The 56,548-nt window shown below is 72.1% G+C and carries 50 protein-coding genes and 1 riboswitch (2 of these 51 running past the window's edge); of the genes, 29 read left to right on the top strand and 21 right to left on the bottom strand.

What is annotated here, in order from left to right:
- The 4 genes from ACIQR3_RS00620 to ACIQR3_RS00605 all read left to right on the top strand — a co-directional run.
- Window positions 1-766 carry the 3' portion of a tetratricopeptide repeat protein gene (locus ACIQR3_RS00620; protein WP_403532425.1) on the top strand. It extends 215 nt beyond the left edge of the window, so 766 of the gene's 981 nt are visible here — the last part of the coding sequence; the start codon falls outside the window, past its left edge; the stop codon is at window positions 764-766.
- A 141-nt stretch (window positions 767-907) separates the two neighbouring features.
- Entirely contained in the window at window positions 908-1,558 is a 651-nt protein-coding gene (def, locus tag ACIQR3_RS00615; RefSeq protein WP_403532423.1) for a peptide deformylase, read from the top strand.
- A gap of 321 nt (window positions 1,559-1,879) precedes the next feature.
- The gene (gene cyc1 / locus ACIQR3_RS00610; protein WP_403532421.1) at window positions 1,880-2,989 is read left to right on the top strand and encodes an epi-isozizaene synthase; all 1,110 of its coding nucleotides are present in this window, start codon (window positions 1,880-1,882) and stop codon (window positions 2,987-2,989) included.
- Window positions 2,986-4,350, top strand: a complete 1,365-nt coding sequence (locus tag ACIQR3_RS00605; RefSeq protein WP_403532419.1) for a cytochrome P450 — start codon at window positions 2,986-2,988, stop codon at window positions 4,348-4,350. Before cyc1 ends, ACIQR3_RS00605 begins: the two co-directional genes overlap by 4 nt.
- Before the next feature lie 118 nt (window positions 4,351-4,468).
- Here the strand turns inward: ACIQR3_RS00605 and ACIQR3_RS00600 are convergent, their stop codons facing one another.
- The 5 genes from ACIQR3_RS00600 to ACIQR3_RS00580 all read right to left on the bottom strand — a co-directional run bounded on the left by ACIQR3_RS00600 (window position 4,469) and on the right by ACIQR3_RS00580 (window position 11,087).
- The gene (locus ACIQR3_RS00600) at window positions 4,469-5,425 is read right to left on the bottom strand and encodes a ribonucleotide-diphosphate reductase subunit beta (protein ID WP_403533911.1); all 957 of its coding nucleotides are present in this window, start codon (window positions 5,423-5,425) and stop codon (window positions 4,469-4,471) included.
- Window positions 5,426-5,490: 65 nt separating this feature from the next.
- Entirely contained in the window at window positions 5,491-7,854 is a 2,364-nt protein-coding gene (locus tag ACIQR3_RS00595; RefSeq protein ID WP_403532417.1) for a ribonucleoside-diphosphate reductase subunit alpha, read from the bottom strand.
- Window positions 7,855-7,975: 121 nt separating this feature from the next.
- A riboswitch (cobalamin riboswitch) is annotated at window positions 7,976-8,115 on the bottom strand.
- Between the two features lie 191 nt (window positions 8,116-8,306).
- Window positions 8,307-9,917: a monocarboxylate uptake permease MctP gene (gene mctP, locus ACIQR3_RS00590; RefSeq protein ID WP_403532415.1), complete on the bottom strand. Its 1,611-nt coding sequence runs from the start codon at window positions 9,915-9,917 to the stop codon at window positions 8,307-8,309.
- A complete protein-coding gene (locus tag ACIQR3_RS00585) occupies window positions 9,914-10,180 on the bottom strand; it encodes a DUF3311 domain-containing protein (protein WP_403532413.1) in 267 nt (88 codons plus the stop codon). Before ACIQR3_RS00585 ends, mctP begins: the two co-directional genes overlap by 4 nt.
- A gap of 142 nt (window positions 10,181-10,322) precedes the next feature.
- Window positions 10,323-11,087: a GntR family transcriptional regulator gene (locus ACIQR3_RS00580; protein ID WP_215168227.1), complete on the bottom strand. Its 765-nt coding sequence runs from the start codon at window positions 11,085-11,087 to the stop codon at window positions 10,323-10,325.
- A 450-nt stretch (window positions 11,088-11,537) separates the two neighbouring features.
- Here ACIQR3_RS00580 and ACIQR3_RS00575 point away from each other — a divergent pair, with 450 nt between their 5' ends.
- From ACIQR3_RS00575 to ACIQR3_RS00560, 4 genes are all read left to right on the top strand, one after another.
- Window positions 11,538-12,803 (top strand): extracellular solute-binding protein, encoded by a 1,266-nt coding sequence (locus tag ACIQR3_RS00575; protein WP_403532411.1) that lies wholly within the window; start codon window positions 11,538-11,540, stop codon window positions 12,801-12,803.
- A gap of 72 nt (window positions 12,804-12,875) precedes the next feature.
- On the top strand, window positions 12,876-13,859 hold the full coding sequence (locus tag ACIQR3_RS00570) for a carbohydrate ABC transporter permease (RefSeq protein WP_403532409.1): 984 nt from the start codon (window positions 12,876-12,878) through the stop codon (window positions 13,857-13,859).
- On the top strand, window positions 13,856-14,686 hold the full coding sequence (locus tag ACIQR3_RS00565) for a carbohydrate ABC transporter permease (RefSeq protein ID WP_403532407.1): 831 nt from the start codon (window positions 13,856-13,858) through the stop codon (window positions 14,684-14,686). The genes ACIQR3_RS00570 and ACIQR3_RS00565 overlap by 4 nt, the downstream gene beginning before the upstream one ends.
- Window positions 14,687-14,694: 8 nt before the next feature.
- On the top strand, window positions 14,695-16,188 hold the full coding sequence (locus tag ACIQR3_RS00560) for a glycoside hydrolase family 3 protein (RefSeq protein WP_403532405.1): 1,494 nt from the start codon (window positions 14,695-14,697) through the stop codon (window positions 16,186-16,188).
- A gap of 52 nt (window positions 16,189-16,240) precedes the next feature.
- Here ACIQR3_RS00560 and nagB read toward each other — a convergent pair whose 3' ends face one another.
- Window positions 16,241-17,026, bottom strand: a complete 786-nt coding sequence (gene nagB, locus ACIQR3_RS00555) for a glucosamine-6-phosphate deaminase (protein WP_403532403.1) — start codon at window positions 17,024-17,026, stop codon at window positions 16,241-16,243.
- A gap of 519 nt (window positions 17,027-17,545) precedes the next feature.
- Between nagB and ACIQR3_RS00550 the strand changes: the two genes are divergently transcribed.
- Window positions 17,546-19,012: a sensor histidine kinase gene (locus ACIQR3_RS00550; RefSeq protein ID WP_403533908.1), complete on the top strand. Its 1,467-nt coding sequence runs from the start codon at window positions 17,546-17,548 to the stop codon at window positions 19,010-19,012.
- A gap of 174 nt (window positions 19,013-19,186) precedes the next feature.
- Here ACIQR3_RS00550 and ACIQR3_RS00545 read toward each other — a convergent pair whose 3' ends face one another.
- Both ACIQR3_RS00545 and ACIQR3_RS00540 read right to left on the bottom strand, forming a co-directional pair.
- Window positions 19,187-19,444 (bottom strand): WhiB family transcriptional regulator, encoded by a 258-nt coding sequence (locus ACIQR3_RS00545; RefSeq protein ID WP_003973730.1) that lies wholly within the window; start codon window positions 19,442-19,444, stop codon window positions 19,187-19,189.
- Between the two features lie 318 nt (window positions 19,445-19,762).
- Window positions 19,763-20,731 carry a diacylglycerol/lipid kinase family protein gene (locus tag ACIQR3_RS00540; protein ID WP_403532401.1) on the bottom strand — a complete coding sequence of 323 codons (969 nt, stop codon included), beginning with the start codon at window positions 20,729-20,731 and terminating at the stop codon, window positions 19,763-19,765.
- Window positions 20,732-21,066: 335 nt separating this feature from the next.
- On the opposite strand from ACIQR3_RS00540, the gene ACIQR3_RS00535 reads away from it, so the two are divergent.
- Window positions 21,067-21,522, top strand: a complete 456-nt coding sequence (locus ACIQR3_RS00535; protein WP_403532399.1) for a hypothetical protein — start codon at window positions 21,067-21,069, stop codon at window positions 21,520-21,522.
- Window positions 21,523-21,598: 76 nt separating this feature from the next.
- Here ACIQR3_RS00535 and ACIQR3_RS00530 read toward each other — a convergent pair whose 3' ends face one another.
- The 3 genes from ACIQR3_RS00530 to ACIQR3_RS00520 all read right to left on the bottom strand — a co-directional run bounded on the left by ACIQR3_RS00530 (window position 21,599) and on the right by ACIQR3_RS00520 (window position 23,680).
- Window positions 21,599-22,714, bottom strand: coding sequence for an RNA polymerase sigma factor SigF (locus ACIQR3_RS00530; RefSeq protein ID WP_403532397.1), 1,116 nt, complete (start codon window positions 22,712-22,714; stop codon window positions 21,599-21,601).
- A 14-nt stretch (window positions 22,715-22,728) separates the two neighbouring features.
- Window positions 22,729-23,142, bottom strand: coding sequence for an anti-sigma regulatory factor (locus ACIQR3_RS00525; RefSeq protein ID WP_215168239.1), 414 nt, complete (start codon window positions 23,140-23,142; stop codon window positions 22,729-22,731).
- A gap of 277 nt (window positions 23,143-23,419) precedes the next feature.
- Complete coding sequence (locus ACIQR3_RS00520; protein ID WP_215168240.1) at window positions 23,420-23,680, bottom strand: UBP-type zinc finger domain-containing protein; 261 nt, start codon at window positions 23,678-23,680, stop codon at window positions 23,420-23,422.
- Window positions 23,681-23,741: 61 nt separating this feature from the next.
- Between ACIQR3_RS00520 and ACIQR3_RS00515 the strand changes: the two genes are divergently transcribed.
- The gene (locus tag ACIQR3_RS00515; RefSeq protein WP_403532394.1) at window positions 23,742-25,340 is read left to right on the top strand and encodes a Na+/H+ antiporter; all 1,599 of its coding nucleotides are present in this window, start codon (window positions 23,742-23,744) and stop codon (window positions 25,338-25,340) included.
- A 4-nt stretch (window positions 25,341-25,344) separates the two neighbouring features.
- Here the strand turns inward: ACIQR3_RS00515 and ACIQR3_RS00510 are convergent, their stop codons facing one another.
- Both ACIQR3_RS00510 and ACIQR3_RS00505 read right to left on the bottom strand, forming a co-directional pair.
- Window positions 25,345-26,298, bottom strand: coding sequence for a 1-aminocyclopropane-1-carboxylate deaminase/D-cysteine desulfhydrase (locus ACIQR3_RS00510; protein WP_403532392.1), 954 nt, complete (start codon window positions 26,296-26,298; stop codon window positions 25,345-25,347).
- Between the two features lie 42 nt (window positions 26,299-26,340).
- On the bottom strand, window positions 26,341-26,919 hold the full coding sequence (locus ACIQR3_RS00505; protein ID WP_251075362.1) for an N-acetylmuramoyl-L-alanine amidase: 579 nt from the start codon (window positions 26,917-26,919) through the stop codon (window positions 26,341-26,343).
- A 328-nt stretch (window positions 26,920-27,247) separates the two neighbouring features.
- Between ACIQR3_RS00505 and ACIQR3_RS00500 the strand changes: the two genes are divergently transcribed.
- Window positions 27,248-28,654, top strand: a complete 1,407-nt coding sequence (locus tag ACIQR3_RS00500; RefSeq protein WP_403532390.1) for a family 2B encapsulin nanocompartment shell protein — start codon at window positions 27,248-27,250, stop codon at window positions 28,652-28,654.
- Window positions 28,655-28,694: 40 nt separating this feature from the next.
- On the top strand, window positions 28,695-29,909 hold the full coding sequence (locus ACIQR3_RS00495; protein ID WP_403532388.1) for a family 2 encapsulin nanocompartment cargo protein polyprenyl transferase: 1,215 nt from the start codon (window positions 28,695-28,697) through the stop codon (window positions 29,907-29,909).
- Between the two features lie 310 nt (window positions 29,910-30,219).
- Here ACIQR3_RS00495 and sodN read toward each other — a convergent pair whose 3' ends face one another.
- Window positions 30,220-30,615: a superoxide dismutase, Ni gene (sodN, locus tag ACIQR3_RS00490; protein WP_004983535.1), complete on the bottom strand. Its 396-nt coding sequence runs from the start codon at window positions 30,613-30,615 to the stop codon at window positions 30,220-30,222.
- A 145-nt stretch (window positions 30,616-30,760) separates the two neighbouring features.
- On the opposite strand from sodN, the gene sodX reads away from it, so the two are divergent.
- Window positions 30,761-31,195, top strand: coding sequence for a nickel-type superoxide dismutase maturation protease (sodX, locus tag ACIQR3_RS00485; protein WP_403532386.1), 435 nt, complete (start codon window positions 30,761-30,763; stop codon window positions 31,193-31,195).
- Here sodX and ACIQR3_RS00480 read toward each other — a convergent pair.
- Window positions 31,078-31,728: a CGNR zinc finger domain-containing protein gene (locus tag ACIQR3_RS00480; protein WP_403532384.1), complete on the bottom strand. Its 651-nt coding sequence runs from the start codon at window positions 31,726-31,728 to the stop codon at window positions 31,078-31,080. The genes sodX and ACIQR3_RS00480 overlap by 118 nt on opposite strands.
- Window positions 31,729-31,826: 98 nt before the next feature.
- On the opposite strand from ACIQR3_RS00480, the gene ACIQR3_RS00475 reads away from it, so the two are divergent.
- Complete coding sequence (locus ACIQR3_RS00475) at window positions 31,827-32,603, top strand: class I SAM-dependent methyltransferase (protein WP_403532382.1); 777 nt, start codon at window positions 31,827-31,829, stop codon at window positions 32,601-32,603.
- Between the two features lie 74 nt (window positions 32,604-32,677).
- Here the strand turns inward: ACIQR3_RS00475 and ACIQR3_RS00470 are convergent, their stop codons facing one another.
- The 3 genes from ACIQR3_RS00470 to ACIQR3_RS00460 are packed head-to-tail and all read right to left on the bottom strand — an operon-like array spanning window position 32,678 to window position 35,402.
- Complete coding sequence (locus tag ACIQR3_RS00470; protein ID WP_403532380.1) at window positions 32,678-33,466, bottom strand: amino acid ABC transporter ATP-binding protein; 789 nt, start codon at window positions 33,464-33,466, stop codon at window positions 32,678-32,680.
- Window positions 33,463-34,401, bottom strand: a complete 939-nt coding sequence (locus ACIQR3_RS00465) for an amino acid ABC transporter permease (protein ID WP_403532378.1) — start codon at window positions 34,399-34,401, stop codon at window positions 33,463-33,465. Before ACIQR3_RS00465 ends, ACIQR3_RS00470 begins: the two co-directional genes overlap by 4 nt.
- A gap of 38 nt (window positions 34,402-34,439) precedes the next feature.
- The gene (locus ACIQR3_RS00460; RefSeq protein WP_403532376.1) at window positions 34,440-35,402 is read right to left on the bottom strand and encodes an ABC transporter substrate-binding protein; all 963 of its coding nucleotides are present in this window, start codon (window positions 35,400-35,402) and stop codon (window positions 34,440-34,442) included.
- 718 nt (window positions 35,403-36,120) lie between these two features.
- Here ACIQR3_RS00460 and ACIQR3_RS00455 point away from each other — a divergent pair.
- Window positions 36,121-37,386, top strand: a complete 1,266-nt coding sequence (locus tag ACIQR3_RS00455; protein ID WP_403532374.1) for an NADP-dependent malic enzyme — start codon at window positions 36,121-36,123, stop codon at window positions 37,384-37,386.
- A gap of 195 nt (window positions 37,387-37,581) precedes the next feature.
- Complete coding sequence (locus ACIQR3_RS00450) at window positions 37,582-38,547, top strand: zinc-binding dehydrogenase (protein WP_403532372.1); 966 nt, start codon at window positions 37,582-37,584, stop codon at window positions 38,545-38,547.
- 100 nt (window positions 38,548-38,647) lie between these two features.
- Here the strand turns inward: ACIQR3_RS00450 and ACIQR3_RS00445 are convergent, their stop codons facing one another.
- The 3 genes from ACIQR3_RS00445 to ACIQR3_RS00435 all read right to left on the bottom strand — a co-directional run bounded on the left by ACIQR3_RS00445 (window position 38,648) and on the right by ACIQR3_RS00435 (window position 40,889).
- On the bottom strand, window positions 38,648-39,685 hold the full coding sequence (locus ACIQR3_RS00445) for a helix-turn-helix transcriptional regulator (protein WP_403532370.1): 1,038 nt from the start codon (window positions 39,683-39,685) through the stop codon (window positions 38,648-38,650).
- A 1-nt stretch (window position 39,686) separates the two neighbouring features.
- Window positions 39,687-40,580 (bottom strand): DUF4097 family beta strand repeat-containing protein, encoded by an 894-nt coding sequence (locus ACIQR3_RS00440; protein WP_403532368.1) that lies wholly within the window; start codon window positions 40,578-40,580, stop codon window positions 39,687-39,689.
- Window positions 40,581-40,709: 129 nt separating this feature from the next.
- Window positions 40,710-40,889, bottom strand: coding sequence for a DUF6104 family protein (locus tag ACIQR3_RS00435; protein ID WP_152776632.1), 180 nt, complete (start codon window positions 40,887-40,889; stop codon window positions 40,710-40,712).
- Between the two features lie 256 nt (window positions 40,890-41,145).
- On the opposite strand from ACIQR3_RS00435, the gene ACIQR3_RS00430 reads away from it, so the two are divergent.
- The 12 genes from ACIQR3_RS00430 to ACIQR3_RS00375 form a co-directional block, all read left to right on the top strand.
- Window positions 41,146-41,697: a CU044_2847 family protein gene (locus ACIQR3_RS00430; RefSeq protein ID WP_403532366.1), complete on the top strand. Its 552-nt coding sequence runs from the start codon at window positions 41,146-41,148 to the stop codon at window positions 41,695-41,697.
- Window positions 41,694-43,874, top strand: a complete 2,181-nt coding sequence (locus ACIQR3_RS00425; protein ID WP_403532364.1) for a trypsin-like peptidase domain-containing protein — start codon at window positions 41,694-41,696, stop codon at window positions 43,872-43,874. Before ACIQR3_RS00430 ends, ACIQR3_RS00425 begins: the two co-directional genes overlap by 4 nt.
- Before the next feature lie 160 nt (window positions 43,875-44,034).
- Complete coding sequence (locus ACIQR3_RS00420; RefSeq protein WP_403532362.1) at window positions 44,035-45,060, top strand: AAA family ATPase; 1,026 nt, start codon at window positions 44,035-44,037, stop codon at window positions 45,058-45,060.
- Between the two features lie 7 nt (window positions 45,061-45,067).
- Window positions 45,068-48,490, top strand: a complete 3,423-nt coding sequence (locus tag ACIQR3_RS00415) for an SAV_2336 N-terminal domain-related protein (protein ID WP_403532360.1) — start codon at window positions 45,068-45,070, stop codon at window positions 48,488-48,490.
- Between the two features lie 141 nt (window positions 48,491-48,631).
- Window positions 48,632-48,805 carry an FxSxx-COOH cyclophane-containing RiPP peptide gene (gene fxsA, locus ACIQR3_RS00410; RefSeq protein ID WP_403532359.1) on the top strand — a complete coding sequence of 58 codons (174 nt, stop codon included), beginning with the start codon at window positions 48,632-48,634 and terminating at the stop codon, window positions 48,803-48,805.
- 93 nt (window positions 48,806-48,898) lie between these two features.
- Window positions 48,899-50,122 (top strand): FxsB family cyclophane-forming radical SAM/SPASM peptide maturase, encoded by a 1,224-nt coding sequence (locus ACIQR3_RS00405; RefSeq protein WP_403532357.1) that lies wholly within the window; start codon window positions 48,899-48,901, stop codon window positions 50,120-50,122.
- Complete coding sequence (locus tag ACIQR3_RS00400; protein ID WP_403533904.1) at window positions 50,122-51,657, top strand: aKG-HExxH-type peptide beta-hydroxylase; 1,536 nt, start codon at window positions 50,122-50,124, stop codon at window positions 51,655-51,657. The genes ACIQR3_RS00405 and ACIQR3_RS00400 overlap by 1 nt, the downstream gene beginning before the upstream one ends.
- Before the next feature lie 155 nt (window positions 51,658-51,812).
- A complete protein-coding gene (fxsT, locus tag ACIQR3_RS00395; protein ID WP_403532355.1) occupies window positions 51,813-54,854 on the top strand; it encodes an FxSxx-COOH system tetratricopeptide repeat protein in 3,042 nt (1,013 codons plus the stop codon).
- A 106-nt stretch (window positions 54,855-54,960) separates the two neighbouring features.
- Window positions 54,961-55,356: a CU044_2847 family protein gene (locus tag ACIQR3_RS00390; RefSeq protein WP_403532353.1), complete on the top strand. Its 396-nt coding sequence runs from the start codon at window positions 54,961-54,963 to the stop codon at window positions 55,354-55,356.
- Complete coding sequence (locus ACIQR3_RS00385; protein WP_403532351.1) at window positions 55,353-55,808, top strand: AAA family ATPase; 456 nt, start codon at window positions 55,353-55,355, stop codon at window positions 55,806-55,808. Before ACIQR3_RS00390 ends, ACIQR3_RS00385 begins: the two co-directional genes overlap by 4 nt.
- Window positions 55,748-56,293, top strand: coding sequence for a hypothetical protein (locus ACIQR3_RS00380; RefSeq protein ID WP_403532350.1), 546 nt, complete (start codon window positions 55,748-55,750; stop codon window positions 56,291-56,293). The genes ACIQR3_RS00385 and ACIQR3_RS00380 overlap by 61 nt, the downstream gene beginning before the upstream one ends.
- Before the next feature lie 7 nt (window positions 56,294-56,300).
- Window positions 56,301-56,548, top strand: partial view of a magnesium chelatase gene (locus ACIQR3_RS00375; RefSeq protein WP_403532348.1) — the start only. 1,768 nt of this gene lie beyond the right edge of the window; 248 of the gene's 2,016 nt are visible here — the first part of the coding sequence; the start codon lies at window positions 56,301-56,303; its stop codon lies beyond the right edge, outside the window.

Here is a 56,548-nt window from a genome sequence, read left to right as displayed (position 1 = left end):
CCTCAGGGCCGTCGCCCTCCTGGACCGGGACGCCGGGGCTCCCGACTGGTGGAACGTCGGCATCGCCGCGACCGCCCTGCAGGACTGGCCGCTGGCCCGCCGGGCCTGGCAGGCGTACGGCCTGCGGCTCCCCGGCGACGCGACCGACGCCGGCGAACCGCTCGGCATGGAGCTGGGCAGCGCCGCCGTACGGCTCTCTCCCGAGGGCGAGGCCGAGGTGGTGTGGGGACGGCGGCTGGACCCCGCCCGCATCGAGGTGCTGTCGATCCCGCTGCCGTCGTCCGGGCGGCGCTGGGGCGAGGTCGTGCTGCACGACGGCGTCCCGCACGGCGAGCGGACCACCGCCGCCGGGCACGCCTACCCCGTCTTCGACGAGATCGAGCTGTGGGCGCCGTCGCCCGTGCCGACCTGGGTGGTGCTTTTGGAGGCGGCCACCGAGGCCGACCGGGACGCGCTGGAGCAGCTCGCCGCCGACGCCGGCTTCGCGGCCGAGGACTGGTCGTCGTCGGTGCGGCTGCTGTGCCGGATGTGCTCGGAGTCCCGGATGCCGTCCGACGAGGGCGACGGGGAGCACCTCGACCCGCACGACCACAGCGAGCCGGGGCATCCGGGGCCGCTGGGGCACCGGACGGACGGGCAGCTGTGGGTTCCCGAGCGGGAGTGCGGAGTGGCGGCGCCGGCTTCATTGGTGCGGGGGCTGTTGGACGGGTGGGTTGCCGACAGTCCGGAGTCCCGGGACTGGCGGGATCTTGAGGAAGTCTGTTAGCCGCGGGTGCGTCGTGGCTTGTCGAGCCCGCGCGGCGGAGCCGCACACGGACACAGTCCCGCGCCCCTGTCGGGGCGCGCCGCCCTTTACCCTGTATCGAGCATCGAACCCGGGTTTCACTGAGGAAGGCGTACGTCCGTCATGGCGCAGCAGGACACCGATCAGCAGCACGTGGGCGTGCTCCCCGTGGATGACGAGGGGTACGTCGTCGACACGGAGGACTGCGAGGAGCGTGAGGCCGCCTGGCGGGAGCGCGGGACCTCGCGGCCGATCACGGTGGTCGGGAACCCGGTGCTGCACAAGGAGTGCCGGGACGTCACCGACTTCGGCGAGGAGTTCCAGCAGCTGGTCGCGGACATGTTCGCCAGCCAGCGCACCGCCGAGGGCGTCGGCCTCGCCGCCAACCAGATCGGTGTCGACCTCAAGGTCTTCGTCTACGACTGCCCCGACGACGAGGGCGTCCGGCACGTCGGCGTCGTCTGCAACCCGAAGCTCGTCGAGCTGCCCGCCGAGCGGCGCCGCCTGGACGACAGCAACGAGGGCTGCCTGTCGGTGCCGACCGCCTACGCGCCGCTCGCCCGCCCCGACTACGCCGAGGTGACCGGGCAGGACGAGAAGGGCAACCCGGTCAAGGTGCGCGGCACCGGCTACTTCGCACGGTGTTTGCAGCACGAGACCGACCACCTGTACGGGTACCTGTACATCGACCGGCTGTCCAAGCGGGAGCGCAAGGACGCGCTGCGGCAGATGGCCGAGAACGAGCCGCGCTACCCCGTGGTCGCGAACGACTGAAACGGACCACCATCCGTCCCAGTACGCTCATCCGAGCCTTCCGATCCTTCTGATCCCTCCGGTCCTCGCGAACCTTTCGGATCTGTCGGACCTTTCGAACGGCGTCTGTTCGGGAACATCCCCCGGAACAGGCGCCGTTCGCGCGCGTGTTCCCTGAAGCCGCCACACACCAGGAGAATTCCGGCGCCGCGGGTGGCGAATGAGGCAAATCCGTTCCCAACCCGGTCAGTTTTAGGGCTGAATGGTAGTGCGGTGATACGCAAGGGCGCGCGCTCGGCATGCGGGAGACGCGCGCCTCCGGCGGCTGAGAGGGGCCAGTTCGTGCTTGCTTTCCCAACCGGCACCACATCGACACCGACCGAGGTGGCGGTCCCACCCTCACTCTCCCTTCCCCTGGTCGAAGCGGCATTTCCCCGGCGCCTCCACGAGTATTGGCCAAAGCTTCAGGAGAACACCCGCGGGTGGCTCCTGGAAAAGCGGCTGATGCCCGCGGACAAGGTCGCGGAATATGCCGATGGCCTGTGCTACACCGACCTCATGGCCGGGTACTACCTGGGCGCGCCCGACGAGGTGCTCCAGGCGATAGCGGACTACAGCGCCTGGTTCTTCGTCTGGGACGACCGGCACGACCGCGACATCGTCCACGGGCGCGCGGCCGCCTGGCGGCGGCTGCGGGACCGGCTGCACACGGCACTCGACTCCCCCTGGGACCACCTGCACCACGAGGACGCCCTGCTGGCCGGGTTCGCGGACAGCGTGGCGCGGCTGTACTCGTTCCTGCCGGGGACGTGGAACGCCCGGTTCGCCCGGCACTTCCACGCGGTGATCGACGCCTACGACCGCGAGTTCCACAACCGGACGCACGGCGTGGTGCCACGCGTCGACGCGTACCTGGAGCTGCGCCGGCTCACCTTCGCACACTGGATCTGGACGGACCTGCTGGAGCCGAGCGCGGGCCTCGAACTCCCGGACGCCGTGCGAAAACACCCGGCATACCGGCGGGCGGCGCTGCTGAGCCAGGAATTCGCCGCCTGGTACAACGACCTTTGCTCATTGCCGAAGGAATTGGCCGGAGCCGAGGTGCACAATCTCGGAATCAGTCTCATCGCTCATGAAGGGCTGACCCTCGAAGAGGCGATGGAGGAACTGAGGCGGCGCGTGCGGGAATGCGTCGTGGAATTCATCGCGGTCGAGCGGGACGCGCTGCGGTTCGCCGACGGGCTCGACGACGGGACCGTACGCGGAAAAGAACTCAGCAATGCCGTGCACACCTGTGTGGGCAATATGCGGAACTGGTTCAGTTCCGTCTACTGGTTCCACCACGAGTCCGGCCGGTACGCCGTCGACAGCTGGGACGACCGGTCCACACCCCCGTACGTCACCAACGGAGACGTCGGAGACGTCCTCGACACAGCGGCAGGTGAGAAATGACCGTCGAGTCGGTGAACTCCCGCACCACCGGGGCGGCGACCGAGCCGCCGCTGGCCGGCGGCGGCCTGCCGCTGCTCGGCCACGGCCTCAAGCTCGTCCGGGACCCGCTGGCCTTCATGGACCAGCTCCGCGACCACGGCGACGTGGTCCGCATCCGTCTCGGCCCCAAGACGGTGTACGCCGTCACCGCCCCGCACCTGACCGGCGCCCTGGCGCTCAGCCCCGACTACGTCATCGCGGGCCCGCTCTGGGAATCCCTGGAGAGCCTGCTCGGCAAGGAGGGGGTGGCCACCGCCAACGGCCCGACGCACCGGCGCCAGCGGCGCACCATCCAGCCGGCGTTCCGGCTCGACGCGATCCCCGCCTACGGGCCGGTCATGGCCGAGGAGGCGTACGCGCTGGTGCGCCGCTGGAGTTCCGGCCAGGTCCTCGACATCACCTCGGAGTCCTTCCGGGTGGCCGTCCGGATTTCCGCCCGCTGCCTGATGCGCGGCACTTACATGGATGACCGTGCCGAACGGATATGCACCGACCTCGCGACCCTGTTCAGCGGCATGTACCAGCGTATGGTCGTCCCCCTCGGGCCGCTTTACCGGATACCCGTGCCGAGCAACCGCGAATTCAACCGGGCGTTGGCCGATCTGCATCTCCTGGTGGACGAGATCGTCGCCGACCGCCGGGCCAGTAGTCAGAAACCGGACGATTTGCTGACGGCTTTGCTGGACGCGACGGACGAGAATGGCGAGCCCATCGGGGAACAGGAGATCCACGACCAGGTCATCGCGATCCTCACCCCCGGCAGCGAAACCGTCGGCTCCGTGCTGATGTCCCTGCTGCTGGTGCTCACCGAGCACCCGGACCTGGGCGACAGGATCCGCGACGAGGTGCGGGACGTCGTGGGTGACCGGCCGGTCGCGTTCGAGGACGTCCGGCAGCTGACGCACACCGCCAACGTGGTCCTGGAGACCATGCGGCTGTATCCCGCCGTGTGGATCCTGACCCGCCGGACGGTGGCCGAGACCGAGCTGGGCGGGTACCGCATCCCGGCCGGGGCGGACGTCATCTACAGCCCCTACGCGGTCCAGCGCGACCGGCGCTCCTTCGAGCGGCACGCGGAGTTCGACCCCGACCGGTGGCTCGACGGGCGGGGCGGGGAGGTGCCCAAGTACGCGATGGCCCCGTTCAGCGTGGGCAACCGCAAGTGCCCCAGCGACCACTTCTCCATGGCCGAACTGACGCTGGTCACCGCCGTGATCGCCGCCGCCTTCCGGTTCGAGCACGCGCCGGGGTCGGACACCCGGCCGCGGATCGGCATCACGCTGCGGCCACGCCGGCTGCGGCTGCGGGCGCTGCCCCGCTGACGCTGACGGACGCGGCGCGCGCGTTCAGGCGGCCCGAGGGTCCCTGACCGCGCGCGCCGGCGGGCGTGCGGGGCGGCGTCCCGTACCGGGGTGAACCGGCGGCGGTGCCCCGGAGGGCTCAGAAGTCCTCGTCCAGGTCGACGGAACCCTCCACCGCCACCTGGTACGCCGACGGGCGCCGCTCGAAGAAGTTGGTCAGCTCCTGGACCCCCTGCAACTCCATGAAGGAGAAGGGGTTCTCGGAGCCGTACACCGGGTCGAAGCCGAGGCGGGCGAGCCGCTGGTCGGCGACGCACTCCAGGTACTGCCGCATGGAGTCGGTGTTCATCCCCGGGAGGCCGTCACCGCACAGGTCGCGCGCGAACTGCAGCTCGGCCTGGACGGCCTCCCGCAGCATGTCGGTGACCTGGCGGCGGAGGTCGTCGTCGAAGAGGTCGGGTTCCTCCTGGCGGACGGTGTCGACCACGTCGAAGGCGAAGGACATGTGCATGGTCTCGTCGCGGAACACCCAGTTGGTGCCGGTCGCCAGGCCGTGCAGCAGGCCCCGGCCGCGGAACCAGTAGACGTAGGCGAAGGCCCCGTAGAAGAACAGGCCCTCGATGCAGGCGGCGAAGCAGATGAGGTTGAGGAGGAAACGGCGCCGGTCGGACTTGGTCTCCAAGCGGTCGATCGACTCCACCGAGTCGATCCACTTGAAGCAGAACTCGGCCTTCTCGCGGATCGAGGGGATGTTCTCGACGGCCGCGAAGGCGGCGGCGCGGTCGTCCGGGTCGGGGAGGTAGGTGTCCAGCAGGGTCAGGTAGAACTGGACGTGGACGGCCTCCTCGAAGAGCTGGCGGGAGAGGTAGAGCCGGGCCTCGGGGGAGTTGATGTGCTTGTAGAGGGTCAGCACGAGGTTGTTCGCCACGATCGAGTCGCCGGTGGCGAAGAAGGCGACCAGGCGGCCGATCAGGTGCTGCTCGGCGGGGGTGAGCCTGGCGAGGTCGGCCACGTCCGAGTGGAGGTCGACCTCCTCCACGGTCCAGGTGTTCTTGATGGCGTCCCGGTAGCGCTCGTAGAAGTCGGGGTAGCGCATGGGGCGCAGGGTCAGCTCGAAGCCGGGGTCGAGCAGGTTCTTGGTCGGGTTCGCCGGGTGGGTCGTCACTGGCAGGCCTCGCAGGACTCGGGGTTCTCCAGGGAGCAGGCGACGGCCGCCTGTGCTGGTGCTGGTGCTGGTGCTTGTGCGGCGCGGGCGATGCGGGTCGCCGGGCGGGAGCGCAGGTAGTACGTGGTCTTCAGGCCCCGCTGCCAGGCGTACGCGTACATCGAGGAGAGCTTGCCGATGGTCGGCGTCTGGAGGAACAGGTTCAGGGACTGGCCCTGGTCGAGGTACGGGGTACGGGCGGCGGCCAGGTCGATCAGGGCGCGCTGCGGGAGTTCCCAGGCGGTGCGGTAGAGGCGGCGGACGTCCTCGGGGAGCCGGTCGAGGTCCTGGACCGAGCCGTTGGCCTCGCGCAGGGCCTCGCGGGTGCCGGCGTCCCAGACGCCGAGCCGCTTGAGGTCGGCCACCAGGTAGGAGTTGACCTGGAGGAACTCGCCGGACAGCGTCTCGCGCTTGAACAGGTTGGACACCTGCGGCTCGACGCACTCGTAGACGCCCGCGATGGAGGCGATGGTGGCGGTCGGGGCGATGGCGAGGAGCAGGGCGTTGCGCAGACCGGTGCGGGCGACGCGCTCGCGCAGGGCGGTCCAGCGGTCGGGCCAGACCGGCTCCACGTCGTAGTGGTCGGGGTGCAGGACCCCGCGTGCGGTACGGGTCTTCTCCCAGGCGGGCAGCGGGCCGCCGCGCTCGGCGAGGTCCGCGGAGGTCTCGTAGGCGGCCAGCATGATCCGTTCGGCGATGCGGGTGGACAGGGCCCTGGCCTCGGCGGAGTCGAAGGGCAGCCGGAGCTTGAAGAAGACGTCCTGGAGACCCATCACGCCGAGGCCGACGGGGCGCCAGCGGCTGTTGGAGCGGGCCGCCTGCCCGGTCGGGTAGTAGTTGATGTCGACGACCCGGTCGAGGAAGGTGACGGCGGTGCGGACGGCCGCGTCCAGGCGGTCCCAGTCGATGGCCTCGCCGGTCACGAAGGCGGCCAGGTTGAGGGAGCCCAGGTTGCACACCGCCGTCTCCCCGTCGTCCGTGACCTCCAGGATCTCCGTGCAGAGGTTGGAGGAGTGGATGACGTGGCCCGGCTCGGCGGTCTGGTTGGCGGTGCGGTTGGCGGTGTCCTTGAAGGTCATCCAGCCGTTGCCGGTCTGCGCGAGGGTGCGCATCATGCGGCCGTACAGCTCGCGGGCGGGGAGCGTCCTGCGGGCCAGGCCGTTGGCCTCGGCCGCCCGGTAGGCCGCGTCGAACTCCGCGCCGTGGAGGTCGGTCAGTCCGGGGACGTCGGCGGGGGAGAAGAGGGACCAGTCCGCGTCCGCCTCGACGCGGCGCATGAACTCGTCCGGGATCCAGTGCGCCAGGTTCAGGTTGTGGGTGCGGCGGGCGTCCTCGCCGGTGTTGTCCCGCAGTTCGAGGAACTCCTCGATGTCCGCGTGCCAGGTCTCCAGGTAGACCGCCGCCGCTCCCTTGCGCCGGCCGCCCTGGTTGACGGCGGCGACCGAGGCGTCGAGCGTCTTGAGGAACGGGACGATGCCGTTGGAGTGCCCGTTGGTGCCGCGGATCAGTGAACCCCGGGCGCGGACGCGGGAGTAGGCGATGCCGATGCCGCCGGCGTGCTTGGAGAGGCGGGCGACCTGGAGGTAGCGCTCGTAGATCGAGTCCAGCTCGTCCCTGGGGGAGTCCAGGAGGTAGCAGGACGACATCTGGGGGTGCCGGGTGCCGGAGTTGAAGAGGGTGGGGGAGGAGGGGAGGTAGTCGAGGCGGCTCATCAGGCCGTAGAGCGCGGCCACCTCGTCGGCGGACCCGGGTGTGTCGTCCTCGGCGAGGCCGGCGGCGACGCGGAGCAGGAAGTGCTGCGGCGTCTCGATCACCTTGCGGGTGTGCGGGTGCCGCAGCAGGTAGCGGCTGTGCAGGGTGCGCAGACCGAAGTAGCCGAAGCGGTCGTCGGCGGCGGGGTCGAGCAGCGCGTCCAGGCGGTCCGCGTGCCGGCGTACGAACTCGGCCGTGCGGTCGGCGATCAGGCCCTCGCGGTGGCCGGTGGCGACGGACTCGGTGAAGGTGGTCACGCCCTGGGAGGCGGCCTCGGCGCGCAGGGTGAGCGTCAGCAGCCGGGCGGCCAGCCGCGAGTACGCCGGGTCCTCGGAGATCAGGCCGGCCGCGGCCTCCGTGGCCAGCTCCCGCAGCTCGGGCTCGTCGGCCCGCGCGGACCGGCCGCGCAGCGCGGCGGCGGCGACCCGGCCGGGGTCGGCGTCGGGGAGGTCGGCGGTCAGTTCTGTCAGGGTCCGCAGCAGCGCGGCACCGGGCCTGTCCTCGGGCACCGGGGGCGTTGCCGGAGCCGGGCCGACCGGTGATACCGGGTCGGCTGGCGCGATGGTCATGGGGAGCACTCCCTCGCTCGGCACGGGGCCTTGCGGAGGGCAGGGGGCAGCTCACGAGCGCGCTCGGCGTCGCGTCCACCGGCCCATTCCACGAGGCCCGGACGTCAGGCGCCCGGACCGGACGGCCGGGCGCACTGTCGGCAGGTACTCGGACTGGACTGGCGTGCGGACACGCGAGTACACCGTTGCGGGACAGTTCCGGATTCGCACCGGATTCCCCTGCGGCGACAGCGAGCACGAGCATACATGTTGTGCCGGGTGAGGAAAGCGACCCCAGATGTAGTGTCCGCCGGGTCGGCGGGGCGGCTCGCACAGTGAGGACGGACCGGGGGAGGGAACGAAGGCGACGCCGCCGAGGTGTGCCTCCTCGGCGGCGTCGCCGCGGGGTGTGTGCGGTCGCTCGGGCCCACGCGGCGAAGCGGCACACCGCCGCACGCCCCGCACGGGGTGCGTCAGTGGGCGGAACCCGCGGTCGCCGGCGGCAGCTCCACCTCCACGCCCGGGTCGCCCGCGTCCGCCGTGTAGTCCTCCGGGCGGGTCTGGTCGACGCCGTCGGGGGCCTTGGCCGCGCGTAGGACGAAGGTCAGGACCACCGTCACCAGCACGTTGAGCACGAACGCCGTCAGACCGATGTACCCGATCTCCCCGATGCCCGGGATCTCCTCCGACGAGCCGCCGAAGTGCGCCTGCGTCGGCGAGGAGACGCCGTACGCCGCGAGCGTGCCGTAGACCATGCCGACCGCCCAGCCGGCCAGCAGCGCCCAGCGGTGGAACCAGCGGGTGAACAGGCCGCCGACCAGCGCCGGGAAGGTCTGCAGGATCCAGATGCCGCCAAGGAGCTGGAAGTTGATCGCGACCGTCTTGTCCATGCCGAGCACGAAGACCAGCGCGCCCACCTTCACCAGCAGCGACACCAGCTTGGAGACCTTGGTCTCCTGTTCCGGCGTGGCGTCGGGCTTGATGAAGTCCTTGTAGATGTTGCGGGTGAAGAGGTTGGCCGCCGCGATCGACATGATGGCCGCCGGGACCAGCGCGCCGATGCCGATCGCCGCGAAGGCCACCCCCGCGAACCAGTCCGGGAACATGTCCTCGAAGAGCTGCGGGATGGCGAGCTGGCCGTTGCTCACCTTGATGCCGGCCGCGATCGCCATGAAGCCCAGCAGGGCCAGCAGCCCCAGCATCAGGGAGTACAGCGGCAGGATCGTGGTGTTGCGCCGGATCACCTCGCGGCTGCGCGAGGACAGCGTCGCGGTGATCGAGTGCGGGTACATGAACAGCGCCAGCGCCGAGCCGAGGGCCAGCGTGGCGTACGTCCACTGGCCGGTGTCGGGCGGGGTCACGCCGCCCGCGCCCGCCGCCTCGAACTTGTCGCCGGCCGCGGCGAAGATGTCGTCGAAGCCGCCCAGCTTGATCGGGATGTAGATGATGGCGACCGCGATCACGAGGTAGATCAGCGTGTCCTTCACGAACGCGATCAGCGCGGGCGCCCGCAGCCCGGACGAGTACGTGTACGCCGCCAGCACGCCGAAGGCGATCAGCAGCGGCAGGTCCTTGATGAACCAGTTGGTGTCCTCACCGCCGCCGACACCCATCACGTCCAGCACGGCCTGGATGCCGACCAGCTGGAGCGCGATGTACGGCATGGTGGCGAGGATGCCGGTGACGGCGACCGCCAGCGACAGTCCCTTCGAGCCGAACCGGCCGCGCACGAAGTCCGAGGTCGTCACGTACCCGTGCTTGTGCGAGACCGACCACAGGCGCGGCAGGAAGGTGAAGATCAGCGGGTAGACCAGGATCGTGTACGGCACCGCGAAGAAGCCGGAGGCGCCCGCCGCGTAGATCGCCGCCGGGACGGCGACGAAGGTGTACGCCGTGTAGAGGTCGCCGCCCAGCAGGAACCAGGTGATCCAGGTGCCGAACGAGCGTCCGCCCAGGCCCCATTCGTCGAGGCTGGCCTCGTTCTCGGCCCGGCGCCAGCGGGCGGCCAGGAAGCCCATCGCGGTGACCAGGACGAAGAAGAAGACGAAGACGGCGAGTGCCACGCCGTTGACGCCGTCGTTCACCTGCCCGCACCCCCCTCAGGAGCGCGCCGGGCCCGCTGGTCACGCTGCCACAGCTTGTACGCGATCATCGTCAGCGCCGTCGAGATCAGCACCCAGGCCATCTGGTACCAGTAGAAGAACGGGATGCCGATGAACGCCGGGTCGGTCTTCGCGTACGACCCGACCCAGAGCATGGCCACGAACGGTGCGACGAGGCAGATCCCGATGATCACGCGCACCGGCGTCACCACCGGCCCCGAGCTCGTTCCTGAGGCTTGCGACATGCGGCGGCTCCGTCCCCTAGTGGTCACCCCTGTAATGCGGAGGCAATCTAGGTGACGGTTACACGACAGCGGAAGACCCCGTCCGCATATCGGTCCCGAAGACCGGCATGTCCCCGTGAAAGCAGCTCAGGGGGAGGGAACGTCAGTCCCGCGGCCGCTTCAGCCGGGCCACGAACTTGTACCGGTCCCCCCGGTACACCGACCGCACCCACTCCACCGGCTGACCGTCCCGGTCCCGCGAGTGCCGGGAGAGCATCAGCATCGGCAGGCCCACGTCGGTGCCGAGCAGGCCGGCCTCGCGCGGGGTGGCCAGCGAGGTCTCGATGGTCTCCTCGGCCTCGGCGAGATGGACGTCGTAGACCTCGGCGAGGGCGGTGTAGAGGGACGTGTACTTGACCAGGGAGCGGCGCAGGGCCGGGAAGCGCTTGGCGCTCAGGTGGGTGGTCTCGATGGCCATCGGCTCCCCGTTGGCCATGCGCAGCCGCTCGATGCGCAGCACCCGGCCGCCCGCCGCGATGTCCAGGAGCGCGGCGATCCGGTCGTCGGCGGTGATGTAGCCGACGTCCAGCAACTGGGACGTGGGTTCCAGCCCCTGGGCACGCATGTCCTCGGTGTACGAGGTGAGTTGCAGCGCCTGCGAGACCTTCGGCTTGGCGACGAACGTGCCCTTGCCCTGGATGCGCTCCAGGCGGCCCTCGACGACGAGTTCCTGGAGGGCCTGGCGCACGGTGGTGCGGGAGGTGTCGAACTCGGCGGCCAGCGTGCGCTCCGGCGGGACCGGTGTGCCGGGCGCCTGGGTCCGCGTCATGTCGAGCAGATGCTTCTTCAGGCGGTAGTACTTGGGCACACGCGCGGTACGGACGGTCGCCCCACCCTCGTTCTCCGCACTGCTGACGTCGGTGCTCATCGCTGCCTTCCCGGCTCCGGATGCCGAAGCGGCCGACGTCCCCGGCCGGCCGCGGCTCACATCGTGGCACGGCTCACCGCGGGCTGGTCCCGCACGCTCCGTGACCCCCTCTGTATACCTCTGGGGCCACCGTTGGTCTAGTCCACCGCGCCGTCAAGCCCGCGTGGTACGCACCGGCCGGGCCCCTTCGCACGGCCGCCGCCGGGTGTCTGGTACGGGCATCCGACGGGGGTCCGATCCGCCCCTCGGGGAATGAAAGGTCCCTGCATATCTCGGTCGCATCACGGAGGCCGGGCGGCCGGTTGCACACCCTTGACAGTCTTATTGGTCTGGGCCAGTCTCCCCGTACTGGTCTACACCATTGGTCCAGTCCCGGCCCCAAGGGCGGTCACGCGTCGGCGAGTTACCGCGGGGAGGCAGGGGGGTTGTGGCATCCCTGAGGAGGGTGGCGTGAAGCGCAAGCTGATATCCGCGATCGGTGTCGCGGGCATGATGGTCTCCATCGCGGCGTGCGGGGGCGGCGACGGCGGCGACAGTGAGGCCGGGACGAAGGGCCAGACCCTCACGGTGTGGGTGATGGACGGATCGTCCCCCGACCAGTGGCAGAAGGAACTGGGCGCCGCCTTCGAGAAGCAGACCGGTTCGAAGGTCAAGTTCGAGATCCAGCAGTGGAACGGCATCCAGCAGAAGCTCACCACCGCCCTCTCCGAGGAGAACCCGCCGGACGTCTTCGAGATCGGCAACACCCAGACCCCCGCCTACGCCAAGACCGGCGGCCTCGCCGACCTCGGTGACCTCAAGAAGGAGATCGGCGGCGAGTGGACCGAGTCCCTCAACGCCTCCTCCGTCTACGAGGGCAAGCAGTACGCGACGCCCTGGTACTTCGCCAACCGCGTCGTCGTCTACAACAAGAAGGTCTGGGCCGACGCGGGCATCAAGGACACCCCCAAGACCCGGGACGAGTTCTACGACGACCTGAAGACGATCGGCGCCAAGACCGACGCCGAGCCGATCTACCTGCCCGGTCAGAACTGGTACCACTTCGTCGGCCTGGTGATCGGCGAGGGTGCCGAACTGGTCAAGAAGGACGGCGACACGTACGTCTCCAACCTGGCCGACCCCAAGGTCACCGCGGCGATGGAGACCTACCAGAAGTTCCAGGCGCTCTCCGAGGCCCCCAAGGACAAGGACGAGGCCACCCCGCAGCAGGCCGAGGTGTTCGCCAAGGGCGACGTCGGCGCCTTCATCGGCATGGGCTGGGAGGCCGCCACCGCCATCGAGGCCAACCCGAAGATCGAGCAGGACATCGGCTACTTCACCATCCCCGGCGCCACGGCCGACAAGCCCGAGGGCGTCTTCCTCGGCGGCTCCAACCTGGCCGTCGCGGCCGGCTCCACCAAGCAGGACCTGGCCAAGGAGTTCCTGAAGCTCGCCCTGTCCGACAAGTTCGAGGGCCAGCTCGCCAAGGAGAACGGCGTCATCCCGAACAAGGAGTCGCTCCAGACCAACCTGAAGGGCAACGCCCCCGCCGAGGCCGCCGCCCCGGCCGCCGCCGTCGGCGGCACCACGCCGCTGATCCCGGAGTGGGCCGCGGTGGAGAACGCCCCCAACCCGATCAAGACGTACATGACCGCCGTACTGAACGGCAAGTCGCCCGCGGAGGCGGCCAAGCAGGTCGAGGGCGAGTTCAACAAGCGCCTGGCGCAGCAGCAGTAGGAGCTGGGGCGGGGGCCGGCCACCGGCCCCCGCCCCCGGCGTCGTACCGGCCGAGTAGAGAGATTCGCGAGCATGACCGTGCAGACCGAACGGCCGCCCTCCGGCCCGGCCGGCGTCCGCAGGACGGCCGGGGCGGCCGGCGGACCGGCCCCGAAAGGCACGCCCCGGGCCGCCGCCCTCACCCCGTACCTGTTGCTGCTGCCCGCCGTCGCGGCCACCGTGCTGCTGCTCGGCTGGCCGCTGGTGAAGGACCTGCTGCTGTCGTTCCAGAACCTCAACATGGCGCAGCTGATCCAGCACGTCACCGAGTGGAACGGCATCGAGAACTACAAGGAGGTCCTCACCGGCGAGGACTTCTGGCGGGTCACCCTGCGCTCGATCCTGTTCACGGCGGTCAACGTCGCCCTGATCATGGTCCTGGGCACCCTGGTCGGCCTCCTCCTCGCCCGCCTCGGCAAGCGGATGCGGGTCACCCTGCTGATCGGCCTGGTGCTGGCCTGGGCCATGCCGGTGGTCGCCGCGACCACCGTCTACCAGTGGCTGTTCGCCCAGCGCTTCGGCGTCGTCAACTGGGTCCTGGACAAGCTCGGCTGGCACTCGATGGCCGACTACTCCTGGACCAGCAGCCAGATGTCGACGTTCTTCGTCGTCACCCTGCTGATCGTCTGGATGTCCATCCCGTTCGTCGCGATCAACCTCTACGCGGCGACCACCACCATCCCCGGCGAGCTGTACGAGGCCGCCGCCCTGGACGGCGCCGGCGTCTGGCGGAGTTTCACCACCGTCACCATGCCGTTCCTGCGGCCGTTCCTCTACGCGACGACGTTCCTGGAGATCATCTGGGTCTTCAAGGCGTTCGTCCAGGTCTTCAGCTTCAACGGCGGCGGCCCCGACCGGCTCACCGAGATCCTGCCGGTCTACGCCTACGTCGAGGGCGTCGGCAACCAGCACTACGGCATGGGCGCGGCGATCGCCGTCCTGACCATCCTGATCATGCTCGGCCTGACCGCCTACTACCTCAGGATCGTGCTCAAGCAAGAGGAGGACGAGGCGTGAAGCGCTCGCTCTTCGGCCGGCTGTGGCCCAACGTCACGGCCGTCGTGTTGTTCATCGGCTTCGTCTTCCCCGTGTACTGGATGTTCGCCACGGCGTTCAAGCCGACCGGCGACATCATCTCGGAGAACCCGGTCTGGTTCCCGACCGACGTCACCTTCCAGCACTTCAAGACGGCGGTCGACGCCGACAACTTCTGGACGATGGTCGCCAACTCGCTGATCGTCACCGTCCTCGCGGTCGTCTTCTCGCTGGTCGTCGCGCTGCTCGGCTCCTTCGCCCTGGCGCGGATGCGGTTCAGGGGGCGGCGCGGCTTCATCATCGCCTTCATGTGCGCGCAGATGGCACCCTGGGAAGTCATGATCATCGCGATCTACATGATCGTCCGGGACGCCTCGATGCTGAACAGCCTGGTCCCGCTGACGCTCTTCTACACGATGATGATCCTGCCCTTCACCATCCTGACGCTGCGCGGCTTCGTCGCCGCCGTGCCCAAGGAGCTGGAGGAGTCCGCGATGGTCGACGGCTGCACCCGCGTCCAGGCGTTCCGCCGGGTCATCCTGCCGCTGCTCGCGCCGGGCCTGATGTCCACCTCGATGTTCGGCTTCATCACCGCCTGGAACGAGTTCCCGCTGGTCCTGGTGGTCAACAAGGAGGCCGAGGCGCAGACCCTGCCGCTGTGGCTGTCCAGCTTCCAGACCGTCTTCGGCAACGACTGGGGCGCGACCATGGCCGCCTCCTCCCTCTTCGCCGTCCCGATCCTGATCCTGTTCGTCTTCCTCCAGCGCAGGGCCGTCAGCGGCCTGACCGCCGGTGCCGTGAAGGGCTGAGGCCACCGATGACGACACTCACCAGCGGTACCGACACCCTCACCCGCGACGCCCTCGCCGTGCTCCAGCCCGGCTTCACCGGCACCACCGCCCCCGACTGGCTGCTGCGCCGCCTCGGCGAGGGGCTGGCCTCCGTCGCCCTGTTCGGCCGCAACATCGCCACCGCCGAGCAGGTCGCCGCGCTCACCGCCCAGGTGCGCGCCGAGCGGGACGACGTACTGATCGCCATCGACGAGGAGGGCGGCGACGTCACGCGCCTGGAGGTGCGCACCGGCTCCTCCTTCCCGGGCAACAACGCCCTCGGCGCGGTCGACGACCCCGACCTGACCCGGGCGGTCGCCGCCGAACTGGGCCGCCGCCTCGCGGCCTGCGGCGTCGACTTCGACTGGGCCCCCTCGGCCGACGTCAACGCCAACCCCGACAACCCGGTGATCGGCGTACGCTCCTTCGGCGCCGACCCCGCCCTGGTCGCCCGGCACACCGCCGCCTACGTCACCGGCCTCCAGTCGGCGGGGGTGGCGGCGTGCACGAAGCACTTCCCCGGGCACGGCGACACCGCCGTCGACTCCCACCACGCGGTGCCCCGCGTCGACGTGGACGCCACGGTGCTGGCCGCACGCGACCTGGTCCCGTTCCGCGCCGCGATCGCCGCCGGCACCCGCGCGATCATGAGCGCCCACATCCTCGCCCCGGCCCTGGACCCGGACCTCCCCGGCACCCTCTCCCGCCGCGTCCTGACCGGACTCCTGCGCGAGGAACTGGGCTACGACGGCCTGATCGTCACCGACGGCATCGAGATGCGGGCCATCGCGGGCACCTACGGCATCGAACGCGGCACCGCCCTCGCCATCGCGGCCGGCGCCGACGCGATCTGCGTGGGCGGCGGGCTGTCCGACGAGGACACCGTACGGCGGCTGCGGGACGCCCTGGTCGCCGCCGTGCGCGCCGGTGAACTGCCCGAGGAACGCCTGGCGGACGCGGCCGAGCGGGTCCGCGCCCTGGCCCGCTGGACGACGGCCGCCCGAGCCGCCGGGCCGTCGACCGCGCCCGACGAGGAGGTCGGCCTGCGCGCCGCCCGCCGCGCCCTGCGCGTCACCGGCGCCGCCTCCTTCACCCCCCTCACCGCACCGCCCTACGTCGCGCAGCTCACCCCCGCCCCGAACATCGCGGTCGGCGACGAGACCCCGTGGGGCGTCGCCGCCGAGCTGTGCCGGCTGCTCCCGGGGACGGAGACGGGCGGCTTCACCGGCCCGGACGCCGGCGCCGAGGTGCTGCGGGCGGCCGGGGAGCGCCGGATCGTCGCCGTGGTCCGCGACGAGCACCGCCACCCCTGGATGGCGGCGGCCCTGGACGCCCTGCTGGCCGCCCGCCCCGACACCGTCGTGGTCGAGATGGGCGTCCCCCAGTCCCCGCCCCGCGGCGCCCTCCACCTGGCCACCCACGGCGCGGCCCGGGTCTGCGGCCGGGCGGCGGCGGAGGTCGTCGCGGGCGTGCGGGCATGAGAAAGGCGCCGGTCCCCTCTCGCGGGGGACCGGCGCCTTTCCCGTACGTGTCTCAGATGCCCTGCCACTCCGGCTTGTTGGCGTACGTGTGCCGGAAGTAGCCGGCCAGCTTCAGCTTCGACGCGGCGGCCTCGTCGACGACGACCGTGGCGTGCGGGTGGAGCTGGAGCGCCGAGGCCGGACACACCGCCGCGACCGGCCCCTCGACCGTCGCGGCGACCGCGTCCGCCTTGCCCTCGCCGGTGGCCAGCAGCACCAGGTGCCGGGCCTCCAGGATGGTGCCGATGCCCTGGGTGATCACGTGGTGCGGCACCTGCGCGATGTCACCGTCGAAGAAGCGCGCGTTGTCCACCCGGGTCTGCTCGGTCAGCGTCTTGATCCGGGTCCGGGAGGCCAGCGAGGAGCACGGCTCGTTGAATCCGATGTGCCCGTCGGTGCCGATCCCCAGCAGTTGCAGGTCGACCCCGCCGGCCCCGGCCAGCGCCCGGTCGTACGCCTCGCAGGCCGCCTGCACGTCCGCCGCCGTGCCGTCGGGCCCCAGGAACGCCTCCATCCCGATGCCCAGCGGCTGGAGCACCTCACGCCGCAGCACCGACCGGTACGACTCCGGGTGCTCCGCCGGCAGCCCCACGTACTCGTCGAGCTGGGCTATCCGCGCCCGCGAGGTGTCCACGGAACCCGCGCGCACCTTCGCCGCCAGCGCCTCGTACACCGGCAGCGGCGTCGAGCCGGTGGCCACCCCGAGCAGGGCGTCGGGCTTGCGCTTGAGCAGCTGTGCCATGGCCTCGGCGATCAGCTCGCCGCCCGCCCTGGCGTCCGGAACGATGACAACTTCCACGCTGGCCTGCCGTTTCGAAGAGGGGACTCGAGAACACCCGGGAAGGGCTGTGTGGTGGTCCGGTGTGGTGCCCTGTGGTTTAGACCAATCCTCGGAACAATTTAACAGAGCGCCCCCTTACCGGCCCCACGCACGACCCGTCCGGGCTAGGCTGCTGCCGACTGCTCGGACGTCCGAGCAGTCGTGGGGAAGCGACAACGCGAACCCGTTCCTGTGCATGGACACCGATAGTGGTCCAGTCCACAATGGGCGTCATACTTCCGCTCTCCCCGCACAGGAGGGCGGACCGAGGAACCGGAGCTCTCTGCCCTGACTGCCCCGGCTCCTCGGCCATCGGCCGACCGGGACCGCACACCCCACGGCCGTTGTTGCTCCGGGCTGCGGTGCCGGGAGGGTTGAGGGTCCCTCCCAGGCGCCGCGGCCCGCGGGTGTCCCCGGGGCATCGGGGGTCCGCGGTCGTGGAACGGCTGGTTCCGGGTGCTGTCCGCACCGCCGGGTACGCTCGACCACGTGCCCTCCATGAACGAACTCGTACGCCAGCACACCGCCCTCGACAGGTCCGACCTGGAATGGCTGCACCTGCTGGTCTCGGAGTGGCAGCTGCTCTCCGACCTCTCCTTCGCCGACCTGGTCCTGTGGGTCCCCACCCGCGACGGCACCCGGTACGTCTCCGTCGCCCAGATGCGGCCCAACACCGGCCCCACCTCCTACCAGGACGACATGGTCGGCCACCTGGTCCCGCGCGGCCGGCGCCCCATGCTGGACATCGCCCTGGACGAGGGCCGGATCGTGCGCGAGGGCGACCCGGAGTGGCGCGAGGAGGTCCCGGTCCGCATCGAGTCGATCCCGGTACGGCGCCAGGGCCGGGTCCTCGGCGTGATCGCCCGCAACACCAACCTGCTCACCGTGCGCACCCCGAGCCGCCTGGAGCTGACGTACCTCCAGAGCGCCTCCGACCTCGCCCAGATGATCGCGGCCGGCGCCTTCCCGTTCGAGAACCAGCAGGTCGACATGGACGCCTCGCCCCGCGTCGGCGACGGCCTGATCCGGGTCGACGGGGACGGGATCGTCCAGTACGCCTCCCCGAACGCCCTGTCGGCCTACCACCGCATGGGGCTCGCCGCCGACCTGGTCGGCCACCACCTGGGCCGTACCACCGCCGAACTCGCCCCCACCCACGGGCCGGTGGACGAGGCGCTGGCCAAGGTGGCCAGCGGCTGGGCGCCGCGTGAGTTCGAGATCGAGGCCGCCGACGGCGTGATCCAGTTCCGCGCCATCCCGCTCAAGCCCAAGGGCACCCGCATCGGTTCGCTGGTGCTGCTGCGGGACGTCACGGAACTGCGCCGCCGCGAGCGCGAGTTGATCACCAAGGACGCCACCATCCGGGAGATCCACCACCGGGTGAAGAACAACCTCCAGACGGTGGCCGCCCTGCTCCGCCTCCAGGCCCGCCGCATCGAGTCCGAGCGCGGGCGCGAGGCCCTGGAGGAGGCCGTGCGCCGGGTCGGCTCGATCGCCATCGTGCATGAGACGCTGTCCCAGAACCTGGACGAGCGGGTGGAGTTCGACGAGATCGCCGACCGGGTGCTCGCGATGGTCGCCGAGATCTCGCCGGGCAAGGTCGCCGGCCGGCGCACCGGTCACTTCGGCATCCTGGACGCGGAGGTGGCGACCCCGCTGTCCATGGTGCTGACCGAGGTGCTGCAGAACGCCCTGGAGCACGGCTTCCGTGAGGGCGACACCGGCACGGTGGAGGTCTCCGCGGTCCGCGGCGGCACCTCGAAGGAGTCACGGCTGCTGGTCACCGTCCAGGACGACGGCGTCGGTCTGCCCGCGGACTTCGACCCGCACCGCTCCGGGAACCTGGGCCTCCAGATCGTCCGCACGCTGGTGGAGGGCGAGTTGACCGGCTCCTTCGACATGGTCCCGGCCCCTGGGGGCGGCACCCGGGTGATCTTCGACATCCCGGTGCGCTCGCAGAAGTAGGGACGGGGCGGGCGTAGAAAGCAGGGGGATGGGGCGGGCGCAGCAAAAAGCCCCGGATCGACGGTGATCCGGGGCCAGTGCTCGCTGCGGGGTACTGCGCGCTGCGGCTCGGGGGCGGGGGATGCGTACTCGCTGCACGCGCCGCCAAGCTCAGGCTGTCGCGGGGCGGGTGTGTCAGGCGGAGGCCTGACGGGCCCGGTTGCGGGCGGCGCGGCGCTTCATGGCACGGCGCTCGTCCTCGCTGAGACCACCCCAGACGCCGGAGTCCTGACCGGACTCGAGCGCCCACTGCAGGCACTGCTCCATGACGGGGCAGCGGCGGCAGACGGCCTTGGCTTCCTCGATCTGCAGCAGCGCAGGACCGGTGTTGCCGATGGGGAAGAAGAGCTCGGGGTCTTCCTCGCGGCAAACGGCGCGGTGACGCCAGTCCATGGCTGCTACCTCTCCTTGGTATTACATGCAGATTGCTTGTGAATGTGAACGCTTTCACGAATCCCTCAACAAGGGAAGGGCCGACCGTCAGGTTCCCTGGCGGGGTCCTTGGATTGAAGAGGGGTTCCGGTGATCTGTGGAGGCCGGTGTTGCGGGCCGTCCCGATCGCCACGTAGAGACTCGCAAACCTCAGCGGCGGATACAACCCCTTCCGGAAAGTTTTTTTTGATTCTTCGGTGTCGACTAGGTCACAGCCGTACTTCCAGGGGGTGGACCCTGGTCTAAACGTTCGAGTGAAAGGACTTTCGCTGCTTCTGCTCACACAATCACACGCAGTGCACGGCGTACGCCTGTGAACGTCACGCTCGTCCGCAGCCCCAGGTGGTCACCGTCCATCTGGAGGGGCAGCGGCACCTTCGAATGCAAGGTGAACTCGGACATGTCGTGCAGTGAGACCGCGTGTCTGCCGTGGGGTCCGCGCTCGGGGGACGAAGTGAGCAACTGGGTGCCATACCGGGCAACCGCGGTCGTCGTCATCCGGCTGAGACCGAGGACGTCGAGGCCCTTGTCGAACGAAGCTTTAGGCGACGCGTACATCGGGTGATTGCCCAGGAACGTCCACGGCGAGGTGTTCGAGACTATGGACAGCACCAGACCGGTCACCGGTTCCGCCTCCGGCCGGGTCAGCGTGATCGTGCCCTGGCGGCGGTGCGCCTCGCCGAAGAACTGGCGCAGCACCTGACGGACGTAGAGCGCGTGGGTGGACTTCTTGCCGCGCTCGCGGTGCTGCTCGACCCGGCCGACCACGCCGGCGTCGAAGCCGAGCCCGGCGTTGAAGGTGAACCAGCGGGCCGGTACCGCCTCGTCCTCCGTCCCCGGGGTGCCGGAGGCCATCCCGAGCCCGACGGTCCGCTCGCTGCCCTCGCGCAGGGCGTCCAGCAGGGCGCCGGTCGCCTCCACCGCGTGGTTGGGCAGGCCGAGGGCGCGGGCGAAGACGTTGGTGGAACCGCCGGGGACCACCGCGAGGCGGGGGAGACGGTCCGGGTCGGGGCCGGCGTGCAGCAGGCCGTTGGCGACCTCGTTGACCGTGCCGTCGCCGCCGAGCGCCACCACCAGGTCGACGTCGTCGCTCTGCGCGGCCTGCCGGCCGAGGTCGCGCGCGTGGCCGCGGTACTCGGTGGTGACCGCCTCCAGCTTCATCTCGCTGGCGAGCGCGCGGATCAGTACGTCGCGCGTACGCGCACTCGTGGTGGTTGCCGCCGGGTTGACCACGAGAAGTGCACGCATGGGTCCGAGCGTACCTACTGGGTGGTACCGGGCCCAGACCGATCCGTGGATCAGGCGGCGCGGCCGGCGTGAACCTCGCCACGGGGTGCGGGGGCGGTGGTGTGGGTCGGGTTGCGGGGTATGGGGCTGGCGACGCGGGTCGCGTTGCAGGTGCGGCGGTGGTGGCGGGGATCGCGTTGCGGGGGAGGGCGTCGGGGGCGCCGGGGATCGGGTCAGGGGTGCTGTCCGCGAGGTGCCCGGTGGTGCCTGTGGTGGTGGGCCCCGGTGGCGGGGCGGTCGGTCGGCGGCGTGTACCTCGCCACGGGTGGGCGGGCCGTGCGGGCTACCCTGCTGGGGTGAGCAGTGACCAGACCCCCAGCACCGATGGAGCCGCCCCCGCCGGAGCGGCGGAGCCCCGTCCCACCCGGCTGACCGTCGCGGCCGCACTGACCGGGCTGGAGGGCCTCGCGCTCGTCGTCGGCGGGGCCTGGATGCTCGTCGGCGGTCTCACCGGGCACCCCGACGACCGCACCCAGGCGGTCACCGGCGGGGTCACCCTGATCGTCCTCGCCCTGCTGCCGCTGCTGGCCGCCCGAGGTCTGCTCGCCCGGCGCGGCTGGAGCCGGGGCCCGGCGGTGATCACGCAGATCATGGCGCTGCCGGTGGCCTACAACCTGCTCCAGACCGACAGCGTCGCCATCCCCGCCGGGATCGTGCTGGCCGTGGTGGCCGTCGCGGCGCTCGTCCTGATCGTCAACCCCGAGACCACGCGGGCCCTCGGGATCAGGACACCCGGGGACTCACGGAAGTAGGGAAACGGAAGTAGGGAAACGGAAGTAGGGAGAACGGAAGGAGGGGAAGCGGCGCAAGCGGCGGCGGGCCCCCGGGTCACTCCTCCACCAGCAGCTTCTCCCGCAGCTGGGCCAGGGTGCGGGCCAGCAGCCGGGACACGTGCATCTGGGAGATGCCGACCTCCTGCGCGATCTGCGACTGGGTCATGTTGCCGAAGAACCGCAGCAGCAGGATGCGCTTCTCCCGGGGCGGCAGGTCCTCCAGGAGCGGCTTGAGCGACTCCCGGTACTCCACGCCCTCCAGCGCCTCGTCCTCCGCGCCGAGGGTGTCGGCGACCGCCGGGGACTCGTCGTCGGTGTCGGGGACGTCCAGCGAGAGCGTCGAGTACGCGTTGGCGGACTCCAGGCCCTCCAGGACCTCCTCCTCCGAGATGGCCAGCTTCTCGGCCAGCTCGTGCACCGTGGGGGAGCGGCCGTGCAGCTGGGACAGCTCCGCCGTCGCCGTGGTCAGCGACAGCCGCAGCTCCTGGAGCCGGCGCGGCACCCGCACCGCCCAGCCCTTGTCCCGGAAGTGCCGCTTGATCTCACCGACCACCGTCGGGGTCGCGTACGTGGAGAACTCCACGCCGCGCTCCGGGTCGAAGCGGTCGACCGACTTGATCAGGCCGATGGTGGCGACCTGGGTGAGGTCGTCGAGGGGCTCGCCGCGGTTGCGGAAGCGGCGGGCGAGGTGCTCGACGAGCGGCAGGTGCATGCGCACCAGCCGGTTGCGCAGCTCCGCGTACTCGGGGCTGCCGTCGTCCATGCGGCGCAGCTCGGCGAAGAGGGCACGGGCCCCGCTGCGGTCCTGCGGGTCGTGCCGGCCGTGCTGTTCCGGCACGCTCCGCGCACCGGGCACCTCGTCCTCGGAGTGTCGCTCGTGCTCGCTCATCGTCCCGCCCGTAGCCCTTTCCGGAGCCCTTGCCTCCGATCGGCCGGGCAGGACGGGATCGCCCCCGCTCCGCCCGTCCGAAGGCACGCTCTGCACGGCGCCGTCCCGCTCCCCGGCCCGCTGCCCGCCGCCCGGTACGCCGGACTGGACACCGGCCTCCTCGGGGTGCGGACGGGCCTGCTCGGGGATGCCGTCGATACCGCCCGCCCTGCCCCGGGCCCCGCTCGCAGGACGTGCGCCCTCGGCCGGCAGCCCCCGTGTGCCGCGCTCTTCGTCCCGCACCGGCCCGTCCTCCCTCACGCCGGCCCGGGTCCCGCGCCGCGCTGTTTGTAGAGGCTGATCGACACGGTGGCGTCCTCGTCCACGGCGGAGGACACCTTGCCCGCCAGTGCGGACAGGACGGTCCAGGCGAAGGTGTCCCGCGAGGGCGCGTGGCCGTCGGTGGTCGGTGCCGACACGGTGACCTCCAACGAGTCGTCGACGAGGCGGAAGACACAGCTGAGCACGGAGCCGGGCACGGCCTGCTGGAGCAGGATCGCGCAGGCCTCGTCCACCGCGATGCGCAAGTCCTCGATCTCGTCGAGGGTGAAGTCCAAACGGGCCGCGAGGCCGGCCGTCGCCGTACGCAGCACCGACAGGTAGGCCCCCGCGGCCGGCAGCCGGACTTCGACGAAGTCCTGGGTCGCGGGCTCGCCTGCGAACTGGGACACCCTCACCTCCAAGGTGGTACAAGCGTTTCAGGGCCGAGGGTCACCCCTCGGGTAACGCGGTGACGCGATACGTGGTTCAGTGGTTCAGCGGTGACGTTATCGCGCTCCGTGCTTTCCTGTCCCCGAGACCCCAACCCCTTGCTGTCACTCATAGTAAACACGTGAACACGCACAGTGGCTAGGGGTTGGGCGGGACCAAATCGGAAGAGCGCGCGCCGGGTTGACGTACCCACACGTCAGGCGGTCGAACCGTACCTTCCTCTTGCCCTTCCGGTCCCTACACGAGCACGTGGTCGACGAAGCACCAGCGCCAGTCCTCGCCCGGCTCGAAGGTGCGCATCACGGGATGCCCGGTCTGTTCATGATGCCCTGTCGCGTGGCGTTTCGGGGAGGAGTCGCAGCAGCCGACATGACCGCAGGTGAGGCAGAGCCGCAGCTGTACCGGGTCCGTGCCGTCGGCCAGGCACTCTGGGCAGGTCTCGCTGAGCGGCTCCGGCTCCGGGTGCGGCAGCGCGTCGGCGTGCGTGCACTGTTTCATGATTGCCAGGTTACGACGGGCGTGCGGAGAACCGCGCGGAGGAAAAGGGTGGGCAGGGACCATGGACGTGATGCCGCTGCTGTTGCTGGTGGCGGGGAGCGCGGCGGTCGCCGCGGCGGGGCGGCGCACACCGGTGCCCGCGCCGCTGCTGCTGGTCGCGGCCGGACTGGCGGTCAGCTACGTCCCCGGCGTGCCCGACTACACCCTCGACCCGCACGTCGTGCTGCCGCTGCTGCTGCCCCCGCTGCTGTACACGGCGGCCACCGACAGCTCCTACCTGGACCTGCGCGCCCAGCTGCGGCCCGTCGCCCTGCTCTCCGTGGGCTACGTGCTCTTCGCGACCTTCGTCGTCGGCTGGGCCGCCTACCTGATCGTGCCGGACCTGCCGCTGACCGCCGCCCTGGTGCTCGGCGCGGTGGTGGCACCGCCGGACGCCGTCGCGGCCACGGCCGTCGCCCGCCGGGTCGGACTGCCGTCCCGGATCACCACCATCCTCCAGGGCGAGTCCCTGGTGAACGACGCCACCGCCATCACCGCCTACAAGGTGGCGCTCGCGGCGGCGGTCGGCGAGGGCGCCACCTGGGCCGGCGGGATCGGCGAGTTCCTGATCGCAGCGGTCGGCGGCGTCGGCGTCGGACTGATCCTCATGGTGCCGCTGCACTGGCTGCGCACCCGCCTGAAGGAACCGCTCCTCCAGAACACGCTCTCCCTGCTGATCCCCTTCGTCGCCTACGCGGCGGCGGAACAGGTGCACGCCTCCGGGGTACTGGCGGTGGTCGTCGTCGCACTGCACCTCGGCCACCGCGCGTGGGAGGTCGGTTTCGCCACCCGCCTCCAGGAGGACGCGGTCTGGAAGATGGTCGCCTTCGTCCTGGAGTCGTCCGTCTTCGCCCTGATCGGCCTCCAGCTCCCCGTGGTCCTCGAGGGACTCGGCGCGTACGAGGGCGTCCAGGCCGCCTGGTACGCGCTCGCCCTGTTCCTGGTGGTGGTCGCGGCGCGGTTCGTGTGGTCCTACCCGGCGACCTTCCTGCCCCGCGTCCTCTCGGCACGCGTGCGCGCGCGCGAGGAGAACCCGACGTGGAAACAGCCCTTCGTCATCGCCTGGGCCGGCATGCGGGGCGTGGTCTCCCTGGCGATCGCCTTCTCCATCCCGCTCACCGTGCACGGCGGCGAACCCTTCCCCGAACGCAACCTGATCCTCTTCCTCACCTTCACCACGGTCATCGGCACCCTGGTCGTCCAGGGCGTGACCCTGCCGCCGCTGATCCGCCTGCTGAAGTTCCCCGGCCACGACGTCCAGGCCGAGACCCTGGCCGAGGCCAACGCCCAGGCCCAGGCGTCCCGGGCCGCCGAGCAGCGCCTCGACGACCTGCTCACCGACCCGCGCAACGCCCTGCCCGGACCGCTCGCCGAGCGGCTGCGCTCGGTCCTGGAACGCCGCCGCAACGCCGTCTGGGAACGGCTCGGCCAGGTCAACACCGTCACCGGGGAGACCGTCGACGACACCTACCGACGGCTGTCCAGGGAGATGATCGGAGCCGAACGCGAGGTCTTCGTCAAGCTCCGGGACGGCCGGTACATCGACGACGAGATGCTGCGCACGCTGCTGCGCAGGCTGGACCTGGAGGAGGCGGCGGCGTACCGGGAAACCGCGTCGTGAGCGGTCACGGGTGTTCGGGGAACCGGTGCTCGGCAACCGCGGGCCCGGGGCACGCGGGCTCGGGGCACGGGCGGCCGGTGATCACCGCGGCCAGGGTCGTGCCCTGCGGGAAGGCGCCCTCCTCGGTGAGCGTGAGCAGCGCGTACAGCATCTTGGCGACATACAGGCGCTCCACGGGCAGCCCGTGCCGGCGCTCGAAGTCGGCGGCGAAGGCGTCCAGCTCGTCGGGCACGCGCGCGTAGCCGCCGAAATGGAAGCGGTCGTCCAGGCTCCAGGTGCCGCGGGGCCCGCCGAACGCCCGTTCCTGGAGCCGCCGTACGTCGCCGTCCAGGAAGCCGCCCTTCACCACCGGGATGCCGAGCGCCCGCTGTCCGGGGCCCAGACCGGCGGCCAGCCCGGCCAGCGTGCCACCGGTGCCGCAGGCGACGGCGACCACGTCGGCGCGCCCGTCCAGCTCCCGGCCGAGGGCCAGGCAGCCGCGTACCGCCGCGGCGTTGCTGCCGCCCTCCGGCACCACGTACGCCTCCGGCGCCCCGGCCGCCGCCAGGAGGGCCGCCAGGGTCTCCGGCTCGGTCTTGCGGCGGTACGTCGAGCGGTCGGTGAAGTGCAGGCGCATGCCGTCGGCGGCGCACCGCGCGAGCGAGTCGTTGAGCGGGCGGCCGGCCAGTTCGTGGCCGCGCACCACGCCGACCGTGGACAGGCCGAGCAGCCGCCCGGCGGCGGCGGTGGCGCGCAGGTGGTTGGACCAGGCGCCGCCGAAGGTCAGCACCGTACGGCCGGCGGCGGCCGTGAGGTTGGGTGCCAGCTTGCGCCACTTGTTGCCGACCAGCGCCGGGTGGATCAGGTCGTCCCGCTTGAGCAGCAGCCGTACGCCCCGCCGTTCGAACCGCTCGTCGGCGAGCTCCCGCACCGGTGAGGGCAGCAGGGGGCCGAGGGCGGCGACGTCGTTGCTGGTCACCCCGCCATTGTCACCCTGGTGAGCCGGTCGCCGCGGGCCGGGTCACTTCAGGCGGTCCCGGATGCGCTCGCGCATCGACTTCATCGTGAACCCGCGCGGGTCCACCTTCCCCGGCTGCCACTCCAGGTGCCCGATGACGGACCGCTCGTTCCAGCCGTGGTGGCGGCAGACGGCGGCGGCGGCCTTCTCGATGGCCTCCAGCTGCTTCTCCGGCCACGGGTCCTCGCCGTCACCGAGGTTCTCGCACTCGAACCCGTAGAAACGGGCGTTGCCGTCGGTGTTCGCCTCGTTGTCCTTGGGCAGCCCCTTCTCCGCGATCACCGCGCGCAGTACGTCGTCGTCGCCGAGGCCGGCGTGGTTGGCGCGGCCGTAACCGACGAGGTGGACCCTGCCGTCCTTGGTGATGACGCCGTGGCACAGCGGGCCGGGCAGCCCTTCGTAGCCCTTGCGGCAGATGTCCACGGTCCGTGCGCTGCCCTTGGTCACGGTGTGGTGGATCATCACGCCGTGCACCGGACCCCAGGCGCCCTTGGAGTTGCGGTTGTGCGTGCGCCAGTCGCCGACCTCGACGACCGTGAGGCCCTCGGCCTTCAGCGCTCTCAGGAAACTGCTCGCGGACATCGGTGCGGCCATCACCGGCTCCTTCGCTCCGCGCGACCGCCCGACGCGACCGCCTCGTACGGTGCTTGTTACCAAAACGGAGCCACGTCTACCGCGTGTTCGGTCTCTGTGCGAGTCAATTCGGACAACGTTCGGACGCGTGAAGGGCGTTGGAAGGCCCGGCGGGTCCCGGGAACGCGGGACCGAAAGCCCAAGTCTGCCCCGGCGGCCGGTGCCTCATTCCCGCTCTTTCGGGTAATAGCACTGACACATTGCCTGAGGAAGGCTGGTCCCCGCACATCGATGCACGGCGTGGGTGCGCCGGGCATGACCGGGAGGGCAATTCCTTATGTCGGTAGGCGAAGAGGTCCGCACCGAGCAGACCAGGCCGCAGCAGAGTCTCGGCACGGCGGCGGCGCGGAACCTGGCCACCACCACCAAGTCCGTTCCTCAGATGCAGGAGATCAGCTCACGCTGGCTGCTGAGGATGCTGCCCTGGGTCGACATCCAGGGCGGTACGTACCGTGTGAACCGGCGCTTGACCTTCGCCGTGGGCGACGGCCGGGTGACGTTCGTGAAGACCGGCGACCGCGTCGAGGTGATCCCCGCGGAGCTGACCGAGCTGCCGGCCCTGCGGTCCTACGAGGACGACGAGGTGCTTTCGGAACTGTCCCGCCGCTGCGAGCAACGGGAGTTCGGACCGGGTGACGTCATCGCCTCGTTCGGCAGCCCGAACGAAGAGGTCTACCTGCTGGCGCACGGCAAGGTGGAGAAGGTCGGCACCGGCCCCTACGGCGACGACGCGGTCCTCGGAGTTCTCGCCGACGGCGCCTACTTCGGCGACCGGGCCCTGCTCGACGGGGACGCCATCTGGGAGTACACGGCCCGCGCGGTGACCGCCTGCACGGTCCTGGTGCTGCCCCGCCAGGAGGTGGAGCAGATCGCCGAGCGCAGCGACTCCCTGCGCGAGCACATCGAGCAGCGCCGCGCCGAGCCCCAGCACGCCACCAACAAGCACGGCGAGAAGGCGATCGACCTCTCCGCCGGCCACAGCGGCGAGCCCGACATCCCGCACACGTTCGTCGACTACGAGGCCAAGCCCCGCGAGTACGAACTGAGCGTCGCCCAGACCGTCCTGCGCATCCACTCGCGCGTGGCCGACCTCTACAACCAGCCGATGAACCAGACCGAGCAGCAGATCCGGCTGACGGTCGAGGCGCTCAAGGAGCGCCAGGAGCACGAACTGATCAACAACCGCGAGTTCGGTCTCCTCCACAACTGCGAGTACGACCAGCGCATCCAGCCGCACGAGGGCGTCCCCGGCCCCGACGACCTGGACGAGCTGCTCAGCCGCCGCCGCGGCACCAAGCTGCTCCTCGCCCACCCGCGCGCCATCGCCGCGATCGGACGCGAGCTGAACAAGCGGGGCCTGGTCCCCGAGACGATCGACATCGCCGGCAACCGCATCCCGACCTGGCGCGGCGTGCCGATCTACCCGTGCAACAAGATCCCGGTCACCGAGGCCCGTACGTCCTCGATCATCGCCCTGCGTACCGGCGAGGCGGACCAGGGCGTCATCGGCCTGCGCGCCACCGGCATCCCGGACGAGATCGAACCGAGCCTGTCGGTGCGCTTCATGGGCATCAACGAACAGGCCATCATCAAGTACCTGGTGACGGCCTACTACTCGGCGGCGGTGCTGGTGCCGGACGCGCTCGGTGTGCTGGAGAACGTCGAGATCGGCCGCTGGCAGTGACGCCCGGCGCACCGTGGTCCCGCCGACGTGGGGTGAGCGGATGACGGGGGCCGGCGACCGGGCCCCCGGCGTACGGCGGCCCACCGTGACACTGGAACGGCACGTGCCGCCGGTGGGGCGCGGGCCCAGTGAGGGGCGGGGGGCCGCCGAGGAGCAGGGGGGCGAGGAACAGGGGGTCGAGGAACAGGGGGCCGTGGGGCAGGGGGCCGTGGAGCCGGAGGACGCCGACGGGCACGAGGCGGCGGAACTGCTGCGGCGGGCCCGGGCCTCGGTCGACCCGGAACTGCGTTCCGTGCTCGCGTCGCTGCCGGGCCCGCTGAGCCGGGTGGCGCTCTACCACTTCGGGTGGCAGGGGGCCGACGGGACACCGGCGGCCGGCAACGCCGGCAAGGCGATCCGGCCCGCGCTGGTCCTCGCCTCGGCCGCCGCGCTCGGCGGGCCCGAGGCCAGGGCGGCGGCCGTGCGGGCGGCGGTCGCGGTGGAACTGGTCCACAACTTCACGCTCCTGCACGACGACGTGATGGACCGGGACACCACCCGCCGTCACCGGCCCACCGCCTGGACGGTGTTCGGGGACGCCGACGCCATCCTCGCGGGCGACGCCCTCCAGGCGCTGGCCCTGCGGCTGCTCGCCGAGGACCCGCACCCGGCGTCCGCGGCGGCGGTCGCCCGGCTCGCCGGCTGTGTCGTGGAGCTGTGCGTGGGGCAGCAGGCGGACACCGCGATGGAGCGGCGCGGCCCGGCCGGGATCACCCTCGACGAGACGCTCGCCATGGCCGAGGCCAAGACCGGCGCGCTGCTGGGCTGCGCCGCGGCGCTGGGCGCGCTCTACGCGGGTGCCCCGGACGACGACGTACGGGCACTGGACGCGTTCGGCCGGGAAGCCGGGCTCGCCTTCCAGCTGATCGACGACGTCATCGGCCTGTGGGGCGACCCGCGCCGCACCGGCAAGCCGGCCGGGGCGGACCTGGCGGCCCGTAAGAAGTCGCTGCCGGTGGTGGCCGCGCTCGCCTCCGGCACCCCCGCGGCGGCCGAGCTGGCCGCGCTCTACGCGACGCCGTACGACGAGGCCACGGAGGACCTCACCGCCACGGCGCTGCTCGTGGAGCGGGCGGGCGGCCGGGACTGGGCCCAGACCGAGGCGGCCGACCGGATGGGCCGGGCCATGCAGGAACTGGCCCGCGCCGTACCCGACCCGGAGGCGGCGGGGGGCCTGCTCGCGCTGGCCGAGTTCGTCACCCGGAGGAACACCTGAGGTCCTGGGAACATCCGAGGCCCCCGGCCCCGGAGCCCGCAGACCCGCACGGCACCTGACCGCGTGCGGCCGCACCGCCGGGGCTCCGGCCCGACGGGTCCCACGCCACGGCATGTGGCGTGGGACCCGTCTTCCGCGTTCGGGGCGGCGTTCGGGCCCGCGTACGAGGTGGCGTACGGGGCCCGCGTACGAGGCGGCGTACGGGTCTGCGTACGGCGAAGGGGCCCGGCCTGGGAAGGCCGGGCCCCTTCGGGGTGCCCGTGGGCGCGCGATGGTGCACCGATCGCGGCCTGGGGAGGCAGACCGGGCGTCAGGCCTTCTTGGTCTCCCAGAAGATCTTGTCGATCTGCGCGATGTAGTCCAGCGCCTTCTGGCCGGTGGCCGGGTCGGTGGACGCCTTGGCGGCCGAGAGGGCCTTCAGGGTGTCGTTGACCAGCTGGTGCAGCTCCGGGTACTTCTCGAAGTGCGGCGGCTTGAAGTAGTCGCTCCACAGGACCGACACGTGGTGCTTGGCCAGCTCCGCGCGCTGCTCCTTGATGACCGTGGCGCGGGCCTGGAAGTGCGGATCGTCGTTGCCGGCCATCTTCTCCTGGACGGCCTTGACCGACTCCGCCTCGATACGGGCCTGGGCCGGGTCGTACACGCCGCAGGGCAGGTCGCAGTGGGCGCTGACCTTGACCTTGGGGGCAAACAGGCGGGAAAGCATGGAGCGTTCCTTCCTCGTGATCGTCTTCTCAGGGGGGACATTACTCCCTGGAGGAGACGATTTCGCGAGTGCCCCCGTGGGCTTAGGACAAAAGTCCGGGGTGAGACTGAGACTGGTGGAGGAATGACCGGGGAGGTGCCGGGTGATGCCGGAGCTGTCGCAGGAGACCGAGCGTGCCAGGGGGCCGCTGCCCTTCGGACCGGCCGAGGTGACCGGGCCGTCCATGGTGCCCACGCTGTACCACGGGGACGTGGTGGTGGTGCACTGGGGGGCGAGGGTGCGGCCGGGGGACGTGGTCGTGCTGCGGCATCCCTTCCAGCAGGACCTGCTCGTCGTCAAGCGGGCCGTGGAGCTGCGCGAGGGCGGGTGGTGGGTGCGGGGGGACAACGCGTACGCGGGGGGTGACAGCACCGATTACGGGGCCGTCCCCGAGGAGCTGGTGCTGGGGCGGGTACGGCTGCGTTACCGGCCGCTCGGGCCGGGCCGGCGGTCGCCGTTCGCGCTGCTGCGCTGGGCGCTGTCGGCGGTCAGGCCGGTGCTGTCCGGCCGGTCCGCCTCCAGGCGTTTGCGGGCGCGGTAGGCGGCCACGTTGGCGCGGGTGGCGCAGCGGTCGGAGCAGTAGCGGCGCGAGCGGTTGGTGGAGGTGTCCAGGTAGGCGTTGCGGCAGGGGGCCGCTTCGCACAGGCCCAGGCGGTCCACGCCGTACTCCGTGAGGTGGAAGGCCAGGCCCATCGCGGCGATGGCGGCGTAGCCGGCCGTGGCGTTGGACGGGTGGTCGGCCAGGTGCATGTGCCACAGGGGGCGGCCGTCGTCGTCGCGGTGGTCGTGGCCGGAGATCTGGGGGCTGACCGGGAACTCCAGGAGGAGGGAGTTCAGGAGGTCCACGGCGAGGGTCTCGTCACCGGTGTCGGCCGCCTCGAACACCGCGCGCAGGCGGGCGCGGACCCCGCGGAACCGGGTCACGTCCGCCTCCGCGGCACGCCGGGCGGCCGACTGGTTGGCGCCGAAGAGTTCACGGACGGCCTCGACCGAGGTCAGCGCGTCCTTGCCCCGGTCCGGCTCCTCGGTGTTGACGAGACGTACGGCGTAATCCGAGTAATAGGCCAGTTCCACTTGTAGTCCTTACGGAGGGGCTCTAGGGTCGTGCCTGCGGTCGGGTAATGGCTGATCGTGGTTTCAGGGTATTACGTGACGGACTCTGGAGGAGCTCTATGACGGACGCGGACGCCACCACGGCCACGACCGGTGCCGACTGGCAGGCCTGGCAGGAGAGCTGGGACCGGCAGCAGGAGTGGTACATGCCCGACCGCGAGGAGCGGTTCCGGATCATGCTGGACATGGTGGAGGCGCTGGTCGGGCCGGCGCCGCGGGTGCTCGACCTCGCGTGCGGCACGGGGAGCATCACGGCGCGCGTGCTCGCCCGGTTCCCCGAGGCCACCAGTACCGGGGTGGATCTCGACCCGGCGCTGCTCGCCATCGCGGAGGGGACCTTCGCGGGGGACGAGCGGGTCTCGCTGGTCACCGCCGACCTGAAGGACCCCGAGTGGGCGAGCGGGCTGCCGTACGACTCGTACGACGCCGTACTGACCGCCACGGCCCTGCACTGGCTCCACGCCGAACCCCTCGCGGCCCTCTACGGTCGGGTCGCGGAGCTGGTCCGCGACGGCGGTGTCTTCCTGAACGCGGACCACATGATCGACGACACGACGCCCCGGATCAACGCGGCCGAGCGGGAGCGGCGGCACGCGGAGATGGAGGCCGCCAAGCGGGACGGCGCCCTCGACTGGTCCGAGTGGTGGCAGCTCGCCGCCAAGGACCCGGTGCTCGCGGAGCCGACGGCCCGGCGGTTCGCCATCTACGGCGAGCACGCGGAGGGGGACACGCCGCCGGTGGCGTGGCACGCGCGCGTGCTGCGGGAGAAGGGCTTCGGAGAGGTGCGGCCGGTGTGGTGCTCGCCCTCGGACACGTTGCTGCTCGCCCTGAAGTAGGCGGGAGGGCGCGTGCGTGAGGGGCGGTACGCGCGCCGCCGTACCGCCCCCCTCGTGCCTCACAGCACCGTGTCTCAGAGCACCTTGGACAGGAACGCCTTCGTCCGTTCGTGCTGCGGGTCGGTCAGGACGTCGCGCGGGTTGCCCGACTCCACCACCACGCCGCCGTCCATGAAGACCAGGCTGTCGCCCACCTCGCGGGCGAAGCCCATCTCGTGGGTGACGACGACCATCGTCATGCCGGACTCGGCCAGGTCGCGCATGACGTCCAGGACGTCGCCGACCAGCTCCGGGTCGAGGGCCGAGGTCGGCTCGTCGAAGAGCATCAGCTTGGGGTCCATCGCCAGGGCCCGGGCGATGGCGACGCGCTGCTGCTGGCCGCCGGAGAGCTGGGAGGGGTAGTTGTCGGCCTTGTCGGCCAGGCCGACGCGGTCCAGGAGCCGGCCGGCGCGCTCCCGGGCCTGGGCCCGCGGTACGCCCTTGACCTGGACCGGGGCCTCCATGACGTTCTCCACGGCCGTCATGTGCGGGAACAGGTTGAAGCGCTGGAACACCATGCCGATGTCGCGGCGCTTGAGGGCGACCTCGCTGTCCTTCAGCTCGTAGAGCTTGTCGCCCTTCTGGCGGTAGCCGACCAGCTCGCCGTCGACGTACAGACGCCCGGCGTTGATCTTTTCGAGGTGGTTGATACACCTGAGGAAGGTGGACTTGCCGGAGCCGGAGGGGCCGATGAGGCAGAAGACCTCGCCGGAGTTCACCTGGAGGTCGATGCCCTTGAGGACCTCGACCTGGCCGAAGGACTTGTGGACGCCCTCGGCCTTCACCATGGGGGTGGTGGTGGCCGGTGTCGTGGTCTGGGTCATGCCGGGACTCCCTTCGGGCGGCGCGTGGGGAGGACGGCGGACCGGAAGCGCTGGAGCGGGGTCGGCGGGAGGGCGCGGGTCGAGCCCCGGGCGTAGTAGCGCTCGATGTAGTACTGGCCGACGCTCAGGACCGAGGTCATGATCAGGTACCAGGTGGCGGCGAGGAAGTACATCTCCACCGTGGAGCCCGCGTTCTGGCCGATGTCCTGCGCCTCCTTGAACAGGTCGTAGTACTGCACCGCCGAGACGAGCGAGGTCGTCTTCAGCATGTTGATGACCTCGTTGCCGGTGGGCGGCACGATCACCCGCATGGCCTGCGGGATGACGATCCGGCGCAGCGTCTTGCTGTGGCTCATGCCGAGCGCGTGGGACGCCTCGGTCTGGCCTTCGTCGACCGAGAGCAGGCCGGCGCGGCAGATCTCGGCCATGTACGCGGCCTCGTTGAGGCCGAGGCCGAGCAGCGCCGTCAGCAGCGGCGTCATGAAGGACGACCAGTAGTCCTTGTAGATCGGGCCGAGGTTGATGTACTCGAAGACCAGGCCGAGGTTGAACCAGACGAAGAGCTGGACCAGGACCGGGGTGCCGCGGAAGAACCAGATGTAGAACCACGCGATGGACGAGGTCACCGGGTTCTTCGACAGGCGCATCACCGCGAGCAGGATGCCGCCGACGATGCCGATGAGCATCGACAGCACGGTGAGGAGGAGGGTGTTCCAGACGCCTTCGAGGATGCGGTCGTCGAAGAAGTAGTCGGGGATCGCACCCCAGTTGATCTTGCCCTGGGCGAAGGCGTAGACGACGGCGCCCAGCAGGGCGAGGGCGACGACCGCGGACACGTACCGCCATGGGTGCCGGACCGGGATGGCCTTGACGGCCTCCGGGCGGGCGGGGGGAGTCGTGCCGGGACCGTCCGTCTTGCTGACGTCAGCAGTCACGGGTGGAGCCTTTCAGTGCCGAGTCGGGCGGTGCCGGGTCAGGAGCCGCCGTTGATCCTGGACTCGGTGACCGCGCCGTCCGCGACGCCCCACTTGTCGATGATCTTCTTGTACTCGCCGTTGTCGATGATCGCCTGGACGGCCGCCTGGAGCGCGTCGCGCAGTTCGGTGTTCTCCTTGGCCACGGCGATGCCGTACGGGCCCGCCTCCACCTGGTCGCCGACCAGCTCGAAGTACGTGCCGCCGCCGGAGTTCTTCACGGAGTACGCGGCGATCGGGAAGTCGGCGGAGACGACGTCCGCGCCCTTGGAGCGCATCCGGGTCTCGGCCTCGGGGTTGGTGCCGAAGTCCTCGATCTTCAGGGTCTTCTCGCCGTCCTTCGTACACTTCTTCGCCTGGTCCTTGGCGAGGTCGTGGGAGAAGGTGTTGCGCTGCACGGCCATCGTCTTGCCGCACAGGTCGTCCCAGGTCTTGATCCCCTGGTCGTCGCCCTTGTTGGTGTAGAGGGAGACGCCCGCGGTGAAGTAGTCGACGAAGTCGACGCCCGTGCCGACCTTCTTGCCGGTGTCGGCGTCGATGCCCTCCTGGCGGGCCTTGGTGTCGGTCATGGCCGACATGGCGATGTCGTAGCGCTTGGCGGCGAGGCCGCCGATGAGCGTGTCGAAGGTGGCGTTCTCGAACTCGAACGTCACGCCGAGCTGCTTGCCCATCGCCTCCGCGAGGTCCGGGTCGATACCGACCGTCTTGCCGGAGTCGTCCTTGAACTCCACCGGCGCGTAGGCGATGTCGGAACCGACCTTGATGACGCCCTTGTCGCGGATGGCCTGGGGGAGCTTGCCGGCCAGCGGGGCGCCGCTCGACGACTTCGTCTCGTCGGAGCCGTTGTCCTTGGTCTGGTCGCCGCAGCCGGTGAGCAGCAGTGCGCCCGCGACCGCGATGGCGCCGACCGCGGCGGTGCGGGAGGACACGGCGGTCGTACGACGGGTGGAGCGTGCGGTCATGTGGGTTCCTCCGGCGGATGAGTGGAGCAGCCGATCGGGCGGGGCGTCCGACGGAGGGGCCGGCGGGCGCCGTGGGTCGACGGTCGACGGAGTGAGTGCGGCGGTCGTCGACGGCAGCGCACAGAGGTCGGCGTGGGCACACCTCTTCGAGTGCCGCGACCTCGTGCGATTACGGCATCTTGCCATTCGGACGGAGCTGTTCAGGGGACCTCCGATGTCAAAATCGGATAACGGGTGGTGTCGCGAAGTGGAGCAGGTCGGTCAATCGCGACCGAACGTTTGCGGGAATTGTTGCTTCCGGCCGGAAGATCTTCGGTGGAGTGGGGCGGAATGGGGTGGGGTGTGGCTTCTTCGGGGTGGTGTCAAGAGTTGTCGTGATGTTGGCCGGAAGTGGTGGTGTGGGTCATGTCACTGGCATATGACTGACTGTGTTCGTTGTGCGGGTGTCCCGGGAGCTGTCCCGGGGCTGTCCTGGGGCTGTCGCGGGGGCTCGCGCGGGCCGGTGTGTGAGCTTGCGCCTATTGGACTCGTCCTGGGGGGCGTCCGTCCGGTAAGAAGGTTCTTTACACCCCTCATCCGGGGCTCAGGGCGCGTGTGCGGCGCGCCCGTCGCGTACAGGCCCGTACGCATCAACGACCTGGGCCTTGCGCGGTCCCGCCCACTCCTCACCAGGAGCGGACACACCCTCACACCATGAACTCTTAAGGGGTACTACGAAGTGGCAGCGGAGATCGTCAATCCTCGCAGCGACAGTGTCAGTGACAGTGACAGTGGCAGCGTGAGTGACAGCGTCGGCGACAGCGGATCCTCCCTCGACTCCCTCGACTCCCTCGACCTGGATCCCGCGTTCGCGCTGCACCGCGGCGGCAAGATGGCCGTGCGGGCCACCGTGCCGGTCCGGGACAAGGACGACCTGTCCCTGGCGTACACGCCCGGCGTCGCGAAAGTGTGCAGCGCGATCGCCGAGCAGCCGGAGCTGGTCGACGACTACACGTGGAAGTCGTCGGTCGTGGCGGTCGTGACGGACGGTACGGCCGTGCTCGGGCTCGGGGACATCGGGCCGCAGGCCTCCCTTCCGGTGATGGAAGGGAAGGCGATCCTGTTCAAGCAGTTCGGCGGCGTGGACGCGGTGCCGATCGCGCTGGACTGCACGGACGCGGACGAGATCGTCGAGACGGTGGTGCGGCTCGCGCCGTCGTTCGGCGGGGTCAACCTGGAGGACATCTCGGCGCCGCGGTGCTTCGAGATCGAGCGGAAGCTGCAGGAGCGGCTGGACATCCCGGTCTTCCACGACGACCAGCACGGTACGGCGGTCGTGACGCTGGCGGCGCTGCGGAACGCGGCGCGGCTGAGCGGGCGGTCGCTGGGCGAGCTGCGCGCGGTCATCTCGGGCGCGGGGGCGGCGGGCGTCGCTATCGCGAAGATGCTGGTCGAGGCCGGCATCGGGGACGTCGCCGTGGCGGACCGGAAGGGGGTCGTGTCGGCGGACCGGGACGATCTGACGCCGGTGAAGCGGGAGCTGGCCGAGTTCACGAACAAGGCCGGGCGGAGCGGGTCGCTGGAGGCGGCGCTGGCAGGCGCGGACGTCTTCATCGGGGTTTCCGGCGGGACGGTGCCGGAGGCCGCGGTGGCGTCGATGGCTCCGGGGGCGTTCGTGTTCGCCATGGCGAACCCGAACCCCGAGGTGCATCCGGAGGTCGCGCACAAGTACGCGGCGGTGGTCGCCACCGGGCGGTCGGACTTCCCCAACCAGATCAACAACGTGCTGGCGTTCCCCGGGATCTTCGCCGGGGCCTTGCAGGTGCGGGCGTCCCGGATCACCGAGGGGATGAAGCTGGCGGCGGCTGAGGCGCTGGCCTCGGTCGTGGGTGACGACCTCTCGGCGGAGTATGTGATTCCGTCGCCGTTCGACGAGCGGGTCGCGCCGGCGGTGACGGCGGCGGTGGCCGCGGCTGCTCGGGCGGAGGGGGTCGCTCGTCGCTGACGGGTGGCTTCTCCAACGGTCCCGTCCTTGGGTGGGCGGGGCCGTTTTCTGTTGGGTGGTGGGCTGCTGCGGGTGCGGGTGCGGGTGCGGGTGCGGCTGCGGGTGCGGGTGCCGGTGTGTCGTGCGTGGCAAGAGGACGCGTGTCACAGGTGCGGTCGGTTCTCGTGGGCGGGTGGGGAATCTATCGTCGGGGGCATGTTCGCTGTCTACGCCGCCCGGATCGACCGTGATCAGCCGCTGAATGGTCTGGAGTTGGGAGAGCGTCCCGCTCCCGAGGCCCGGCCCGGCTGGAGTGTCGTCGATGTCAGGGCCGCCTCACTCAACCATCACGACCTGTGGTCCCTGCGGGGCGTCGGTCTCGCGGAGGACCGGCTGCCGATGATCCTGGGGTGCGATGCCGCCGGGGTCGACGAGGACGGCAACGAGGTCGTGCTGCATTCCGTCATCGGCCAGAGCGGGTACGGGGTCGGGGTGAAGGAGCCCCGGTCCATCCTGACCGAGCGTTATCAGGGGACCTTCGCGGAGAGGGTCGCCGTACCGACCTGGAATCTGCTGCCGAAGCCCAAGGAGCTGTCGTTCGCGGAGGCGGCCTGTCTGCCGACGGCCTGGCTGACGGCGTACCGGATGCTGTTCACGAACGCCGGGGTGCGGCCCGGGGATTCGGTGCTGGTGCAGGGGGCCGGGGGCGGAGTCGCCACGGCTGCGATCGTGCTGGGGAAGGCGGCCGGGCTGCGGGTGTTCGCGACCAGCCGGGACGAGGCCAAGCGGAAGCGGGCGGTGGAGCTGGGGGCCGTGGAGGCCGTCGAGCCGGGGGCGCGGCTGCCACAGCGGGTCGATGCCGTGATCGAGACGGTGGGGGCCGCCACCTGGTCGCACTCGGTCAAGTCGCTGCGGCCCGGTGGGACGCTGGTCATTTCCGGCGCGACCAGTGGTGACCGGCCCTCGCACGCCGAGCTGACGCGGATCTTCTTCCTGGAGCTGAAGGTCGTGGGGTCCACGATGGGGACCAAGGACGAGCTGGAGGACCTGCTGGCGTTCTGTGCGGCCACCGGGGTGCGTCCCGTGATCGACGAGGTGCTGCCTCTGGAACGGGCGCGTGAGGGATTCGCTCGGATGGAGTCGGGGGAGCTTTTCGGGAAGATCGTGTTGGGGCGTGGGTGACGCTGGCCGGGGCCGGGGCCGGGGCCGGGGCGGTTCGGGGGCGGTTCGGGAAGGGGAGGCGCGGGCGGGTGAGGGGCCTCCCTTTCCGTGCGGGCCGGGGTCAGGGGTGCGGGGTGCGGAGCAGGGCGCCGATGTGGGCCGCGGCTGTCGAGAGGTGGCGGCGGGCGTCGCGGAGCTGGTCCGTTGTGATGCCGTGGTCCCGGGCCGCGTCGCGGATGTCGTCCCGGAAGCGGTCCAGCAGGCGGTCCAGGTCGCGGGCCGGGTCGCCGGTGGAGTCGGTGGCCGTTTCGTGGGCCCAGGAGGGTTCGTAGGCGGCGGGGAAGTCCTCCGGGGTGGACGAGTAGTCCGGAGGGGTCTGGTGCGGGTGGGGGGTGGGGTCCGAGGGGGCGGGTGAGGGGGTGGTGCGGGTGAACGGCCAGTCCTTGCCGAAGTCCCCTACCTCCTTGGCCAGTTCGCTCAGGCCCTCGCGCAGGCCCGTCGGCCAGTCGCCCCGGACGAAGTGGTCCTGTACCTGCTCCTGGACGCGGCGGGCGATGCGCTGGACCTCCTCCTGGGCCTGGGTCCGGGCCCACTCCTGGGCCTCCTTCGCCTGGCGTCGGGCCCGCTGGGCCTCGTCACGGGCCCGGCGGCTCTCGTCCTTGGCGCGGCGGGCCTGTTCCTTCCACTCCTGCTTGACGCGGCGCATCTCCTCCTTGGCGGTGCGCCACGCCTCGGCGGTCTCGTGGTCGGCGGAGGTGGTTCCGGCGCCCCGGCGGGCCGCGGAGGCCGCCGCGCGCATCTCGCGGCGCAGGTCGCCCGCCGCACCCCGTACGTCGGCCTGGATCTCGGCGGCGAGTTCGGCGACCGACTCCCGGATCTCCAGTTCCAGATCGGCCAGTTCGGCGCTGCGGTCGGCCAGTTCGGCGCGGCCGGCGTCGGTGATGGAGTACACCTTGCGGCCGCCCTCGGTGGTGTGGGTGACCAGGCCCTCGGCCTCCAGCTTGGCCAGGCGGGGGTAGACCGTGCCGGCCGAGGGGGCGTACAGGCCCTGGAAGCGTTCTTCGAGGAGGCGGATGACCTCGTAGCCGTGGCGGGGGGCCTCGTCGAGCAGCTTCAGGAGGTAGAGGCGGAGGCGGCCGTGGGCGAAGACGGGGGGCATGTCAGAGCACCTTCTTGTCGGTCGTCGGGCCGTCGGACGGGGGGCCGGCCGGGGAGCTCGCCGTCGCGTCCGCCGGGGGGTGCTCCGCTTCCGTCGGCGGGCGGCGCAGCAGCGCGATCGAGCCCGTGACCGTGGTCGCCTTCAGACGGCCGGTGCCCGCGCCCAGGCGCCCGGTGATCCGCTTGGCGCCCCACTGGCCGGTGACCTCGAGGTCCTCGAAGGCGCTGGAGACCGCGCCGCTCGCCGTGTTGGCCTCCACCTCCGCGTCGGCGGGCTGGGGCAGGCGGATGGCGATGTCACCCGAGATGTTGGTCAGGCTGATGTCGGTGGGGCGGCTCGCCGGGTCGCAGTCGACGATCATCGAACCGTTCACCGAGTCCGCCCGGACGGAGGAGCCGGCCTCCACGACCGTCAGGTCACCGGAGACCGAGTGGAAGCGCAGGTCTCCGGTGAGAGCCTGGGCCTCCACGCTGCCGGAGACCGTGTCGGCCCGTACCGGACCCGCGAGGCCGACCAGGGTGGTGTCGCCGGTGACGCCCCGGATCTCCGCGTGGCCGTCGAGGCCGGAGAGCACGGCCGTGGCGCCGATCACGCCGACCTCCACGCGCGTGTGCGCGGGGACCGTCAGGGAGACGACCGCGCTGCGGCGCCGGCCCTTGCGGTCGAGCCACTTCAGGAAGTCCTTCCAGGGCAGGTCCTCGTAGGCCACCGTGAGGGTGCCGCCCTCCTGGTCCACGATCAGGGGGGCGCCCTCCATCGCGGAGACCTCCAGCCGGGCCGGGCCCTCCTCCGCGCCGACGACGTTCACCGTGCCGTCGACGAGGCGTACGTGTAGCTCCCTCACGGGGGTGTCGAACGTGAGCCTGCGCGGTTGCGTGACGGACCACTCGGGCATGGTGCGGACCTCCTGACGACACGCCATATCGTGTCTTCTCGTATTCACGATATATCGCGCGAGGGGAAAGTCAACACGCTCGTTCGGGTGGTGGCAGGGTGGTGCCACGGTGCATCCGCTGCCGGACGCCTACTCCTCGTCCTCGTCGTCCAGCCGGGCCAGCCAGGTGGCCAGGCGTTCCACCGGGACCTCGAAGTCCGGGTTGAGGTCGACGAACGTCCGCAGCTGCTCGGCGAGCCACTCGAAGGTGATCTCCTCCTCGCCGCGCCGCTTCTCCAGCTCCTCGATGCCGCGGTCGGTGAAGTACATGGATGGTGCTCCGTCGGTCGGCGCAGGGGTTGGGAGCGTCCCGTGCGGGAAAGACCCTGTTCCTGCGGAAAAAGAGGTGAGGTCTTGCCGCCCGGTGCGGAACCGGACGGGAAAGACGGAAGAGGACAGGAAAAAGGATAGGCGCAGGGAGGGGCGCGTCCCGTGGGGCGGCCGAAGCCCTCGCGCCGGCGGAACCCGGCGGTTAGCCTCGCAGGGCGACCGCTTTCAGGGGGACGCGGGGGAACGGGGGACTTCCATGGGACGGGAAGTGACGAGAGTCGCACGGATCGCGTTACCGGACGGGACGCCGGTCTGGGCCCGGATCTCGGGCGGGGAGGAGCTGTCCGGGCGGCCGGGCGGGCTGGCGTACAGCGACACCGGGTTCACCGAACGGGTCGAGGCGACCGTGGAGAGCCTGCACTCCCTGGTGACCGGGGTGGCGCGGTCGCTGGCGGAGCCGCTGCGCGCGGTGCGGCCCGACGAGGTCAGCGTGCAGTTCGGCATCGAGCTGACCGCCAAGGCCGGCAAGGTCGTCGGCCTGCTCGCCGACGGCGAGGCCAAGGCCGGCATCACGGTCACGCTCACCTGGAACAGCGGAGCGGCGGTGCCGTACCCGCCCGGCGACGGCACGGAGGACGCCGGGGGGCCCGGGGGGCCCGGGGGTTCCGGGGGAACCGGAGGGACCGGGGGAACCGGAGGGGCCGGGGGCACATCGTCCGGCACGGGCGGGGGCGCGCGCGACGGCGCGTCCCCCGGCGCCGCGGGGCACGGCGGTGCCGGGAGCGCCGCGGCCGGGGGCGGGGCATGACGAGCGGGTACGCCCCAGGCGCGTCGAGCGCCCTCGATGCCGCCCGGCGTGCGCTCAGTGGCCTCGTCATGGCGGCCACCGTGCGCATTCACCGGGCGGGGTCCGGGTATGCCCTCGACGAACCCGCGTCGTTCCTCGGGAGTGGCTTCTTCGTCGCCCCCAACTGGGTTCTGACCTGCGCGCACGTGGCATGCGAGGGGGAGGGGGGCGAGGTCGCGGTGGTCTACCAGCCGGCGCCGGGACGCGGCATGTCCGCCGTCACCGGCCACGTGGTGGCGATGCTGCCGGACAGCCCCGCGCCCCCGTCCGGCAACTGGCCGGCCCCGGACCTCGCGCTGATCCGGCTGAGCGCGCCGGTCGACCACGAGTGCGTGTACGTCTCCGAACGCCCGCCGGCCTACTACGCCGACGGCAAGGTCCTCTACGCGGGCTGGACGGAGGTGGACGGCCGGCTCCAGATGCTCTACGGCCCCCTCACCGTGCAGGGCACCATCGGCGGCTGGGCCTCGGACGTGCAGCTGCGCCTCGGTGAGAACGACCTGCCGCACGGCGTCTCGGGCGGCCCCGTGATCGACCCGGAGCGGGGCGAGGTCATCGGCCTCGTGAAGTCCCAGGCGCACCACGCGCGCGGGGGCACGTCCATCGGGCTCGAACAACTGCGGACGCTGCCGGTGCCCGCCGAGCCCCTGGCGGCCGAGCACGACGACCTGTACCAGGCGGTGTTCCAGGCCCACGACCGCTACCACCGGGACCGGCAGCGCCATCCGGACGCGCGCCGCCAGACCTGGGCGGACGTGCAGCGCCAGCTCGGCGCCCGGCCCGGCCGCACGCTCAGCCCGGACGAACGGGTGCAGCTGCTCGGCCGGCTCGCCGACCTGCCGCCGCCGGTCAGCACCCACTCCCTGCTCGACATCCTCGACGACCTGCCGGGCTTCCAGGCGCCCCTGCTGCCCGCGCCGCGCGGCTGGCGGGACGGTCTGGGCGCCCTGTACGAGAGCGTCCGCGACGACGGCGCGCTCGCCCTCGTCCTCGGCTACGCGGTGGAGGCCATGGTCGCCGAGCGGCCCTACGTCGCGCCCAGCACCCCGGCCGCCGAGGAGGCCCTGCGGCGCTGGGCGTGGCAAGCGGTGCAGCGGCTCGGCGCCCACCAGCGCCAGGAACTGGACGCCCGGCGGTCCCGCGGGCTGCGGCGGCGCGGGCCGCGGGTGCGGCGGGGCGGGCACGGCACGGCCCACGGGCGTCCGGCGGTGGCGCGGCCGGCCGTGCTGGTCGAGCTGGAGCAGCGGCACTGGGAGCCGGACCACTGCGACTGGTCGGTCTCCGTCCTCTCGCCCGACGCCGAGGCGCGCCGCCTCGACGACGGCGAGCAGGCCCCGCTGACGCGGCTCGCCGAGCGGCTGACGGCCCCGCTCACCGAGGCGTTCCGGCACTGCGACGAACCGGGCCGGCCCGCCGTCCTCCAGGTCGCCCTGCCGTACTCCCTGCTCGGCCGGCTGGCGGCCGACGAGTGGCGGCTGGGCCCGGACGCGCAGCCGCTGGGCGCGCTGCGCCCGGTCGTGCTGCGCTGCTCCGACCGCGGCCGGCTCGCCGAGGACGACGCCTTCGCCGAGGACGAGTACGCGTACGAGAGCGAGTACCCGTACCCGTACGGGTACCAGGGCGCGGACGCGGACGGCCACGCGTACGGGGACGACGGCGCGGCCCGGCCGCCCGACCCCGAGGAGGAGCGCCGGGCCCGCTGGCGCTGGCTGCACATGCACCGGGCGTCGGTCGAGGTCCTCGACTGCGACGAGGGACTGCGCAAGCCCGTGCCCCGCCTGGAGGAGCTGCGCGGACTGCCGTACGGCACGGTGCCCGTGCTGTGCCGCTACGGCGACGACCGTTACGACGACGACGCCGCGGCGCTGGCCCGGATCGTGCGCGGCGGTTTCGGCGTCGCCCTGTGGCGCCACCGGCGCAGCCTGCCGGAGGCGGTCTGCGGGGAGTTCCACCGCGGCACGTTCGACGAGATCGCCGGCCCGCCGAGCGCGCACCAGCTGCCCGAGGTCGTGCACGACCTGCGCCGCAAGCTGCGCGTCGGCCAGACCGAGACCTTCTGGGCCGCCGGAATAGCCCTGCTGTACGACGATCCGCTCCAGCCCTTGCCGGGCGCGGGCGACCTCCTGGAGGCTCCTTGAACGCGCCTGCCTCCGAGGGCGCGCTCCCGTCCGCGCCCCTGTCCGCGCCTCCGCCCGCCCCCGAGTCCGTCTGCCTCCTTACCAGGCCCCTTGGGCATCGATACCGTGAGGGGCGTTCGAGCGGCTGCCCCTGTGGACGAGTGACGACGAGGACCGGATCATGACCGAATCCAGTGAGTGGCTCATCTACCGGGGCGCCGGCGAGCCCCATGACGGCATCGAGCGGCTCCCCGCCCCGCCGCCCTGGCGCGACTTCGCCGGCCGGGACGGGGCGACCGGCGCGGGCGACGGTTCCGAGGACCGCAGGCTCGGCGCCCACCGGCACATGGCCGAGCTGCACCGGCCGGGCGCCGAGGAACTGGAGATGATCAACGCGGCGCTGTACCTGCGCCGCCCCCTGCTGGTCACCGGCAGCCCCGGCGCGGGCAAGAGCACGCTGGCGCACTCGGTGGCGTACGAACTGGGCCTGGGCAACGTGCTGCGCTGGTCCATCGTGAGCCGGTCCAGCCTCCAGGACGGGCTGTACCACTACGACGCCATCGCCCGCCTCCAGGACGTGCAGATCGCCGCGCAGGGCGGCTTCGGTTCGGCGGCCGGGGCGCCGGGGGCCGTGGAGGGCATCGGCAGCTACATCCGGCTCGGCCCGCTCGGCACCGCGCTGCTGCCGTCCGACACCCCGCGCGTGCTGCTCATCGACGAGCTGGACAAAAGCGACATCGACCTGCCCAACGACCTGCTGAACGTGCTGGAGGAGGGCGAGTTCGCCATCCCCGAGCTGGAGCGCATCGCCGACCGGCTCCCCGACGGCGAGGCCGAGGTGCTCACCGCGGACGGCGTGAAGGTACGGGTGCGCGACGGCCGGGTGCGCTGCCGCGCCTTCCCCTTCGTGGTGCTGACCAGCAACGGCGAGCGGGACTTCCCGCCGCCCCTGATGCGCCGCTGCATCCACCTGGAGCTGGGCCGCCCCGACCACCGGCGGCTCGCCACCTTCGTACGGGCCCACCTGGGCGACGAGGCGGCGCGCGCGGGCGACGACCTGATCACCCGGTTCCTGGAGCGGTCCCGCAGCGAACTGCTGGCGGCGGACCAGCTGCTGAACGCCATCTACCTCACCGGCGCCGCGGCCGCGCCCAGCCGCGACCGGCTCGCCGACCTGCTCATCCAGCGGCTCGACCGCCCGAGGTGACGTGCTGATGCCCGACGCAGCGGCACGTCACGGTCCCGGGCACCCCGGCCCGCCCGACGCCGATCCCCTCGCCGAACTGGTCCGCCGGCTGCGGGAGATCGGCCTCGACCCGGACGCCGAGCAGCTCCGCGACGCCCTGTGGCTGGCCGGCTGGGCCCGCCCCGCCGACGCCGCCGACGTACCGGAGCCGCGGGACGGCCGGCCGAAACCACCGCCGGTCCCGCCCCGCGACCGGCCCCCGGCCCCGCGGCCGGACGACGGGGCCCGGTCCGCCGTGCCCGAGGAACCGCCCCCCGCCGACCCGGCCGACCGGCGCGTGGCCCTCTACCCGGTGCCGCGCGCCGGGGCGTCGGGCGGCCCCGGGCGGGCCCGCGCGCTGCCGGTGGGCGTACCCGCCGCCCCCGTCCTGCCCTCCCCGCTCGCACTCCAGCGCGCCCTGCGCCCGTTGCAGGGCTACCGCAGCCCCGCCCCGCCCCGGCGCACCGAGCTGGACGAGGTCGCCACGGCCGAGCAGAGCGCCCAGGCCGGCGGGCTGATCCTGCCCGTCCACCGCTCGGTGACCCGGCGCGACGCCCGGCTGCACCTGGTCCTCGACGCCTCCTCCTCGATGCGGGTGTGGGACCGGCTGTTCAGCGAACTGGAGCAGATCCTCGGCCAGTTGGGCGCCTTCTCGGACATCGAGGTCAGCCATCTGCACCAGAGCCCGGACGGCGGCGCCGCGGTCAGCCGCAGCCCGGACCCGCACACCGCGCCGCTGCACTCCGCGGACCGGCTCAGCGACCCGACCGGACGCCGGATCGTCCTGTTCGTCAGCGACTGCGCGGGCCCGCTCTGGCACAGCGGCCACGCCCACCGGCTGCTCCACCACCTCTCCCGGCAGGGCCCCGTCGCCGTCCTCCAGCCGCTGCCGCAGCGCATGTGGAACCGGACCCGGCTGCCCGTCACCTTCGGCGAGCTGTCCCGCGGCGACACCCTCAGCGGCGCCGCCGCCTTGCGCGTACGCGTCCCCGGCGGACGGCCCGCCGCGGCCCGCCGGGGCGCGCTGCCCGTGCCCGTGCTGCCGCCCGAGCCGGTCGCCCTCGGCGCCTGGGCCCGGCTGCTGTCCGGGGCCGGCACCGGACCGGTGCCGGGCGCCGTGGGCTGGGTTCGGGCCGCTCAGCCGCCCGCCCCGGCACCGCGCGCGGACCGGCAGCGGTCGCCGTACCAACGGGTCAGCCGGTTCACCTCCGTCGCCTCCCCGGCCGCCGGGCGGCTCGCCGTCTACCTCGCGGCGGCGCCGCTGTGCCTGCCGGTGATGCACCTGGTGCAGCGCACCATGCTGCCCGGCTCCGGCCCGTCCGAGCTGGCCGAGGTGCTGGTCAGCGGCCTGGTCACCCGGGCCGGCCCGGAGTACGGCACGGACGGCGTCCAGTGGTACGAGATCGAACCGGACGTGCGCGAGGCCCTGCTGTCCCGTCTCGGCCGCGACGAGGCCATGCTCGTGCTCAAGCACTGCTCGGAGTACATCGAGCAGCGCTTCGGCAAGGGCGGCCCCAACTTCCCCGCCCTCGCCCTGGCCCAGCTCGGCGACGGCAGCGGTGGTGGCGGTGGCGGTGGCGGGAGCGGGACCGGGGGCGGGGGCGGTACGGGGCGCACCCAGGGCCGCGGCGTCCGTTACGTCACCGGGGACCCCGAGAACGGCGACGACGGCGGTGGTGGCGAGGCCGACCGCGTCCCGCAGCCCTTCGCGGAGATCGCCGCCCGGGTCCTGGAGCGGTTCATGCCGCTGCCCGAGCAGTTCGCCCTGTACGACAGCCGCTCCGCCTCCCCCGGCCGCACGGCCACGCCGCCCGCCGACCGGCCCCCGCACCAGGCCGTCGTCCGGGCCCGCGACCTGCTCGCCCGGTTCGACGACGAGGGCATGGTGCAGGACCTCATCGACGCGGTGCAGCTGCTGCGCGGCGCCACCGAACACCAGGGCCAGGCCGGCACCGACCCCACGCTGTGGGCGCAGTACGCGCACTGCACGCTGCGCCTGTGGGAGGTGCAGGGCGGCGACGCCCTGCTGAGCGAGGCCGAGCAGGCCGCCGAACGCGCCGCCGCGCACCCGCACGCCCTGCGCGAACGCGCCGTCCTCGCGCGCGTGCTGCACGCCGCCGCCACCGACGCCCGGCGGCGCGGCGACCGGTCCGGCGCCCAGGAACTGCTGCGCCGCGCCGACCGCGAGTACGCCGTGGCCTGCGCCGCCCCCGGCCTGGACGAGCGGGAGGCGCTGGAACTCACCCTGGAGCGGGTCGGCGCCCTGGAGGCCCAGTGGCGCCTCGGCCGGGACAGCGCGCTGCTCCAGGGTGCCGTCGGCATGCTGGAGGCGTTCGCCGACGCCTGGCCCGAACGGCACGGCCGGCCGGCCGAACTCCCGCTCGCCCACGGCCGGGTGCTGCTGCGGCTGGCGGAGGTGACGACCGACCCGCCGCAGAGCCGGCTCTACGCGCAGCAGGCGGCGCACTCGCTGGGCCGGGCGCTGGAGGCCGGCGACCCCGCCGACGGCGCCACCACCACCGAGGCCGTCCGGGCCCGGGTGCGGACCCTGACCGACCTGGTGGACGCGCTGCTGCGGGCGGGCGGCCCGCTCGACGTGGCGCGGGCCCGCGTCGACGAGGCCCTGGGCGTCGTACGGGAGCAGGGGCAGCGGGCCGCGCTGCTGGTGCGGGCCGGGCGGATCGCCGGGGCGCGGTACGCCGACTCCGGGGAACCGGCCGAACTGCAGCGGGCCGCGGAGTGGTTCGGGCAGGCCGCGCAGTGGATGCCCCGGGACGCGCCCGCGCACGCCGACGTGCTCGCCGAGTGGGGCGAGGTGCTGCTCAGGCTGGCGGTCCTGGAGAGCGGCGCGCGGTCCCGGGAACGGCTGTCCCGGGCGATCCGGGTGCTGCGGGACTGCCGGATGGAGACCCCGGCGGGCAGCCCGCTCGCGGCCCACCGGCTGCTGCTGCTCGGACGGGCGCTCATGCACCGGTACCAGGTGCGCGGCGACCGGGTGGACCTGCGGGAGGCCGAGCACCTCCTCGGGCTGGCGGCGGCCGACGCGGACGACCCGCTGCTGGCGGCGCGCTGCCGGCTGGAGCTGGGGCAGGCGCAGTTCGAGGCGTACCAGAACCTGGGCCGGGCGACCCGGCTGGACGTGGCGGCCGACGTCTTCCGGGCCGCCGCCGAGTCCGCCGGGCACGCCGAGCGGGAGGCCGAAACGGAACGCCGGCGCCAGGAGGCCGTGGAACTGGCCGCGCAGGCACACCACTGGCGGGGTATGTCCTTCGAAGCGGCGGCGCGTCCCCGGGCGGCCCGGGACGCCTACCGGGCGGCCCGCGCCCAGTGGGCCCGGCTGCCGCAGGACCGGCTGGGCACGGGCGAACCGACGGCACAGCAGACCGCGCAGCGGCTGGCCGAACTGGAATGAGACACCCGGGCACACCGGGCGCACTGGGCACACCGGGCACCCGGGCGGTTCACCGGCCGGGTGTACTGAGGGGGGCCTGAAGGACCGAGGGGTCCGAAGGGTCCGAGGGAACCGAGGGGACCGAGGGAGAGGAACGGGGACATGGGCGCAGCGTACGAGTCCGGCGCCGGGGAGCCGCTGCCGGACCTGCTGGCACTGGGGCTCGCGGAGCTGGGGGCGATCGACCATCCGGTACTGCGGGAAGTGCTCCGCGAACTGCGGGAGCGGGCGGCGGAGCCGAGCGACATGATGTGGGGGTTCGACAACTCGTTCTGATCAGGCCAAGTTCGACGGCCCCGGGTTTCGGCCGGGTGCCGCGCCGGGCAATTCGTTTCATACGGCAAGCGCCGTGGCGCGGGGGCGTACGGCATGGCGGGGGTGGGTGCAGGAGTGTCCGGACAGCCCGTTCCCTTCCGGCAGTTCATCGTCAAGACGCACGGCCGCTGCAACCTCGCCTGCACCTACTGCTACCTGTACGGAGGCCCCGACAGCGGCTGGCGTGACCGCCCCGCCGCCGCCTCCGCCGACGTACTGGAGCGCACCGCCGGCCGCATCGCCGAGCACGCCCGCGCGCACGCCCTCGGCGACCTCGCCCTGGTCCTGCACGGCGGCGAGCCCCTGCTGGCGGGCGCCGGCACCCTCGCCCGGTTCACCGGCCGGGTGCGCGAGCGCGTTCCCGCCGGGTGCGCCGTGCACGCCGTCGTGCAGACCAACGGCACGCTCCTGACCGAGGACCGCCTGCGCGTACTGACCGACGCCGGCGTCCGCGTCGGCATCAGCCTCGACGGCGGCACCGCCGCGCACAACCGGCGGCGCGTCGGCCACGCGGGGCGCCCGTCCTGGCCGGCGGCGGTCCGGGGCGCCCGGCTGGTCGCCGACCGGTTCCCGGCGTCGTACGCGGGTGTCCTGACCGTCGTCGACCCGGAGCTGGACCCGGTCGAGACGTACGAGTCGCTCCTCGCCCTGCGTCCGCCCGCCCTGGACCTGCTGCTGCCGCACGGCAACTGGTCGGCCCGCCCGCCGGGGCAGACCGGCGTCCGCTACGGCGACTGGCTGTGCGCCGTTTTCGACCGCTGGTGGGCGGCGGGCCGGCGCGAGACGCGGGTGCGGCTCTTCGAGGAGTGCGTGGCGCTGCTGCTGGGCCTGCCGGCGGCCGGCGAGGCGCTGGGGCTCGCGCCGTTCGACGCTGTCGTGGTCGAGACCGACGGATCGATCGAGCAGGTCGACTCCCTCAAGTCGGCCTACCCGGGCGCCGCCGAGACCGGCCTCGACGTCTTCCGGCACGCCTTCGACGAGGCGCTGCGGCACCCGGGCGTGGCCGCCCGGCAGGCGGGCGCGGCCGCCCTCGCCGGGCAGTGCCGGGCGTGTCCGCTGCTGCGCGTCTGCGGCGGCGGCCACTACGCCCACCGCTACCGGGCCGGACACGGCTTCCGGAACCCGTCCGTGTACTGCGCCGACCTCCAGCGCTTCATCCGGCACGTGGCCGGGCGGCTGGCGGGGGCGGTCGTACCGGATGCGGAGTCCCTGTCGTCGTCGCTGTCCTCACCGTCCCCACCGTCCCCACCGTCCCCGCGCGAAGGGAGCGCTCCGTGATGTTCCCGACGGTCCCGGACCAGATCCTGGCCGAACTCGCCCGTACCGAGGGCGGTCCCGACGCGCTCGGCCTCCTCGTGCGCGACCAGGACACCCGGCGGCTGCTGGTGCTGCGCGCCGTGCTCGACGCGGCCGAGGCGGCCGGCCCGACGGTGTGCGACGCGGGGCGGAAGGCACGGTTGCGGGAGGACTGGGCGATGCTGGCGGACGCCGACGCGGCCACTGCCGCCGCGGACCCGGTACAGGGGACGGTGACGGAGCGCGCCCTCCCGGGGGTGGAGCGGGCCCTCCCGGGGGTGGAGCGGGCCCTCCCGGGGGCGGGGCGCGCCCTCCCGGGGGTGGAGCGCCCCCTCACCCCCGCCCGCGCCCGGCTGTTCCACCCCCTCACCGGCCCCTGGGCGCGGTCCTGTCTGCGCGGTCTGGACGCGGGGCGCGGGACCCCGGCCGAGGCCCGGTCCCTGCGGCGCGACCTCGCCCACTTCAGCGCGGTCGCCGCCGTCGCCGCCGCCGCGGCGGGCCTGCCGTTCGCCACCCGGCTGACCGCCCGCGCCGGCGTCCTCACCCTCCCCTCCCTCGGCGCCCTGCACACGGCGGCCTCCGGCGACGTACCGGTCGACGTCACCCACCGGGACGGCGTCCTGACCATCCGCCAGCCCGACGCGCCCGACGTCCGCGTCCACCTGGAGAACGGCACCGGCGCCTGGTCGGGCGCCCCCGCGTGGACGCCGGCGCACGCGCTCCCCGGACTGCTCCCGTCCGCCCCGCCCATGCCCCTCGACGACCTCGACCCGTACCGCGAGCCGCCCTACAGCACCCACCGGGGCAGCCTCAGCGGCGCGGCCACCCTCGACGACGCGGAACGCAAACGCTGGCTCCAGGCCTGGAACGGCACGGCCGTCGCCCTGCGCTCGGGCGGCGCCCACCGCCTCACCGAGGCCGCGGCACTGCTGCGCTGCCTGGTCCCGCTGGAGATGCCGCCCGAGATCGGCACCGGCCGGGGCAGTTGCAGCGCCACCCGCCGTGAGGCGTTCGGCGCCCTGCTCAGCAGTACGCCCCCCGACCCGGTCACCTTCGCCGCGACCCTCGTCCACGAACTCCAGCACGCCAAACTCGCCGCCCTCACCGACCTGGTGACCCTGCACCGGGCCGGCCCCGAGGCCCGCTACTTCGCCCCCTGGCGGCCCGACCCCCGCCCCTACGACGGCCTGCTCCAGGGCACCTACTCCCACCTCGCCATGGCCTCGTACTACCAGCGTCGGGCCCTGCTCACCCGCCCCCCGGAGCGCGACTGGGCCTGGGCCCAGCACGCCCGCTACCACGCCCAGGTCGGCGCCGCCCTGCCCGCCCTCGTCGGCTCGCCCGACCTCACCGTGCCCGGCCGCCGCTTCGTCGACGAGATGGCCGCCACCTACCAGCGCATGGCCGACCATCCCGCGCCCCGGGACCACACGGCCCGCGCGCAGGCGTACGTGAAATCGGCGCGCGCCCTGTGGACCCAGCGCCGCGCTTCCGCACTCCCACGGCCGAATGAGTGAGGATGCCTGCGCGCGCCGCCCGGGTGCGGAAAGATCGTCTGACCGAGGTACGTCCCCGTCGAGCCGACGGACCCGCGTAGGACTCACGCATGACCTTACGTACGACGCGCCGAGGTCCTAGGATCTGTGGTATCACGCGCGCTGGAGGCCGCTGCATGTCTGGAGCTCGTAAGCCGGTCGGGCCGACCGAGAGGGGGGCCGCGAAACAGACCGTCACCATCCACTTCGCCGGCTTCAACCGGGCCTGGGCGGCCTGGATCGGAGACCGGCTGGAGCGGCGCGGACTGCGGGTGGTGTACCTGCGCTGGGAGTCCCCGGCCGACGTACCCCTGGTGGAGCTGCTGCGCGACCTGAAGCTCGCCGAGGGCCGCATCCTCATCGTCGTCAGCGAGTGGTACTTCCAGCTCGGGCCGCGTTCCCACGAGGAGTGGAACGAGGCGCTGCGCGAGGTCGTCGCCCCCGACCCGTCCCGCTTCGCCGCCGTCTCCGTCACCACGGCCACCATCCCGTCGGCCGCCGCGGTGCTCGGACCGGTGGGCCTGACCAACATGGGCGCCGAGGAGGCCGAACGGCGCCTGCTGGACCGGCTCGACCTGCCGTCCGAGCCGCTGCCCGAGCCGGCCGCCACCGCGCGCCGGGGACCGCGCTTCCCCGCCTCGATGCCGGACGTGTGGGGCTCCGTACCGCGCCGCAACACCCGCTTCACCGGCCGCGAACCCCTCTTCAACGAGGCGTACACCCAGCTCCAGAACGCCGAACCCGGCGCCGGCGTCGTCACGTTCTTCGGCATGTCCGGCGTCGGCAAGACCCAGCTGGCGGCCGAGTACGCGCACCGGTTCGGCTCCGAGTACGACGTGGTCTGGTGGGTCAACGCGGAGAGCCGGGTCACCTACCGGCGCCAACTCGCCGAACTGGCACCCAAACTGGGCCTGCAGACGGGCCAGGAGTACGGCGAGCGGCTGCGTGCCGTCCGCGACTCCCTGCGCCGCGGCGACCCCTACTCGCGCTGGCTGCTGATCCTGGACGGCGCGGACGAGCCGGACCAGATCTGGGACATGGTGCCCAGCGGCCCCGGCCACGTCATCATCACCTCCCGCAACCCCGAGTGGAGCGAGCACAACAGCCGCCTGCTGGAAGTGCCGGTCTACGCCCGCGACGAGTCGGTCGCCTTCATCCGGCGCCGCGCCCCCCGGCTGACCGAGCCGGAGGCGCACAAGCTGGCCGAGGCGCTGGAGGACCTGCCGCTGCTCCTCGACCAGACGGCCGGCTGGCTCAACGACTCCGACATGTCGGTGGAGCGGTACATCGGCATGCTGGAGGACGGCGTCGACGGCCATGTGGTCAAGGTGTCCGCGGACTTCCCGCTCGCCTTCCAGACCGCCTGGTCGATACTGCTGAACAAGCTGCGCGACACCGTCCCGGAATCCGTCGACCTGCTGCGGCTGTGCACCTTCTTCGCCCCCGGCTTCATCCCCGTACGGATGCTGCGCGAGACCCCGGGCGACGAACTGCCGGAACAGCTCGTCCGGCTCTTCAACGACCCCCTGCTGTGGAACCGGGCGATCAACCAGCTGCGTACGTACTCCGTGGTGCGCCTGGAGTCCCACGAGATGTCCGGCGACGAGTCGGCGTCCTCGGGCGAGTCGCTGTACCTGCACCGCATGGTGCACCAGATCGTCAACAACGACATGCCGGAGGCGGACCGCAAGGAGTTCGTCGACGTCGTCCGCCGGGCCCTGGCCGCGGCCGACCCGCGCCGGCCCACCGACCCCGACCTGTGGCCCGGCTACGCCGAGATCGCCCCGCACCTCAAGCACGCCGACGTCCTCAAGAGCCGCGACCCGCAGGTGCAGCGCCTGGTCTTCAACTGCCTGCGGTACATGTACTTCTCCGGCGAGTACCGCTCCGGCGTCAAGCTCGCCGAGCGCGCCATGAAGGCCTGGCGCACCCTGCTCGGCGAGACGCACCCACGGATCTGGGAGCTGGCGTACCACTACACCAACCTGCTGCGCGGCAGCGGCGACTACATCCGCAGCGAGTCGCTCAGCCGCGCCGCCGTCGACCACCTGCGCGAAGAGCGCGGGGAACAGGACCTGGAGTACCTGCGCGCCGCCTCCGGCCTCGCCGCCGACCTGCGCGGCCTCGCCCGCTACGACGAGGCGCTGGAGATGTCGCAGTGGGTACTGGCCACCTACCGCGAACTCCTCGGCGAACAGGACTCGCGCACCCTCAACGCGCAGAACAACCTGGCCGTGTCGCTGCGGCTGCTCGGCTGGTACCGGGAGGCCCTGGACGTCGACAAGCAGACCATGGAGGCACGGCGGCAGTTCCTGCGGGCCCAGCACACCTTCACGCTCAACTCGGAGATCCAGTACGCCAACGACCTGCGGCTGCTCGGCCGCTACGGCGAGGCGGAGTCCATCCAGAGCAAGAACGTCCACGAGGCGCGGACCGTGCTCGGCCGGGACAACCAGCAGACTCTCAGGGCCGAGTACAACCTCGCCATGTGCCGGTACCGCATGGGCGACCGCGACCGCAGGCGGGACCGCGGTGAGGGTCCCCAGGAGCCCGGCGCGCTGTTCGCCAGCGTCCTGGAGCGGGGCGAGCGGGTGCTCGGCGAGACCCATCCGCTGACGCTGATCTTCGCCACCGGCCAGAGTTGCTACGCCCGCGAGCACGGCGACATCGACCAGGCCCGCGAACTGAGCGAGGCCGTCGTCGCCCGGTACGAGGTGATGCACGCCGAAGGGCATCCGTTCATCGCCGGTGCCCGCGCCAACCAGGCGCTGATCCTGCGCAACGTCGGCGAACGGGACCACAGCCACGCCCTCATCGAGCAGGCGCTGGCGGAGATGACCGAGGCCGTGGGCGAGCGTCACCCCTGGACCCTGGGGTGTGCCCTGAACGCCTCCGCGCTGCGCAACCTCATGGGCGACGTCGAGGGCGCGGCCGAGCTGAGCCGGCAGACGGTGGCGCGGGCCACCGAGTGGCTCGGGCGCACGCATCCGCTCACGCTGTCGACCCGGGTCGCTTACGCAGCCGACCTGCGAGGGCTGCGGGACCGCCGGCAGGCGGAGAAGGTCGAGCAGGAGGTTCTCTCCGATCTCGACGCCACCCTGGGCAGCAAGCACTCCCACACTGTCTCGGCCCGTTCTCGCAACCGGCCGTACTGGGACTTCGAACCGCAGCACACCTGATCGTCTTCCGAACGCCCGACCGGTGCGCATAACCCCCGGCGCACCGGGGAATGAACCGGGTCACTCAACACGCAGGGGACACACGTGAGTTGCATCAGGGGGACGTGTGGTGATCTTAGTGGGGCCCGTTCCGGCGGGCACGGACGGGCCCATTCCGGTCGAGGTGGACGTGGCGCCCGGCCCGTCCGCCGACGACGGGCTGGACCTCGTCTACGGCGGTGAGGAGACCCGGGACGGCGCCGGGCAGCGTGTCGTCCGGGTCGCCCGGGACGTCTACACCGACGGGCTCGACCTCGCCCGCCGGTGCGCCGCCCAGGCCGTACGGCGCTTCGGGGAGCTGGAGGAGGCGCTGCGGCCGGACGAGATCGAGCTGCAGCTCGCCATCAAGATCGACGCCGGGGTCGCCGCCCTGGTCAAGAGCGGGGCCGAGGCACAGCTCCAGATCACCCTGCGCTGGCGGACCGCCCCGGACGGGGCCGCGTCGGACGGGACCGCGTCGTGACCGGCGTCCCGCCGGGCGTGCGCATCCTGCCGTACTCCCGGGTCGTGGGCCAGGACGAACTGAAGCTGGCGCTGGAGCTGAACCACGTACTGCCGCGGATCGGCGGCGTGCTGATGGCGGGGCCGCGCGGCACCGCCAAGTCCACCCTGGTGCGGGCCTTCGCGCTGATGGCCCACGGCGAGCTGCCGGTCACCCTCCCCATCAACGCCACCGACGACCGCGTCCTCGGCGGCTGGGACCTGGACGCCCTCATCCGCGGCGAGGCGCGTCCGCAGCCCGGGCTCCTGGAGGACGCGGCGGACAAGGGCATGCTCTACATCGACGAGGTCAACCTGCTCGACGACCACCTCGTCGACATCATCCTGGACGTCGTCTCCACCGGGTGCTGTCGGTGCAGCGCGAGGGATTCGCCGCCGCCCGGCACCTCTCCTTCGGGCTCGTCGGCACCATGAACCCCGAAGAGGGCGGCCTGAGACCGCAGTTGCTGGACCGCTTCGGGATGATGGTCACCGCCGGACAGCTGGACGCGGGCGACCGCTACCGGCTGATCCGCACCGTGCTGGACTTCGAGGAGGAGCTGGCACGGCCGGACTCCGCGTGGCTCGCCGCCGCCCGGCGGGACGACGCCGCCCTCCGCGACCGGCTGGCCGCCGCCCGGCGCCGGGTGGCGGACGTCGCCGTGCCGGACGACGTGCTGCGGCTGTGCGGGGAGGCGGCGGACCGGACCGAGGCCGTGGGACAGCGCGGGGAGATCGTTGCCACGCTGGCGGCCCGCGCCCTCGCCGCCCTGGAGGGCGCCGACCGGGTCGGTCCCGGGCACGTGCTGCGGGTGCTGCCGATGGCCCTGCGGCACCGGCGGCCGGAGACCACCCACGGCGGCACCTTCGACTGGGGGCCGGAGGACCAGGCCCGCGTCAAGGACCTCTTCGAGGTCTGAGCCGGCCATGGTCACCGAGCCACCCGACCCCGCCGCCGACCCCGCCGCCGACGATGCCGCCGACCCCGTGCGGCGGCTCGTCCACGCCCTGGTCTGTGCCGCCGCCGAGCCCGCCCTGTCCGGCGTCCTCCTCCTCGACCTGGAACCCGGCCTCCTCGACCCGGTCACCCGGCTGTTCACCGGCCTGCTCACCGGCCCCGCCGGTCCGTCCCGCACCACCACCGCCAACCCGTCCCGGCCCGGCCCCGCCGACCC

Origin of the sequence: Streptomyces sp. NPDC090994, assembly GCF_044768905.1 — a bacterium.
Taxonomy (GTDB): domain Bacteria; phylum Actinomycetota; class Actinomycetes; order Streptomycetales; family Streptomycetaceae; genus Streptomyces.
This window is presented reverse-complemented; position numbering and strand designations above follow the sequence as displayed.

Bases quoted from the DNA above. Each gene is read 5' to 3' on its own strand.
- fxsA (WP_403532359.1), top strand. From the start codon at position 48,632: ATGGGCGCAGCGTACGAGTCCGGCGCCGGGGAGCCGCTGCCGGACCTG.
- ACIQR3_RS00450 (WP_403532372.1), top strand. From the start codon at position 37,582: ATGTTCGCTGTCTACGCCGCCCGGATCGACCGTGATCAGCCGCTGAAT.
- ACIQR3_RS00405 (WP_403532357.1), top strand. From the start codon at position 48,899: ATGGCGGGGGTGGGTGCAGGAGTGTCCGGACAGCCCGTTCCCTTCCGG.
- ACIQR3_RS00580 (WP_215168227.1), bottom strand. From the start codon at position 11,087: ATGAGCACCGACGTCAGCAGTGCGGAGAACGAGGGTGGGGCGACCGTC.
- ACIQR3_RS00505 (WP_251075362.1), bottom strand. From the start codon at position 26,919: ATGTCCGCGAGCAGTTTCCTGAGAGCGCTGAAGGCCGAGGGCCTCACG.
- ACIQR3_RS00545 (WP_003973730.1), bottom strand. From the start codon at position 19,444: ATGGACTGGCGTCACCGCGCCGTTTGCCGCGAGGAAGACCCCGAGCTC.
- ACIQR3_RS00520 (WP_215168240.1), bottom strand. From the start codon at position 23,680: ATGAAACAGTGCACGCACGCCGACGCGCTGCCGCACCCGGAGCCGGAG.
- ACIQR3_RS00540 (WP_403532401.1), bottom strand. From the start codon at position 20,731: ATGCGTGCACTTCTCGTGGTCAACCCGGCGGCAACCACCACGAGTGCG.
- ACIQR3_RS00550 (WP_403533908.1), top strand. From the start codon at position 17,546: ATGAACGAACTCGTACGCCAGCACACCGCCCTCGACAGGTCCGACCTG.
- ACIQR3_RS00440 (WP_403532368.1), bottom strand. From the start codon at position 40,580: ATGCCCGAGTGGTCCGTCACGCAACCGCGCAGGCTCACGTTCGACACC.
- ACIQR3_RS00435 (WP_152776632.1), bottom strand. From the start codon at position 40,889: ATGTACTTCACCGACCGCGGCATCGAGGAGCTGGAGAAGCGGCGCGGC.
- ACIQR3_RS00500 (WP_403532390.1), top strand. From the start codon at position 27,248: ATGTCGGTAGGCGAAGAGGTCCGCACCGAGCAGACCAGGCCGCAGCAG.
- ACIQR3_RS00420 (WP_403532362.1), top strand. From the start codon at position 44,035: ATGACCGAATCCAGTGAGTGGCTCATCTACCGGGGCGCCGGCGAGCCC.
- ACIQR3_RS00605 (WP_403532419.1), top strand. From the start codon at position 2,986: ATGACCGTCGAGTCGGTGAACTCCCGCACCACCGGGGCGGCGACCGAG.
- ACIQR3_RS00430 (WP_403532366.1), top strand. From the start codon at position 41,146: ATGGGACGGGAAGTGACGAGAGTCGCACGGATCGCGTTACCGGACGGG.
- ACIQR3_RS00460 (WP_403532376.1), bottom strand. From the start codon at position 35,402: ATGACCGCACGCTCCACCCGTCGTACGACCGCCGTGTCCTCCCGCACC.
- ACIQR3_RS00585 (WP_403532413.1), bottom strand. From the start codon at position 10,180: ATGTCGCAAGCCTCAGGAACGAGCTCGGGGCCGGTGGTGACGCCGGTG.
- ACIQR3_RS00515 (WP_403532394.1), top strand. From the start codon at position 23,742: ATGGACGTGATGCCGCTGCTGTTGCTGGTGGCGGGGAGCGCGGCGGTC.
- ACIQR3_RS00475 (WP_403532382.1), top strand. From the start codon at position 31,827: ATGACGGACGCGGACGCCACCACGGCCACGACCGGTGCCGACTGGCAG.
- ACIQR3_RS00570 (WP_403532409.1), top strand. From the start codon at position 12,876: ATGACCGTGCAGACCGAACGGCCGCCCTCCGGCCCGGCCGGCGTCCGC.
- ACIQR3_RS00415 (WP_403532360.1), top strand. From the start codon at position 45,068: ATGCCCGACGCAGCGGCACGTCACGGTCCCGGGCACCCCGGCCCGCCC.
- ACIQR3_RS00470 (WP_403532380.1), bottom strand. From the start codon at position 33,466: ATGACCCAGACCACGACACCGGCCACCACCACCCCCATGGTGAAGGCC.
- ACIQR3_RS00560 (WP_403532405.1), top strand. From the start codon at position 14,695: ATGACGACACTCACCAGCGGTACCGACACCCTCACCCGCGACGCCCTC.
- ACIQR3_RS00595 (WP_403532417.1), bottom strand. From the start codon at position 7,854: ATGACCATCGCGCCAGCCGACCCGGTATCACCGGTCGGCCCGGCTCCG.
- ACIQR3_RS00600 (WP_403533911.1), bottom strand. From the start codon at position 5,425: ATGCGCTACCCCGACTTCTACGAGCGCTACCGGGACGCCATCAAGAAC.
- sodN (WP_004983535.1), bottom strand. From the start codon at position 30,615: ATGCTTTCCCGCCTGTTTGCCCCCAAGGTCAAGGTCAGCGCCCACTGC.
- def (WP_403532423.1), top strand. From the start codon at position 908: ATGGCGCAGCAGGACACCGATCAGCAGCACGTGGGCGTGCTCCCCGTG.
- ACIQR3_RS00425 (WP_403532364.1), top strand. From the start codon at position 41,694: ATGACGAGCGGGTACGCCCCAGGCGCGTCGAGCGCCCTCGATGCCGCC.
- ACIQR3_RS00445 (WP_403532370.1), bottom strand. From the start codon at position 39,685: ATGCCCCCCGTCTTCGCCCACGGCCGCCTCCGCCTCTACCTCCTGAAG.
- ACIQR3_RS00495 (WP_403532388.1), top strand. From the start codon at position 28,695: ATGACGGGGGCCGGCGACCGGGCCCCCGGCGTACGGCGGCCCACCGTG.
- sodX (WP_403532386.1), top strand. From the start codon at position 30,761: ATGCCGGAGCTGTCGCAGGAGACCGAGCGTGCCAGGGGGCCGCTGCCC.
- ACIQR3_RS00400 (WP_403533904.1), top strand. From the start codon at position 50,122: ATGTTCCCGACGGTCCCGGACCAGATCCTGGCCGAACTCGCCCGTACC.
- fxsT (WP_403532355.1), top strand. From the start codon at position 51,813: ATGTCTGGAGCTCGTAAGCCGGTCGGGCCGACCGAGAGGGGGGCCGCG.